The sequence below is a fragment of the Kitasatospora kazusensis genome (assembly GCF_039529945.1).
GTDB lineage: Bacteria > Actinomycetota > Actinomycetes > Streptomycetales > Streptomycetaceae > Kitasatospora > Kitasatospora kazusensis.
In genome coordinates this window covers 1-57,671 of the sequence record NZ_BAAANT010000039.1, presented here as the reverse complement: position 1 = coordinate 57,671, position 57,671 = coordinate 1, and the positions used below count along the sequence as shown (strand labels likewise).

The window sequence follows — 57,671 nt, the reverse complement described above, 5'->3', positions numbered from 1 at the left end:
GAGAGGGCCTGCAGCGGGGTGCCGTCGTCGTGCGCGTCGAATCCGCGTTCGCGGATCTGCCGGTACGGGACGAGGGCGAGCAGGTCGTGGCGCGGTCCGCTGCCGGGGACACCGGAGCGGACGGGCAGGTCGGCGAGCGTCTCGTACGAGCCGGCCGTGCCGACCAGGACCTCGACGGTGTCAGGGGCCAGGCGCGGTGCGCGGCGGTGCAGCAGGGCGAAGGCCGGGGCACCGGGGGCGGTCAGGCGGGCGAGCAGAGCGGCTGTGCTGGTCACGGGATGGCTTCCTTCCGAGAAGTCCGAGAAGTCCGGCGGATGGTGCTACCGGGCCGCTCCCGCGGGGGCGCCTGCCTGCGTTGGATACGCCGACGGCCGCCCCGAGGGGCGGCCGTCGTGTCGTCCAGGGACGCGCGATCAGTGGGCCACCTCGGGGATGGTCCACCACCAGCAGAGGGTGTGGGGCGCGTTCATGGGCATGAGCGTAGCCGATGGGAATTCGAGGTGAAGCAGAACACGGCTTTGTCCAAAGCTTGTCTCATCAATCGGGCGGCGATAACAAAACAGTTGTGGGACCCCGTAGCCTTGATCCCGTGACGCTGACAACTGAGACATCTCGGACAGGCCATTCCTGGCAGTCCCTGCCCGCGGCGCAGCAGCCTGAATGGCCGGATCCTGAGGCGCTGCGCAAGTCCCTTGCGGACCTCGCCTCGTATCCGCCGCTCGTCTTCGCAGGCGAGTGCGACCAGCTGCGTGCCCGGCTCGGTGCCGTCGCGCGCGGCGAGGCCTTCCTGCTCCAGGGCGGTGACTGCGCCGAGGCCTTCGACGGCGTCTCCGCCGAGCAGATCCGCAACAAGCTGAAGACCCTGCTGCAGATGGCGGCCGTACTGACGTACGCCGCCTCCGTGCCGGTGGTCAAGGTCGGCCGGATCGCCGGGCAGTACTCCAAGCCGCGCTCCAAGTCGACCGAGACCCGGGACGGGGTCACCCTCCCGGTCTACCGCGGCGACTCGGTGAACGGTTTCGACTTCACCCCCGAGTCCCGGATCCCGAACCCCGAGCGCCTCAAGCAGATGTACAACGCATCCGCCGCGACGCTCAACCTGGTGCGCGCCTTCACCACCGGTGGTTACGCCGACCTGCGCCAGGTGCACGCCTGGAACCAGGACTTCGTGCGCAACTCGCCCTCCGGGCAGCGGTACGAGAAGCTCGCCCGGGAGATCGACAACGCGCTGGCCTTCATGCAGGCCTGCGGTGTCGCGCCGGAGGAGTTCCGCACGGTCGAGTTCTACAGCTCGCACGAGGCGCTGGTGCTCGACTACGAGACCGCGCTGACCCGGGTGGACTCGCGGACGGGCGACCTCTACGACGTCTCGGGCCACATGGTCTGGATCGGCGAGCGGACCCGCCAGCTGGACGGCGCGCACATCGAGTTCGCGTCCAAGATCCGCAACCCGATCGGTGTGAAGCTCGGCCCGACCACCACGGTCGAGGACGCGCTCACCCTGATCGAGCGGCTCGACCCGGAGCGCGAGCCCGGCCGGCTCACCTTCATCACCCGGATGGGTGCGGGCAAGGTCCGCGACCACCTCCCGGCGCTGGTGGAGAAGGTCACGGCCTCCGGTGCCCAGCCGGTCTGGATCTGCGACCCGATGCACGGCAACACCTTCGAGGCGTCCAGCGGGCACAAGACCCGCAGCTTCGACGATGTGCTCGACGAGGTCAAGGGCTTCTTCGAGGTGCACCGCGCCCTCGGCACCCACCCGGGCGGCATCCACGTGGAGCTGACCGGCGACGACGTCACCGAGTGCGTCGGCGGCGGCGACGAGGTGCTGGTCGACGACCTGCACCAGCGCTACGAGACGGCCTGCGACCCGCGGCTCAACCGCAGCCAGTCGCTCGACCTGGCGTTCCTGGTGGCGGAGATGTACCGCGGTCACTGACCTGATCGCAATGTGACGAAGGCCCCTCCGGTCTCGGGATGTCCGAGGCCGGAGGGGCTTCTTCGTGGCCCGGTCGTTCAGTAAGGTTAGGCTTAGCTACTGAACGAGCCGGACGAGTCCTGGGAGATCCCGCGATGTACGTGTGCATGTGCCATGCGGTCACCGAGGCCCAGGTCAAGCAGCAGATAGCCGACGGCGCCGACACCCCGCGCCGGATCGCCCAGGGCTGCAAGGCCGGTACCGACTGCGGCTCGTGCGTCCGGCGGATCCAGGCCCTGCTGGGTGAGCACGGGGCCCGCCCGTGCCCGACAGCCAGGCTCGCCGCCCGGCTCGGGTCGGCGGAGCCGCAGACCGGCCTCGCTGAGCCGGTCGCCGCCTGATCCTGCGCCGCGCGGGCGCTCAGCTCTCCGGCTGCTCGATCAGCTGGGCGAGGTACAGCGGCTCGCCGAGCTTCTCCAGCAGTTCCAGCTGGGTGTCGAGGTAGTCGATGTGGTGCTCCTCGTCCGCCAGGATCGATTCGAAGATGTTGGCCGAGGTGACGTCGTTCTTGGCCCGCATCACCACGATCCCGCGCCGCAGCCGGTCGATGGCCTCGACCTCGACCTGGCGGTCGGCCTCGAACATCTCCTTGACGGTCTGGCCGATCCGGACGTGGAAGAGCCGCTGGTAGTTGGGCAGGCCGTCCAGGAAGAGGATCCGGTCGGTCAGGATCTCGGCGTGCTTCATCTCGTCGAAGGACTCGTGGCGGGTGTACTTGGCGAGCTTCGTCCAGCCGAAGTTCTCCTGCATCTTGGCGTGCAGGAAGTACTGGTTGATCGCCGTCAGCTCTGCGGTGAGCTGCTCGTTGAGGAACTCGATGACCTCGGTGTCGCCCTTCATGGCGGTGCCTTCCTGACTCTTGCGTCACACGCGTAACCACGGCTGAGCGCATCGTGGCACCCCGAGGGGTGGCAATTCCAGTAAGTCCACACTTAGTGGAACATGTGTCGGAATATCCGATTTGGCGGATTTATGCGTGGTGAAGGGGGTGCGGAACAGGGGCGCGCGCGGCGTGAAGCCCGCTGTCTGTCACCATGGAGCCATGGGTCGGTCCGAACAAGAACAGCTCCCGCCGCCTGACCCGAGGCTCCCCCCGGGCCAGCGCCCGCAACGCGGCTGGCCGGTGCTGCACTACGGTCCGGTACCCCGCTTCAAGCCGCTGACCTGGGACTTCCAGGTCTTCGGGGCGACCGCCTCGGCCGAGAAGCACAGCTGGGACTTCGAAGAGTTCCGCGCCCTGCCGACGGTCACCGTGCGAGGCGACCTCCACTGCGTCACCCGGTTCTCGATGCTCGGCAACGAGTGGAGCGGGGTGGCGGCGGCGACCGTCCTCGACCGGGTGCCGCCCGCCGACAACGTCACCCATGTGATGGTCTGGGCCGAGTACGGCTACAGCTCCAACCTGAGCCTCGCCGACTTCGCCGCCGCCGGTACGGTCTTCGCCACCCACCACAACGACGAACCGCTCACCGTCGAGCACGGCTTCCCCGTCCGGCTGGTGGTTCCGCAGCTGTACGCGTGGAAGGGCCCCAAGTGGGTGCGCGCGGTCGAGTACATGCGGGCCGACCGCCGGGGCTTCTGGGAGGAGCGCGGCTACCACAACCGCGCCGACCCCTGGTCGGAGCAGCGCTACTCGTACCAGGAGGAGCCCGGCGACGGGCCGTTGCGCTGAACCCCCGCCCGGGGGGGTGGGCTAGAACAGTCCGAAGTTGACGGTCACCACGGTGCCCTGCGGGCGCGGCTGGCCGGCCGGCGGGGTCTGGCCGGACACCTTGGCCGTGCCGAACAGGTTGAGCCCGGTGCTCTTCGACTTGAAGCCCGCCTTGCTCAGCGCCTTGGCCGCGTCGTCCTGGCTCAGCCCCACCACGTTCGGCACCGGGACCATGCCCTTGCTGACCACCAGGGACACGGGTGCGTCCACCTTGAGCTGCTGCCCCACGGCGGGGGTGACGCCGACGACCGAACCGGCGGGGACGGTGTCGCTGAACTCCTCCGTCGTCGTGCCCGGGGTCAGCCGGGCGCCGGTCAGCGCCTGCTGGGCCTGGGCGAGCGGCTGCCCGACCACGTCGGGCACGGCGATCCGCTCCGGGCCCTTGGAGAGGGTGACCTTCACCGGGTCGCTCCGGCGCATCCGCTGCCCCACCGCCGGGTCGGTCGCCAGCACCTGGCCGCTCGGCACGGTCTCGCTGAACTGCTGGCCGAACACGCCCTGCAGCCCGGCGCCGTTCAGCGTGCCCACCGCCTGCGCCTGGGACTGCCCCAGCACGCTCGGCACCGTCGCGTAGAGCGCGCCGGACAGGAAGTACGTCGCCCCGCCGACCAGCACCAGCAGGGCGGCGACCACCGACCCCCAGATCAGCGGCCGGCGCGAGCGGCGCGGCCCCCGGGCCCGGACGGGCGCGGGCTCGTCGAACGGCCGGGTGTGCAGCAGCGGCGGCGGGACCTCCAGCACGCTCGTCCGCTCCAGCGGCGCGAGCAGCGAGGTGACCTCACCCGTCGGGTACTGCGGGGTCGGCCGGGCGGAGGCGGGCGGCTCGGCGTCCAACCGGGCCGGGGTGAGCGCGCGCCGGGCCCGCTGGAGGGCCGCGAGCAGCTCGACCGCGTCGTACGGGCGGGCCTGCGGGTCGCGGGCGGTCGCGGTGGCGACTATCGCGTCCAGCTCCGGGCCGACGGCCGGGGCGACCCGCGAGGGCGGCGGCACGTCCACGTTCAGGTGCTGGTAGAGCACCTGCATCGGGCTGTCCCCGGTGTGCGGCTTGCTGCCGGTGAGCATCTCGTACAGCAGGATGCCCGCCGCGTAGACGTCCACCCGCTGGTCGGTCGGGCCGTCCTGGCGGATCTGCTCCGGTGCGAGGTAGGAGGCGGTGCCGAGCACGGTGCCCGCCGAGGTGGTGGTCGTCGCGGTGCCGTCCGCCCCCGAGAGCAGCCGGACCAAACCGAAGTCGGCGACCTTGACCAGGCCGTTGTCGGTGATCAGCACGTTCTCCGGCTTGACGTCCCGGTGCACCAGCCCGGCCCGGTGGGCCGCGCCGAGGGCGGCCAGCACCGGCTCCAGGATGTCCAGCGCGGCCCGGACGCTCAGCGCGCCCCGGTCCTGCAGGACGTCGCGCAGGGTGCGGCCGGGGACGTACTCCATCGCCAGGAAGACGCTCTGCCCGTCGGCGCCCTGGTCGAAGACGTTCACCACGTTGGGGTGGGCGAGCCGGGCGACGGCCTTGGCCTCCCGGATGAAGCGCTCGGTGAACTCGCGGTCCGCAGCGAGCGCCGGGTGCATCACCTTCAGCGCGAGCACCCGGTCCAGGCGGGTGTCGGTGCCGCGGTAGACCGTCGCCATGCCGCCGGTCGCCACGTGCTGCTCCACCCGGTACCGGCCGTCCAGCAGGGTACCGATCAGCGGGTCGCGCAGCGTCATGTCCACCAGGAGAGTCTAGGGGCGGCCGGTCCGGGGCCGCCCGGGCGGCGCGGGGTTGTGACAGCCCTGCGACGTGGGCTCCGCCCGGGCAGGGCCCGCTGGGGGCGGGTCCGGGTCAGAAGGCGGGGCGTTCGCGGTGGTCGAGGTCGGCGCGGCCCGCCATCGCGGAGGAGGCCTCGGCGTGGAAGCGGCGCGGGATGCGGCCGGCCCGGAAGGCGAGCCGGCCGGCCTCGGCGGCGTGCCGCATCGCGTCGGCCATCAGCACCGGGTCCTGGGCGCGGGTGACCGCGGAGGCCAGCATCACGGCCGAGCAGCCGAGCTCCATCGCGAGCGCCACGTCGGAGGCGGTGCCCGCACCGGCGTCCAGGATCACCGGGACGCCGGCGCTCTCCACGATCAGCTGGAAGTTGTGCGGGTTGCGGATGCCGAGCCCCGAGCCGATCGGCGAGCCCAGCGGCATGATCGCCGCGCAGCCGACGTCCTCCAGCTTCCGGGCCAGCACCGGGTCGTCGTTGGTGTACGGGAGGACGGTGAAGCCGTCGTCCACCAGCGTCTCGGCGGCGTCCAGCAGCTCGATCGGGTCGGGTAGCAGGGTCCGCTCGTCCGCGATGACCTCCAGCTTCACCCAGTCGGTGCCGAGCGCCTCGCGGGCCAGCCGGGCCGTCAGCACGGCCTCCCCGGCGGTGTAGCACCCGGCGGTGTTCGGCAGGATCCGGATGCCGTTGCGGGTCAGCACGTCCAGGACGGACCCCTGGGTGGCCGTGTTCACCCGGCGCATCGCGACGGTGGTCAGCTCGGTGCCCGAGACGCGCAGCGCCTGCTCCAGGATCTCCAGGCTCGGCGCGCCGCCGGTGCCCATGATCAGGCGTGAGCCGAAGGTGGTGCCGGCGATGGTCAGCAGGTCGTCCGCCACGGCGCTCAGCCTCCCTGGACGGCGGTGAGGATCTCCACCCGGTCGCCCGCGCGCAGCCCGGTCGCGGACCAGGCGCTGCGCGGCACCACGGCCTCGTTCAGCGCCGCCGCCACGCCGGACGGGGACGGGCTCAGCGTCGCGACCACCTCGGCGAGCGTGGTCTCGGGGGACACCTCGCGGGGCTCGCCGTTGACGGTGAGCGCGATGGCGGTGAGTGAGGTCTCGTTCATGCGGCGGCCTTCGTCGTGAAGCGGCTGGGGGAGAAGGGGGCGGCGAGCGCGGGCACGGTGCCCGTCGCCAGGTGTTCGGCGAGCAGATCCGCCGTCACCGGCGTGAGCAGCACGCCGTTGCGGTAGTGGCCGGTCGCGGCGACCAGCCCGGGCAGTGCGGTCGGTCCGAGCAGCGGGGCGTTGTCCGGGGAGCCCGGCCGCAGCCCGGCGGCGGTCTCGACCAGCGGGAGTTCGGTCAGGCCCGGCACGAGTTCGTGGGCGTCGCGCAGCAGCTCGTACACGCCGCCCGCCGTCACGGTGGTGTCGTACCCCTGCTCCTCGCTGGTGGCCCCGATCACCAACTCGCCGTCGGCGCGCGGCACCAGGTAGACGTGCTGACCGCGCACCACGGCGCGGACGTTGCGGGAGAGGAACGGTGCGTACGGCCGCGGGATCCGCAGCCGCAGGATCTGCCCCTTGACCGGGCGGATCGCGGGCAGCACGCCCTCCGGCAGACCTGGCAGCAGGTGGCTGTACGGTCCGGCGGCGAGCACGACCTGCTCGGCGGCCACCTGCTCGCCGTCGTCCAGCCGGACCCCGCTCGCCCGCCCGCCGGTGACGAGCAGTTCGGCGGCCGAGGCCCGGTGCAGCCGCACCCCGGCGCGGGAGCAGGCCTCGACCAGGGCGGCGGCCAGGCGGCGCCCGTCCACCTGGTGATCGTCCGTCACGTGCAGCCCGCCGCGCACGCCCGGCGCGAGCATCGGCTCCAGCTTCCGGCACTCCCGGCCGGTCAGCCAGTGCGAGGTCAGGCCGAGCCGCTGGTGGAAGCCGTGCAGCTCGCGGAGCTCCTCCCGGTCGTCGGCGTCCAGCGCGACGGCGAGCGTGCCCGTCCGCCGGTAGCCGGTGTCCAGTCCGGTCGCCTCGCTCAGCTCGGCGGTGAAGGCCGCGTACCGCTCGTTCGAGGCCATCCCGAGCCGCAGCAGCGGCTCCTCGCCGTACTGGAGCTCGGTCACCGGTGCCAGCATCCCCGCCGCGACCTGGGCGGCGCCGCCGCCGGGGGCCGGGTCGACCACCGTGACGTCCAGCCCGCGCTGCGCGGTGCGCCAGGCGACGCCGAGGCCGATGATGCCGCCGCCGACCACCAGGACGTCGGGTGTCTTCGTGCGTGCCACAGTCAGGATTCTCCCTTCGCCGGAATGACCCGGATCAGGTTCGGACGGTCGCAGGCCGTGTCAGCCCGCCTCTCAGCCCGGTACGCCGGGCTCCCGTGATGAGGGTGCCCCCCACCATAACGCCGGGTGTCCGTTCCACCGAAGACACGTACGAAGGGTGGACGCCCCTGGATAGGGTGTCGGGCGTGGCTGAGCTGACGGGTACGGAACGGGTGGTAGTGGTCGGGGCCGGCATGGCGGGCGCGCAGTGCGTGCTCGCGCTCCGGCAGGGCGGTTGGCAGGGGCGGATCGCCCTGGTCGGCGAGGAGCCGCACCTCCCGTACGACCGGCCGCCGCTCTCCAAGGACGTGCTGCTCGGCAAGCGGGACTCGACCGCCCTCGACATCGACTGGGACCACTACGGCGTCGAGCTGCTCCCCGGCCGCCGCGCCACCGGCGTCGAGCCCGGCGTGCTGCACACCGACGCGGGCGAACTCCCGTACGGCGGGCTGGTGATCGCCACCGGCGCGGCCGCCGTCCCGCTGCCGGGGGTACTGGGCACCCACGTGTTGCGGACGGTCGACGACGCGCTCGCGCTGCGGGCCCGGCTGGTGCCCGGCGCCCGGATCGCCCTGGTCGGCGCGGGCTGGATCGGCGCCGAGACGGCGACGGTGGCCCGGCAGCTGGGCTGCGAGGTGACGGTGATCGAGGCCGGCCCCGGGCCGCTGGCGGGCGCGCTGCCCGCCGAGATCGGCCTGCTGATGGCCGACTGGTACGCGCAGGCCGGGGCCGAGCTGCGCTGCGGGGTCGCGGTGGCGGCCGTCGAGCCGGACGCCGTGCTGCTCGCCGACGGCTCCCGGGTACCCGCCGACGAGGTGGTGGTCGGCATCGGCGCCCGCCCCGCCACCCGTTGGCTGGCCGGCAGCGCCGTCCCGCTCGACGCGGCCGGCGCGGTGCTCGTCGACGACCGGCTGCGCACCGGCGCCCCGGGCGTCTGGGCCGTCGGCGACTGCGTCTCCTACCCCTCGGCCCGCTCGGGCCTGCGGCTCACCGTCCAGCACTGGGACCACGCGCTGCAGTCCGGCCGGGCGGCGGCCGCCTCGATCCTCGGCGCGGGGGAGCCGTACGACCCGGTGCCGTACTTCTGGTCGGAGCAGTTCGGGCGGATGGTCCAGTACGCCGGCCGGCACGCCGGTGCGGACGAGGTGGTCCGGCGCGGGTCGGCCGCCGAGCCGTCCTGGTCGGTCCTCTGGCTGCGCGAGGGCCGACTGGTCGGGATGCTGACGGTGGACCGTCCGCGCGACCTCAACCAGGGCCGCAAGCTGATCGCCGCCGGTGCGGCGCTGGACCGTGCGCTCGCGGCCGATCCCGACGTGCAGCTCAAGGCAGCGGTCGCCTAGGTCCCGTCCGCCGGGGCCCACGGTGGAGCCGTTTAGCGCCGAGGTGCCGGGAGGTGGCAGTCTGGTGCCTGTGAGCGAGATCGAGTCGAAGATTGAATCCCTTGTCCCGGCATGGTTGTACCTGCCCGACATCTCCGAGCAGTGGGGTGTCCCCGTCACCGAGGTCCGCGACATGGTGAAGTCCGGGCAGCTGATCGCTGTCCGACGCGGCCCCAACAAGTCCCTCCAGGTCCCGGCCCCCTTCATCGACGGCCCCGGCCTGGTCAAGCACCTCTCCGGCACCATGACGCTGCTGCGCGACGCCAAGATGACCGACGAGGAAATCCTGGAGTGGCTCTTCACCGAGGACCCGACGCTGCCCGGCAGCCCGATCCAGGCCCTGGTCGAGAACCGCGGCACCGAGGTGAAGCGCCGGGCCCAGGCGGAGCTGCTCTGATGACGGACGCGCGGACCGCACTGGCCGACGCCCGGCTCTACCTGTGCACCGACGCCCGGCGCGAGCAGGGCGACCTGCCCGAGTTCCTGGACGCGGTGCTGGCCGGCGGCGTGGACATCGTCCAGCTCCGCGACAAGGGCCTGGAGGCCCGGCAGGAGCTGGAGTACCTGGAGGTCTTCGCCGACGCCGCCCGCCGGCACGGCAAGCTCTTCTCGGTCAACGACCGCGCGGACGTCGCCCACGCGGCCCGCCCCCAGGTGCTGCACCTGGGCCAGGACGACCTGCCCGTCCCGGCGGCCCGCGCGATCCTCGGCGAGGGCGTCGTGATCGGCCGCTCCTGCCACGCCGAGTCGGAGGTCGACGCGGCGGTCGCCGAGCCCGGCGTGGACTACTTCTGCACCGGCCCGGTCTGGCCCACCCCGACCAAGCCCGGCCGCCACGCCCCCGGACTCGGGTTGGTCTCGTACGCGGCGCAGCAGACCACGGACCGCCCGTGGTTCGCGATCGGCGGCATCGACCTCACCAACCTGGACGAGGTCCTCGCAGCCGGCGCCCGCAGGGTCGTCGTCGTCCGGGCCGTCACCGCGGCAGCCGATCCCGGCGCGGCGGCGGCGGAACTGGCCCGTCGCCTCCGCGAAGCGGCCTAGCGGCCCGCGGAAACCGTCGAGCTCACGGTAACCACCGCGGCGGCGCAGCGGAACCGTACGCACTTGGGCAACCACAACAGGGGCGCGGGGAACTGCGCGCGCAACCGTGCACCTACGTCGTGCCCTGGTCGCGCAGTTCCCCGCGCCCCTTGGGGGAACCCTGTCCTGAACGGTGAGCCAGCGCCCTGAGGGCCCGCGTCTCAGTATTTGCGGACGGTTGCCGCCTCGGCGAGGGCGAGGAGGACGGTGCGGGCCTGCGGGTCCGCCAGGGGGGCCGCCTCCAGCGCGGCCAGCGCATCCCGCATCAGTTCGTCGATCCGCTGCTCGACCAGGTCCGCCGCGCCGCTGCGTTCGACCAGCGTCCGCAGGACGGGGATCTCCTCGGCCGTCAGGTCGGCCGCGCCGAGGCGTTCGTCCAGGTGGCGGGCGTCGGCGCGGCTCAGGCCGCGCATCGCGTGGGCGACCAGCAGGGTCCGCTTGCCCTCGCGCAGGTCGTCCCCGGCGGGCTTGCCCGTGACGGCCGGGTCGCCGAAGACCCCCAGCAGGTCGTCGCGGAGCTGGAACGCCTCGCCCAGCGGCAGCCCGAACGCGGAGTACGCCGCGACCAGCTCGGGGTCGGCCCCGGCCAGCAGGGCGCCGACCTGGAGCGGGCGTTCGATGGTGTACTTCGCCGACTTGTAGTGCAGCACCGTTCGGGCCCGCTGCAGCGCCCCTTCGTCGGCGGAGTCCCCGGCGACCGGCTCCAGGACGTCCAGGTACTGGCCGACCATCACCTCCGTCCGCATCAGGTCGAAGGCGGGCTTCGCCGCCAGCACCCGCGCGGAGGGCAGGCCCGAGCGGATGAAGAGCTCGTCGCACCAGATCAGCAGCAGGTCGCCGAGCAGGACGGCCGCCGAGGCGCCGTACTGCTCGCGGTCGCCGCGCCAGCCGCTGTCGCGGTGCAGCGCCTCGAACCGGCGGTGCACCGAGGGCAGGCCGCGCCGGGTGTCGCTGCGGTCCATCAGGTCGTCGTGGACGAGCGCGCTCGCCTGGAGCAGCTCCAGCGCCGCCGCCGCGTGCGTGATGCCCTCGCTGTCGGCGCTGCCGCCGGCTCCGCGCCAGCCCCAGTAGCAGAAGGCCGGGCGCAGCCGCTTGCCACCGTCGAGCAGGAACTCGCGCAGTGCGTCGGCCGCGGGGACCAGCTGCGGCGAGATCTTGGCGAGCAGTACGGACTGCCCGTCCATGAACTCGGCGAGGGCCGCGTTGACGCGCTCGCGGACGGCCTCCACGTCTATGGGGCCGGCCGGCCGACCGTTGGGCGTGGGCACGATGGGACTCCGGTTCGCTGGGGTGGAAATGCCAGCGTAACGGGACGGTCGTCAGTGCCTCTACCAAGCACCTGTGCCCGGGGATTAGCCCGAACGGGCCGGGCCGTCTCATTGGGTGGACCTCGACTGCCACCGGATTCGCGGATCCGGCTAACCTGCCAGCATGGCACTCGGGATCCCCTCCACCAGAACCGACCACGCGCAGACCGTGCGAGAGCTGCTGGCGGCCGGGGACCGCTCGTTCTCCTTCGAGTTCATGCCCCCGCGCACCGAGGTCGGCGAGACCAGACTCTGGGACGCGATCCGCCGGGTGGAGTCGCTCGACCCCAACTTCGTCTGCATGACGTACGGCGCCGGCGGCTCCTCGCGCGGCCGTACCGTCGACCTGGTCGGCCGGATCGCCACCGAGACCACGCTCACACCCGTCGCGCACCTCACCGCCGTCGACCACTCGATCGCCGAGCTGCGCAACATCATCGGCCAGTACGCGGACCAGGGCGTGCGCAACGTCCTCGCCGTCCGGGGGGACCCGCCCGGTGACCCGCGCGGCGAGTGGGTCCGCCACCCGCAGGGTGTGACGTACGCGTACGAGCTGGTCGAGCTGATCCGCGGCATCGGGGACTTCTGCGTCGGCGTGGCCGCCTTCCCGCAGATGCACCCGCGCTCGGACAGCTGGGACGAGGACATCCGGCACTTCGTCGCCAAGTGCCGGGCGGGCGCGGACTACGCGATCACCCAGATGTTCTTCGAGGTCGAGGACTACCTCCGGCTGCGCGACCGGGTCGCGGCGGCCGGCTGCGAGGTCCCGATCATCCCGGAGATCATGCCGGTCACCAACGCCAAGCAGCTGGAACGCTTCCCGCAGCTCAGCGGCTCGCCCTTCCCCGCCGAGCTGGAGCGGCGCCTGCGCGCGGTCGCCGAGGACTCCGAGGCGCTGCGCGCGGTGGGCATCGAGCACGCCACCGCGATGTCCGAGCGGCTGCTCGCCGAGGGTGCTCCCGGCCTGCACTTCATCACCCTCAACCACTCCACCGCGACGCTGGAGATCTACCAGAACCTGGGCCTGCACCAGCGCTGACCGTTACCCGCGAAGATGTGAGTCCCGGGGCACCGAGCCTGTACAGTCGCCGCACACGCGCGGGTACGTGACTGGAGGCATCATGGGCATCGGGTACCTGCTGCTGTATGCCGCACTGGCGGTGGTCGCGCTCTGGCTGACCGCCGAGCTGCTCCTCCAGCACCGCGCGCCGCTGCACTGGCGGGCCCTGGCGCTGGCCGGGTTCCTCTGCGTGGTCGCCGGGATGGCGGTCAACTCGGTGCCGGTGATCGGGGCGGGCGCCGCCGCGTTCGCCACCGGACAGGTCTTCGTCACCCTCGCCGTCAAGAAGGGCCGGGCCGGCCACTGGTCGCTGCGCGGCCCGGACGGCAGCCTCCCCGGCCCGCTCGCCCGGGTGCCGCTGCTCGCGGCCGCCACGGGCGGGGCGGCGGTGGCCGCCGAGGCGGCGGTCGAGCCGGTCGGTGAGGTCGGCCCGGTGGAGCCCGAGGAGGCGCCCGTCCCGTTCGAGTTCGACCGGATGCAGGAGCTCGCGCCCGAGGACGGCGTCTACACCGAGGACCCCGCCCCCGCCTACTACGAGCAGCAGCACCAGCAGCAGCCCGAGCAGTACTACCAGCCCGGTTACCAGCAGCCCCAGTACCAGGAGCAGTACGCCGACCAGCAGCAGTGGCAGCAGCCGCAGCAGCAGCCGGTCTACGGCTACGACCAGTCGTACGGCACGCAGCAGCCCCAGTACCAGGACCCGTACGGGCAGCCGCAGCAGCAGCCCGAGTACCAGGACCCGTACGGCCGGCAGCAGTACCAGGATCCCTACGGGCAGCACGTGGTGGCCGAGCAGCCCGCCTACGGCTACCAGCCCTGGGGCCAGCAGCAGCACTGAGCCGCGCGGTCAGCAATCGCGGTCAGGAGTCGTAGGCCTCGACCTGCGCGGCGGGGCGGAGCCTGGCCTCGTCGGGGTTGTCGCCGAACTCGGAGCGGGCCCGGCGCTGGCGCAGCAGGTCCCAGGACTGGTCGATCCTGACCTCCAGGGCCGCCAGGTCCTTCTGGGCCTGGTCGGCCTCCGCCTGGCCGGAGGCGAGCCGGTCCCGCAGGGTCCGCTCGGCTTCGACCATGGTGTTGATCTCCGCCAGGATGTCGGCGTCGGTGCTCTGCCGGCTGCGTTGCTGGAATTCGGACATGCCGTCCTCCCGTGCGGTGGGTGAAGCTACCGCTCACCGCTCATCCTCGGCCTCGCGCAGGCCCCGCGCATGCGGGAGGGGTCAGGCCGGTCCGATCCCGGTGGCGGTGATGGAGGCCGACATGCCCGCGCGGGCCAGGCCGCCGCCCGGGTGGACGGTGGCGCCGATCAGGTGCAGGCCGGGCAGCGGGGAGCGGCCGGGCGGGGCGAGGAACCGGCCGCCGGCTCCGGCGAGGGACGGGGGCGTGTGCGGGCCGAGGACGTCCGGGGTCAGCAGCTCGCGCCAGGCGATCCGCTCCCGCAGGTCGAGGCCGGCACCGGCCAGGTGGTCCAGCAGGTGGTCGGCGTAGGCGTCGAAGTCCGGTGCCAGTTCCGCGAGTTCGTCCCAGGTCGGGACGGTGACGGTGAGGGTGACCGCCTCGTGCCCGGAGTCCGGGACGAGGGACGGGTCGTCGGGGCGGTGGATCTGGACGGTCGGGTGCCGGGGCAGATCGGGGTGGTCGGTGAGCGCGTCGAGCTCGCGGGCGTTGTCGTGGGCGTGCACCACCGTGCGCACCGGCGTCCCGGCCGGGCGGGTGCCGCGCAGGGCCAGCAGGACACTGAACCGGCCCCAGGCCGGTTCGCGCGCGGCGGCGGCGTGACCCGCGAGCCCCGCGAGGTCCTGCGTGCAGGAGAGCACCAGGTCGGCCGGCAGGCGCTCACCGCCCGCGACGACCCCGCAGGCCCGGCCGCCCTCGGTCAGCACCTCGGTGACGGGGGTGTCGAAGCGGAACTCCACCCCGCGCTGCCCGCACCGCCGGTGGACCGCGTCGGCCAGTGCCCGCATGCCGCCCTGGACGTACCAGACGCCGAAGGACTGCTCCATGTACGGCAGCACCGTCGCCCCCGCCGGGGCCTCGCGCGGGTCGAGGCCGAAGCGCAGCGCGTGCTCCTGGAGCAGGGCGGTCAGCCCCGGGTGCCCGCCGAGCTCGCGTTCGGCCACGTCGGCCAGCGTGCGGGTGCGCCGGGACAGCCTGGCCAGGCCCCGGCGCGGCGGAGCCGGGTACGGGTCCCGGAACAGCGGCTCGGGATCCTCCGGGAGCGGCTCCTCCAGGAGCGGGCGCCGGGTGGCCTCCCAGACCGCGCGGGCCCGGTTGGTCACCTCGCCCCAGCGCTCGCCCGACCCCGCACCGAAAGCGGCGTCCAGCGCCTGCCCGACCCCGCCCCGGGAGGCGTTGGGCAGCACCAGGTCCGTCCCGTCCGGGAACAGGTGCCGGCTCTCCGGCTCGACCGGGCCGAGCCCGACCAGCTCCTCCAGCGGCTCCCGGCCGGTCTTGAGCGCCAGGTCGCGGTAGACGGCGGGCAGCGTGAGCAGGGTCGGCCCGGTGTCGAACGCGAAGCCGTCCCGCTCGTACCGGCCGACCTGTCCGCCGTACGTGCCGCTCGCTTCGCAGACCGTCACCCGGTGCCCGAGGGTGGCCAGCCGCGAGGCGGCGGCCAGGCCGCTCATTCCCGCTCCGATGATCACGATCTGCGCCATTCGACAGATCTTAGGCGCAGCTCGGTTCCCCTCCGGGTCGCAGCCTGCGTTCACGGCCCGGCCGGGCACCTCCTCCCAGGTGCCCCCACGCGACCCTGCTGGGGTTGCTCGGGCGGGTGCGGTTCCGCTGCGCGGCCAGGGGTGTAGCTGACCGTTCAGGACGGGGCTCCCCCAGGGGCGCGGGGAACTGCGCGGCCAGGCTCCACGGTGGTGCACGGTTGCGCGCGCAGTTCCCCGCGACCCTGCTGGGGTTGCCCGGGTGCGTCAAGCCGGCTGCAAGCGCCTTGCGGCCCGGCGGCTGCGGCGGTTGCGGAGGAAACGCCGGATCCGGGTGACGGCGAACCAGACCAGGACCAGGCCGACGACCAGGAGTGTCGAGGCGATCGACGCGGCGGCCCAGGGGTGGAAGATCGCCAGCGTCACCAGGGCGGCCACCGAGAGGTCCTCGGCGATGCTGAGCAGGATGTTCGAGGCGGGTTCGGGGGAGGTGTTGACCGCCATCCGCAAGGAGGCCTTGATGCAGTGGCTGACCAGTGCCGTCGTACCGCCCAGCGCTCCGGCGGCGACCTGGCCGAGCGAGCCGGGGTGCTGGCCCGCCAGCAGTGCGGCCACCGTCGCGCCCGCGATCGGGCGGATCACGGTGTGCACGGCGTCCCAGACGGTGTCCACGTACGGGATCTTGTCGGCGACCGCCTCGCACAGGAACAGCACGGCCGCGACGATCAGCACGTCGGTACGCTCCAGCGCGGGCGGCACCGCGTGGGCCCCGTCGAAGCGGCCGAGCAGACCGAGCAGCAGCACCACGGCGTAGGCGTTGACGCCGCTCGCCCAGCCACTGGTGAAGATCAACGGGACGATACCCACGGACGAGCTCCCCTCCGAACCTGCCGCCCGAACCCCGGACGGTCGGGCCACACCGTACCCGGGGCGCCACCCGGCGGCGCAGGCTGTCCGGGGGTGGCCGGTGTGACTGATGTGACCGGTGTGACGGAACAGGGCACGGATCGTCAACGGATTGTCAGTGGCGCGGTTCACGATGGAGGAGTACGGGTCACCAGGCCCGTCCTGCCCGCTTCGGACCGGGGGATTCCATGACCATCAGTCACCCTGAGACCGTCAGCCGCCGCCCAGCCGTGCCCGCACCCACCCCCACCCCCGCACTCGTGCCGGCACCCGTGCCCGCACCCGCACCCGGCCGGGGTGCCGACGTCCACCCGGTCCTGCTCCGGGCCTCCGCGCCGCCCGCCGCCCTCGACCTGCTGCGGCACGCCCACACCACGCTCATCCAGGCCCGCCAGTACGACGACCCGCTCCAGCGGTACGCCACCGCCCACCTGGCCGCACTGCGCACCACGGCCGCGGTGCTGGCCGTCCGGGGGCGTCCGGAGAAGAACCCGCGCCGTCGGCACGCGATCCGCAGCGCCTGGGACCTGCTGCCCGAGGTGGCCCCCGAACTCTCCGAGTGGGCCGTCTACTTCGCGGCGGGCGCGCGCCGCCGGGCGGCCGCCGAAGCGGGCATCCGCAGCGCCGCGAGCACGCGGGACGCCGACGACCTGATCCGCAACACCGCGCTCTACCTGCGCATCGTCCAGCGCCTGCTCGGCCTCCACCCCCAGCCGCCGGCCCAGCCGTTACCCCTGGACACCGCTCAACAGGATGCACGCGCGGTCTAAGGTGTGGGGAGATTGTTCAGCGAACCCCTGTGCCGAGGAGCTCCCGCCTTGTACCCGACACGTCCCCGCAGTGCCCTGCGTACCGCCGTGGTGTGGGAGGTGGTACGGACGGCCCTGGAGAAGCGGGCCGTCGAGTTGGACCAGCCGGTGCTGGACGTGCTGGACACGGGCGGCGGCACCGGTAACTTCGCGGTGCCGGTGGCCCGGCTCGGCCACCGGGTGACGGTGGTCGACCCGAGCCCCGACGCGCTGTTCGCGCTGGAGCGCCGGGCCGCCGAGGCCGGTGTCACCGACCTGGTGCGCGCCGTCCAGGGCGACACCCAGACCCTGCCGGACGTGGTCCGGCCGGCCACTGTGGACGCCGTGCTCTGCCACGGGGTGCTGGAGATGGTCGACGACCCGGCGGAGGCGCTCGCCAGCCTCACCGGGACGCTGCGCCAGGGCGGTCTGCTCAGCCTGCTCGCCGCCAACCGCAACGGCGCCGTGCTGGCCCGCGCGCTGGCCGGCCACTTCAACGAGGCCCGCGCCGTCCTGGACGCCCCCGACGGGCGCTGGGGCGGCAACGACCCGATGCCCCGGCGCTTCACCGCCGAGGAGCTCGACGGCCTGGCCCGGGCGGCCGGCCTGCGGGTCGAGTCGGTCCACGGCGTCCGGGTCTTCGCCGACCTCGTCCCGGGTGTCCTGGTGGACACCGAGCCCGGCGCGATGGAGGCGCTGCTCAAGCTGGAGCAGGCCGCCGCCGAGCAGCCGGCCTTCCACGCCGTGGCCACCCAGCTGCACCTGCTCGGCTCGCTCGGCTGACCGGCGGAGCCCCCGCTCCGGAAGATTCCACCCACCCGGGCACTTGTACCGGTCCTGCGGCGTTGGGAACCGTGCGGGACACCGCGCGGACGTGGCCCGGGCCACGTGAGCTCGACCACCCCCAACCGCGCCGGAGGACCGTATGATCTGGGTAAAGCCGGAAAGCATGACAGCCAGACGCATGGGGCATATGGACCACACAGGACCGGGCCAGGGGTGGCGGACCGGTCGCCCCGCGACCGACGAGTAGGAGGATTCCGTGCCGCTCTCGGAGCACGAGCAGCGACTGCTCGAGCAGATGGAGCGAGCGCTGTACGCCGAAGATCCCAAGTTCGCGTCAGCGCTTGAGGGAACCGGGCTGCGCACCTACACCCGTCGGAGGGTCTACCAGGCCGCCGCAGGGTTCGTGGTGGGTATTGCTCTCCTGATGGGGGGCATGGTCGCTCAGCAGATCTGGGTGAGTGTCGTCGGGTTCCTGGTGATGCTGGGCTGCGCGGTCCTCGCCGTCACCGGCTGGAGGCGCGGCCCGGTCGGGCATGGAGCGGGTCCCAAGGTGACTCCGCCTCCGCGCCGCAAGGCCGGTGTGATGGATCGCATGGAGCAACGCTGGCAGCGGCGTCGCGACGAGCAGGACGGTATCTGACCGGGCGACCGGCGCGGAATCCACTGCGACATCACGCTCACGACATCCACTGCATCCACTGCACCTGCCGCATCCACCACAGGACGGACCGACACGTCGGACGTGCCGGACCGACGAGGTCGACGAACACGAGGGCGGACAGTCACCGACTGTCCGCCCTCACCCGTTCCTGACCCGTTGACCCGTTGACCCGTTGCCGTCAGCGGCTCACGGCCGGTCCGACCGCCCCGGCCGCCGGAGCCGGGCCCGCAGCGCGCCGCCGGTCCGGGCGGCCCGGGCGCGGAGGTTCTCCCGGAAGGTCATCACCCGGTCGGCCGTCCGCCACCAGACCCGTACCGAGGAGGCCGGCAGCAGCACCGCGCGGGCCCGTCCGCGCCGCCCGGCGGCGGCACGCAGGCCGTCGGTGGCGGTCCGGACGTCCGGACCCAGCGGCGGGTGCGGGAGCGGCTCGCGGGCGTACAGCACCTGCTCGGTGGCCAGCGCCACCCGGCCCGCCGCGGCGGCGGCGGTGGCGTCCAGCTGCCCGGTCTCGGCGAGCCGCCGGGCCGTCAGGCGCGGGGTGCCGGCCTCGTCCGGGGGGATGCCCAGGTCCCAGGCACTGTCGATCAGCTCCTCCCAGGCGGCCAGCACCTGTGCGTCGCCCAGCTCGCCCGCGGTGCCGGCCCCACCGGCCCGCGCGCCCGGCAGGTGCCGCCCGGCCCCGAGCCTGCGGCGGCGCAGCCGGGCCCGCCAGAGCATCGGCGCGGTCAGCAGGGCGAGCAGCAGCAGGACGGTCGCGAAGGCGGCCAGCGCCTGCCAGGAGAGCCACCAGGCGGCCCGGTGCGGCGCGGCGACCGTCACCGCCGACTCGTTCCCGCAGTCCAGGACCCGGTGCCCGGGACCGGCGCAGCTGCTGCTCGCGCTCGGCCCGGCCGAGGTGTCGGCGGTCGGCGCGGAGGTGGTCGGTGCGGCGCTGGCGCTCGGCGCCGGCGCGGTGTCCGCGCGGGTGTAGGCGGGCACCGAGCCACGCCGGGGCGTCGGCTCGAAGCGCAGCCAGCCGGTGCCGGGGAAGTACAGCTCCGGCCACGCGTGGTAGTCCTGGCTGCGCTCGACGAAGCTGCCGGAGCCCTGGTCCACCCCCGGTGCGAAGCCGATGGCCACCCGGGACGGGATGCCCAGGGTGCGGGCCATCGCGGCCATCGTCGCCGCGAAGTGCACGCAGAAGCCGGTCTTGTCCTGGAGGAACTTGACGATCGCGTCGCTGCCGGTCCCGGCGTCCACCTGGAGCTTGTAGGTGAACTCGCCGCCGGTGAACCAGTTCTGCAGCGCCACCGCCTGGTCGTACGGGGTGTCCTTGCCCTCGGTGACCCGCCTGGCGGTGTCGGCGACCACCGGCGGCAGGTCGGCCGGCAGCTTGGTGTACCTCTGCAGGATGTCGGCGGACGGGACGGCGGCCTGCCGGAGCTGGTCCGCGGTGGGTTGCAGGTCCAGGCTCTCGACGTGGTAGTTCACGCCGTTGGTCTTCTGGCCGTTGTCGCCGATCAGGGCCCGGGTGGTGGCCTCGTACCGCCAGTTGCCCGGGACCTGCACGTGCTCGGCGGGGTAGGGCAGCGGCAGCCAGTCGGTGCTGAGCTGGTCGGAGATCCGGACGTCGGTGCCGACCCGGCCGGTGGTGACGCCCTCGCCGAGGCCGTCCGGGGCGGGCAGCTGCGCCGGGACGGACTGCAGACGCTGTTCGGAGGCCTTCCACTGGACGCCGTCGAAGCTGTCGAGCGCGGCGATCCGCAGGTACATCTCACCGGCGTCGGGCGAGGTGGTGGTGTAGCGGAACAGCTCGATGTCGCTCGGCCGGTTGAGGTTGGCGGTCAGGGCGACCACCGGGTTGAGCGAGGTGATGCCGACGCCGCGCCCGCCGCCGGTGCCGACGCCGCCGTCCAGCAGGCCCAGATCGCTCTGCGGGACGAAGACCGGCACGATCAGCGCGCAGACCAGCGCGACCAAGCCGATCCGGTGCCCGCTGTGCGAGAGGGCGTTCGGCGAGCCCTGGGTGCCCGACCCGTGGAAGACCCGCCCCCAGCGGGAGAGCCGGTCCTGGCCCTCGGCGAAGAGCAGCAGCAGGAAGCCGGAGGCCGCGAACAGGAACCAGAGCCACGCCTCGCTGCCGCCGGACAGGCCGGTGCCCGCCGAGTACATCGCCAGCAGCGGCAGCCCGGCCGCCGCCGCCCGCCGGAAGGTCACCGCGAGCGCGTCGACCAGCACCGCGACCAGCGTCACCGCGGAGACCAGGATCAGCTGGAGGCCGGGGTGCGCGGGAGCCGGGATGGCGTACTCCCGGATGTCGGTGCCGCCCTGGAGCAGCAGGGTGTTCACCTGGTCGAGCGCCCGGACGCCGGGCACCAGCCCGAACGCCATCGAACCGCCGACCGAGGTCAGCAGGAGCGCGTAGCAGACCACCACCAGCTGGAGCGGTACCACCAGCAGGCGCGGCAGCGCGAGCCGGCGCAGCCCGGCGCCGGCGCCGGCGGTCACGGCGATCAGCAGGAAGGCGAGGAAGACCCAGTTGCTCGGGATGACCAGCGGGGTCAGGCAGAGGGTGGCGAGCGCCGTCGCGAGCGCCGAGTAGAGCGTCAACTTCGCGCGGGTGGTCACTGGCCGGCCTCGTTCCGGTAGGGGGCGGCCTTGGCGGAGCGGTCGGCCAGCCGCCAGAGCGCGGGCACCGAGTCGCCGGCCCTGGCGGGCAGGACCGTCCAGCCCGACTCGCGGAGCCGCTGCACCTGCCGGGCGGCCGAGTCGTCGGGGGTGTCGGGTATCACCTGGCGCAGCCCGGACCAGGTCGCGGTGTCCAGCAGGAAGGCCACCGCGCTGCCCGCCCGGCGGCGCAGCCGCCCGAGCCGGGCCAGCTGCTCGTCGTCCAGCGAGCCGAGGACGGCCACCAGCAGCCCCTCGCCGCCGAGCCGCAGCACCTCGTCGGCGCGGCCGATGCCTCCGCCGTCGGAGTGCCCGACCACGGCCAGCGCGTCCAGCAGCAGGCCGGCCGACTCGGCGACGCTGCCGACGCCGCCGCCGTCCGGGCCCGGCACCGCGAAGCCGGTGTCGGTGAGCAGCCGGGTCTGGTAGCCGCGCTCCATCAGGTGCACGCCGACGGAGGCGGCGCAGCTGACGGCCCATTCGAAGGAGGAGGCGGGGCCGCTGCCCCGGTGCGCGATCTCGCGGGTGTCCAGCAGGACGGTGGCGCGGGCCTTGAGCGGCTGCTCCTCGCGGCGGACCATCAGTTCGCCGTAGCGGGCGGTGGACTTCCAGTGCACCCGGCGCAGGTCGTCGCCGTGCCGGTACTCGCGCGGGATCACGTCGTCGTCGCCGGCCAGGGCCAGCGTGCGGGTGTTGCTGTCGCCGTGCCCGGCCCACTCGCCCGGCAGCCGGACGGCCGGCAGCGCCTGCACCTGCGGGACGACGGTCAGCACGTCCGAGGCGCTGAAGGCCCGGGTCAGCTCGCACATCCCGAACGGGTCGGCGACCCGCAGCTGGAGCGGGCCGAGCGGGTAGCGGCCGCGCAGGTCGGACCGGACCCGGTAGGAGACCTCGCGGAAACCGCGCGGCTCGACCCGGTCCAGCACGAACCGCGGACGCGGCCCGAGCACGTACGGGACCTTGTCCTCCAGCAGCAGCAGGCCGGTGGGGACGCGGGAGACGTTGTCCAGGCGCAGGTGCACCCGGGCCTCCTGGCCGGCGGCCGACCGGTGCGGGGTGAGCCGCCGCCCGCCCGCCACCCGGTAGCGGGTGCGCAGCAGCAGGGCGGCGGCGGCCAGCGGCAGCGCGGCGAGCAGCACGCCGACCTGGAGCAGCGCGTCCTGCCCGAAGACGTATGCGCAGAGCGACGCGGTGATCCCGGCGGCCAGGAAGGACCGGCCCCTGGTGGTCAGCCCGCGCAGGCCCGTCCGCAGACCTGACGCCTTGTCCGCCTGCGGCACCTCAGAACCGGCCCTGCGGACGGGGGACGGGCAGCCGGGCGACCAGGTCGAGTACGACCTGCTCGGCGCTGCGGCGGCTGAGCTGGGTCTCGGCGGTGGGCAGCAGGCGGTGCGCGAGCACCGGGACGGCGAGCGCCTGGATGTCGTCCGGCACCACGTACTCGCGCCCCTCCAGCGCGGCGGCGGCCCGGGCGGCCCGGACCAGGTGCAGGGTGGCGCGGGGCGAGGCGCCGAGGCGCAGCTCGGGGGAGGAGCGGGTGGCGGCGACCAGGTCGACCGCGTACCGGCGGACCGCGTCGGCGACGTGCACCGTGCGGACCACGTCGATCAGCTTGAGGATGTCGTGGGCGTGCGCGACCGGCTGGAGGTCGTCCAGCGGGTTGGCGCCGCCGTGCAGGTCGAGCATCCGGAACTCGGCCTCGGCGCTCGGGTAGCCGATCGAGATCCGGGCCATGAACCGGTCGCGCTGCGCCTCGGGGAGCGGGTAGGTGCCCTCCATCTCCACCGGGTTCTGGGTGGCGATCACCATGAACGGCGAGGGCAGTGCGTGGGTGGTGCCGTCGATGGTGACCTGGCGCTCCTCCATCGACTCCAGCAGCGCGGACTGGGTCTTCGGCGAGGCGCGGTTGATCTCGTCGCCGACCACGATCTGCGCGAAGATCGCGCCCGGGCGGAACTCGAAGTCCCGGCGGTTCTGGTCGAAGACACTGGTGCCCGTCACGTCCGAGGGCAGCAGGTCGGGGGTGAACTGGATCCGGCGCACGGTGCAGTCGACCGACCTGGCGAGCGCCTTGGCCAGCATGGTCTTGCCGACGCCCGGGACGTCCTCCAGCAGCAGGTGGCCCTCGGCGAGCATCACCGTCAGGGCGATCCGGACCGCCTCCGGCTTGCCCTCGATGACACTCTCCACCGAGTCGCGGACCCGCTCGACCACCGCACCGAGCTCGTGCAGCCCGGCCGGACGTGGCGCGGCCGCTCCGACTGCGGCGGTCTGTCCGTTGTAGGTCGTCACCCGATAGCTCCCATGGCCCGATTCCTGCCGGACCTCGTCGCGAGCCCGGCCCCCACCCCGATCACGCGGCCGCGTGCCGGGCGGTTCCGGGTTGGGGCCGGGCCGTCGGTGGGCGGTGCCGCGTGGCCAGGCAGCCCCAGGTGGTGCGGGGTCTAGCCTGAAGCCGCATTCTTCCCTGTCGGGCGGCCAGAAGTCACCCGCTCGGGCGACACGCCCGGAGTGTCCCGGTTCGTCCGGGGGGCGGTGCTTGCCGCTGAAGGTGCACCGGTACTACCCCGGGGGCGCGGTGCTTACTGCTGAAGATTCACCGGTACTACCCAGGGGCGCGGGGAACTGCGCGAAGTCGGGAGGTGCGGCGCGGTGCCTTCCGATCTCGCGCAGTTCCCCGCGCCCCTGGATGGTGCAACTTTGGCGAGCTGCGGAGCTGTGTGGGCTTCGTTAGAAGACCTCGCGGAGGAGTCCCGTGTGGACGTCGAAGACGAAGCCTCGGACGTCGTCGGTGTGCAGCAGGAAGGGGGAGGTGCGGACGCGCTGCATGGACTGGCGGACGTCGCCGTCCAGGTCGATGAAGGATTCGACGGCCCACTGCGGGCGCTGGCCGACCTCCAGTTCGAGTTCGCGGCGGAAGTCCTCGGTCAGGCCGAGCAGGCCGCAGCCGGTGTGGTGGATCAGGGCGATCGAGCTGGTGCCCAGGGCGCGCTGGCTGATGGTGAGCGAGCGGATGGTGTCGTCGGTGACGACGCCGCCGGCGTTGCGGATCACGTGGGCGTCGCCGAGTTCGAGGCCGAGTGCGGCGAACAGGTCGAGCCGGGCGTCCATGCAGGCGACCACGGTGACGTGCTGGACGGGACGGGCGTCCATCCCGCCGTCGCGGTACTGCACCGCGTAGGCACGGTTCGCTTCGACGAAGCGGTCGACGATGTTCACGGTCTGGCCGGCAGCGGCGGTCGGCGTGGGCCGCTCGGGGGTCACTGTCATGGGGAAGACGCTAATAGGATTTTGTCCGCTGTGGTGAGGGTGGGGAGCACCTATTGCACCGGTGTGATGGAGCACATAGCGGGGCGCGAGCGGCGCACTGGCAGTCTGGTCCCGTCTGTCCCGGTTTGCCCGGCGCGCGCCAGGGCGGGTGCGCATGCGCCCGACCGGGGGACGGGAGCGGGGGCGACCGCTCCGGCCTGCGCGGATGTGTACCTCCGCCCGGGTGGTGCGCCGTCGCGGACGATTGACTGGAGACCCGCTCGCGATAGAGTTGCGGCGCAGTGGAGCACACCCGCCGCAGGCCGTCAACTGAGCCTTCCGGGTTGACCGGTGCGTCCGGTACGCCGCCCGCGGCCTCCTCCCGCTCCGTGCCTCCTGGCGCACCTTCCCCGGTGCCGGGCGGCCACTCCTTCCCCAGGCGAGCGGGCGGGGACCACGGGCGGCGTGCGGGAAAGCCTCCCGAGTGGTCCAAAATGGTGCTTCACAGCGGCCTGATCACGGGCGCTTCGCACCGAAGAAGGGCGCCACCGCGCATGAGCACCGACAGCCCGGCATCCAAGCACGTTTCGGTGATGCTCCAGCGCTGCGTCGACGCGCTCGCCCCCGCGATCTCGGCGCCCGGCGCGGTGGTGGTGGACGGCACGCTCGGGCTCGGCGGCCACAGTGAGGCGCTGCTCACGCAGTTCCCCGAGGTCCGGCTCGTCGCCGTCGACCGCGACCCGTCCGCGCTCAGGCTCGCCGGCGAGCGGCTGGCCCGCTTCGGCGAGCGCGCCACCCTGGTGCACGCGGTGTACGACGAGATCCCCGCGGTCCTGGCAGGCCTGGGCATCCGGAAGGTCCAGGGCATCCTGTTCGACCTGGGTGTCTCCTCGATGCAACTGGACGAGGCCGACCGGGGCTTCGCCTACGCCCAGGACGCGCCGCTCGACATGCGGATGGACCAGACCCGGGGCCTGACGGCCGCCGACGTGCTCAACACCTACCCGCACGGGCAGCTGGCCCGGATCCTCAAGGTCTACGGTGAGGAGCGGTTCGCCGGGAAGATCGCCTCGGTGATCCTGCGCGAGCGCGAGAAGGAACCGTTCACCAACAGCGCGCGTCTGGTCGAGTTGGTACGCAATGCCATTCCCGCCGCCACCCGCCGCACCGGCGGCAACCCGGCCAAGCGGACCTTCCAGGCGCTGCGGATCGAGGTCAACGGCGAACTGGAGGTCCTGGACCGGGCGATCCCGGGCGCCCTGGACGTGCTCGCGGTCGGCGGCCGGATCGCGGTGATGTCCTTCCAGTCGCTGGAGGACCGTCTGGTGAAGCAGTACTTCGCGGCCGGTGCCACCAACACGGCCCCGCCCGGCCTGCCGGTCATCCCCGAGGAGCACCAGCCCTGGCTGAAGCTGCTCACCCGGGGGGCCGAGCTGGCCACCGAGCAGGAGATCGAGGAGAACCGGCGCGCCGCGTCCGTGCGGCTGCGGGTGGCGGAGAGGATCAGGGACCGAAGCACCTCCCGGGGCTGACCAGGCCGACGGGGGACGAACGGGCGAGGGAGAGCGCAGTGCCGGTGGCCGGCAGAGGCCCAGGGGGTCGAGCACAGCGGGGGAGCGGGCTGCTCCCCGGGCAGAGCGGCAGAGCACGGATCACCGTACGGCCGGGGGCCCGGTCGGCCCGGGGGCGTGCCCCCTTCGTGGTCCTGGTCGTGGCCCTGCTCACCGGCGGGCTGCTCGGCCTGCTGATGCTCAACACCGCGCTGAACGAGGGCACCTTCGAGCTCTCCCGGCTGCAGAAGCAGACCACCGAGCTGACCGACCAGCAGCAGACCCTCCAGCAGCAGATCAACCAGGGCTCGGCCCCCGACGCGCTGGAGCGGCGGGCCCGTGAGCTGGGCATGGTGCCCGGCGGCGACCCGGCCTTCCTGCAGGACGACGGCAAGGTGATCGGCAAGCCGGGCCAGGCCCAGGACGGCGCGCCGGTGAAACGCTCCGGCACCGACATGTGGCCGCAGGCCGGCTCGCCCAGCCCGGTGCCCAACCCCTCGTCCGGCGCCTCCCCCGGCACCGGCGCGTCACCCGGCGCCTCCCAGGGCGGGGACGGCGGCGTCCAGATCGACCCGGCGCCGCCGGTCAACCCGTCCGCCCCGGCCGGAGGTACGCCGCGATGAGCACACCCCGTCAGCCCCCGCGCAGGCCGGGCCCGAAACCGGCCCCGCCGGGCGCCCGGCCGCGTACGCCGCAGCAGCGGGCCGCCGACCGGCGCGGCGGCCCCGCGCGCCGCCCCCGCCCGCCGGCGCCCCGCCCGGGGCCCCGGCCGCAGCCGCGTGCGATCAAGCTGGCCGATCCGCGCCGCCGCCTGCGGGTGATCACCGGCGCGCTCGGCCTCGTGCTCGTGCTGTTCGGTGCGCGCCTCGTGCAGCTCCAGCTGGTCGACTCCGACTCGCTGGCCGCCCAGGCGGGCGCCAACAAGTACGTGGAGGTCAAGCTCCCCGCCGAACGCGGCTCGATAACGTCCTCCGACGGTGTCGTACTGGCCACCACGGTGGACGCGTACGACATCACCGGCGACCCCTCGGCCTACACCCCCGAGAAGTCGCACATCCCGGACGCCCCCGAGCAGGCGGCCGCGCTGCTCGCCCCGATCGTGGGGCGGACCAAGGAGCAGCTGGCGACCGCGCTGCACACCCCGAAGACCCAGTGGGCGATGCTGTCGCCCCGGCAGAGCCCCGAGGGCAAGAAGCAGATCGGCGACCTGCGGACGGCGCTCGCCAAGCAGGTCGACACCAAGGCCTGCCGCGCCCAGCGCTCCCTGCTCGGCAAGCCCGCCGACCAGGGCGGACGGCAGTTCCTGGACGACGCCTGCTTCAACCCGCTGGCCTCGGTCACCGCCGAGCCGACCACCCGCCGGGTGTACCCCGCCGACGGGCTGGCCGCCAACCTGGTCGGCTACGTCAACAGCGACGGCGTCGGCAGCGGCGGCCTGGAGCTCCAGTACGAGCACGAGCTCGCGGGCACGGCCGGCAAGACCACCGCCGCCTCGGCGGGCGGCCGGACGGTGGCCGCCGGCGGCAGCCGGCTCACCCCCGTGCCCGGTTCGGACCTGCGGCTGACCGTCAACCGGGACATCCAGTGGGCCGCCCAGCGGGCCATCACCGACCAGGTGGCCAACGCCGGGGCGGACAAGGGCTACGTGATAGTCCAGGACGTGAAGACCGGCCAGGTGCTGGCGATGGCCTCCTCGCCCGGCTTCAACCCCAACGACCTCTCCACCGCCAAGTCGGCCCAGCTCGGCAACCCCGCCGTCCAGGACGCCTACGAGCCCGGCTCCACCGCCAAGCTGATGACGATGGCCGCCGTGCTGGACACCGGCACCGCCTCCTGGGACACCCACGTCACCGTGCCGAACACGCTCCAGCGCTCGGACCGGGTCTTCCACGACGACGTCGAGCACGAGACCTGGTACCTGACGCTGGCCGGGGTGCTCGCCAAGTCCTCCAACATCGGCACCATCGAGGCGGCCGAGCACCTGGGCAAGACCCAGCCGGAGGCCGACAAGGTGCTCGGCGACTACCTGCACCGGTTCGGCATCGGCCAGCCCAGCGGCATCGGCTTCCCCGGCGAGACCCGGGGGCTGCTGGCCAAGCCGGAGGACTGGAGCGGCTCGCAGCAGTACACCATCCCGTTCGGCCAGGGTCTGTCGGTCAACGCGCTCCAGGCGACCTCGGTGTTCTCCACCGTCGCCAACGGCGGCGTCCGGGTGGCGCCCAGCCTGCTGGCGGGCACCACCGGACCGGACGGCAGGTACGTCCCGGCCCCGGCCGGCGCCGCGACCCAGGTGGTCAAGCCGGAGACCGCGAAGACCCTCACCGAGATGCTGGAGTCGGTCGTCACCGACGAGCAGGGCACCGGCAACGCGGCCCAGATCCCGGGCTACCGGGTGGCCGGGAAGACCGGCACCGCCAACCGGGTGGACCCGAAGACCGGCAAGTACTCGGGCTACACCGCCTCCTTCATCGGCTTCGCCCCGGCCGAGGCCCCCCGGGTGACGGTCTCCTGCGTCATCCAGAACCCGGTCAACGGCCACTTCGGCGGCCAGCTCTGCGGGCCGGTGTTCAAACAGGTGATGGAGTTCGCCCTGAAAACCCTCCGGATCGCGCCCAGCGGCAGCGAGGCGCCGAACCTGCCCGTGGAGTGGAAGCCCTGATGAACGACGCCCCCAGCAGTGATGTGAAGCCTGTCACCCCGGTCCGGTTTGGCCCTGGGGGCCCTTCGGCCGATAGCCTGCCCGCCGTGCCGAAACCCGATCAAATCTCCGCGAGTCCGCCCCGACCGAGCAGCCCGGCAGCGACGCCGCTGGCCGAGGTCGCCCGACTGCTGGGCCTGGCGCCTGTGACCGGTGGGCAGGTCACCGGGATCACCCACGACTCCCGGGCCGTGCGCCCCGGCGACGTGTACGCCGCCTTCGGCGGCGCCAACGTGCACGGCGCGCGCTTCGCCCCGCAGGCGGCCGCCGCCGGCGCCGTCGCGGTGCTCACCGACCCGGCCGGGGCCGAGACCGCCGCCGGCTGCGGCGTCCCGCTGCTGGTGGTGGAGAGCCCGCGCGCCGAGATGGGCCGGCTGGCCGCCGTGCTCTACGGCCGCCCCAGCGAGCAGCTGCTCACCATCGGCCTGACCGGCACCAACGGCAAGACCACCACCGCGTACCTGGTCGAGGGCGGCCTGCGCGGCGCCGGCCTGGTGCCCGGGGTGATCGGCACCGTCGAGATGCGGGTCGGCGAGGAGCGGATCAAGAGCGAGCGGACCACCCCCGAGTCCACCGACCTGCACGCCGTCCTCGCCGTGATGCGCGAGCGCGGCGCGGACGCGGTGGTGATGGAGGTCTCCAGCCACGCCCTGGTCTTCGGCCGGGTGGACGGGGTCGAGTACGACGTCGCGCTGTTCAACAACCTGACGCCGGAGCACCTCGACTTCCACCCGGACATGGAGGACTACTACCGGGCGAAGGCCAGGCTCTTCCAGCCCGAGAGGTCCAAGCGGGGCGTGGCCAACCTGGACGACGCGTACGGCCGCCGGCTCGCCGGCGAGGCGCCGATCCCCGTCACCACCTTCTCCGCCGAGGGCGACCCGGCGGCCGACTGGCGGGCCGTCGACGTGCAGCTCGGCCCGACCGGCTCGGTCTTCCGGGTGCTCGGCCCGGCCGGTCTGGCCGCCGACGCCTCGGTGCCGCTGCCGGGTCCGTTCAACGTGGCGAACGCGCTCGGCGCGATCACCGCCCTGGTCACCGCCGGGGTGCCGCTGGAGGCCGCCGTCGCCGGGGTCGCCTCGGTGCCGGGCGTGCCCGGGCGGCTGGAGCGGGTGGACGCCGGACAGCCGTACGTCGCCGTGGTCGACTACGCGCACAAGCCGGACGCCCTGATCGCCGTCTGCGAGTCGCTGCGCGAGGTCACCAAGGGCCGCCTGCACGTGGTGGTCGGCTGCGGCGGCGACCGGGACCCGTTCAAGCGCGGCCCGATGGGCGCCATCGCCGCCCGGCTCGCCGACACGGCCGTCCTGACCAGCGACAACCCGCGCTCCGAGGACGCCCTGGCGATCCTCGCCACCATGCTCACCGGCGCCGCCGAGGTGCCCGAGGCCGAGCGCGGCGAGGTGCTGGTCGTCCCGGACCGGGCCCAGGCCATCGCGGACGCCGTCGCCCGCGCGCACGCCGGGGACACCGTCCTGGTCGCGGGCAAGGGCCACGAACTGGGCCAGTACGTACGAGACGAGATCCGCCCCTTCGACGACCGCGAGGTGCTGCGCGAGGCCATCGCGCACGCCCTGGCGCCGCGAGGAACCCGAGGAGTACAGCAGCCGTGATCGCACTGACCCTTGCCGAGATCGCCGCCGCCGTCGGCGGCACCCTGGACGGCGCCGACCCCGCTGCCGTCGTCACCGGCCCGGTGGACCGGGACTCGCGCCTGATGGGCCCCGGCGGGCTGTTCGCCGCCGTGGTCGGCGAGCACGTGGACGGGCACGACTTCGCCGCCCGCGCGGTCGGGGCCGGGGCCGTGGCCGTGCTGGCGAGCCGCCCGGTGGGCGTGCCCGCCGTCCTGGTGGACGACGTGCTGACCGCGCTCGGCCGGCTGGCCCGCGCGGTGCTCACCCGCACGCCGGACACCGCCGTCGTCGCGCTGACCGGCTCGGCCGGGAAGACCAGCACCAAGGACCTGATCGCCCAGCTGCTGCGGCGCGCGGGCGAGACGGTCTTCACCGAGGGCTCGCTCAACAACGAGATCGGCCTGCCGCTGACGGTGCTGCAGGTCCAGGAGTCCACCCGGCACCTGGTGCTGGAGATGGGCGCCCGGCACAAGGGCGACATCGCGTACCTGACCACGATCGCCCCGCCCACCGTCGGGCTGGTGCTCAACGTCGGTACCGCGCACGTCGGCGAGTTCGGCTCCAAGGCCGCCATCGCCGAGGCCAAGGGCGAGCTGGTCGAGGCGCTGCCGGCCGACGGCGTGGCCGTGCTGAACGCCGACGACCCGCTGGTGCGGGCGATGGCCGAGCGGACCAGGGCGAGGGTGGTGCTCTTCGGCGAGCACCCGGGCGCCGACGTCCGGGCCACCGGCGTTCGCCTGGACGCCGCCGGACGGCCATCGTTCACGCTCGTCACCCCGGCCGGTTCCGCGGCGGTACAGCTGCGCCTGTACGGTGAGCACCACGTCTCGAACGCTCTCGCCGCCGCTGCGGTGGCGCTGGCGCTCGGTATGTCCGTCGACGACACCGCCGCCGCCCTGGGCGAGGCGGGTGCGCTGTCCCGCTGGCGCATGGAGGTCGTCGACCGGGCCGACGGTGTCACCGTCGTCAACGACGCCTACAACGCGAACCCCGAGTCCATGAGGGCCGCGCTGCGGGCACTCGTGTCGATGGGGGGCCGGGGCCCGGAGCGCCGCCGCACCTGGGCGGTGCTCGGCGAGATGCGGGAGCTCGGCGAGGACAGCCTCACCGAGCACGACGCCATCGGGCGGCTCGCGGTACGGCTGGACGTCACCAAGCTGGTGGCGGTCGGCGGACGCGACGCGGCCTGCATGGAACTGGGCGCGAGGAACGAAGGTTCGTGGGGTGAGGAGTCGGTGCTGGTGTCCGACGCGGACGCGGCGATCGAGCTGCTGCGGGGTCAGCTGCGGCCAGGGGACGTGGTCCTGGTGAAGGCGTCCCGTTCGGTGGGCCTGGAGCGGGTCGCCGAAGCACTGCTGGCGGAGGTGGCTTCCGCATGATGAAGCAGATCCTCTACGCGGGCATGATCGGCCTGGTGCTGTCCCTGCTGGGCACCCCGGCGCTGATCCGGCTGCTGGCCAAGCACGGCTACGGCCAGATGATCCGTGACGACGGCCCCAAGGCGCACCACAGCAAGCGCGGTACGCCGACCATGGGCGGCATCGCCTTCATCCTGGCCACCCTGGTCGCCTACTTCGCGACCAAGGCCATAGTGGGTGAGGAGCCCTCCGCCTCCGGGCTGCTGGTGCTCTTCCTGACGGTGGGTCTGGGCCTGGTCGGCTTCCTGGACGACTACATCAAGGTCGTCAAGCAGCGTTCGCTGGGCCTGCGGGCCAAGGCCAAGCTGTTCGGGCAGTCGTTCGTCGGTCTCGCCTTCGCGGTGCTGGCGCTGCAGTTCCCCGACTCGGCCGGGCGCACCCCCGCCTCGACCCACCTGTCGTTCGTCCGGGACTTCGGCTGGTCGATCGGCCCGGTGCTGTTCGTCATCTGGGCCTATTTCATGATCGCCGCGATGTCGAACGGCGTGAACCTCACCGACGGCCTCGACGGCCTCGCCACCGGCGCCTCGGTGATGGTCTTCGGCGCCTACACCTTCATCGGCGTCTGGCAGTACGGCCAGAGCTGCACCCAGGCGCTGAAGGCGACCGCCAGCTGCTACGACGTCCGCGATCCGCTGGACCTCGCGGTGGTCGCGGCCGCGCTGATGGGCTCCTGCTTCGGCTTCCTCTGGTGGAACACCTCACCGGCCAAGATCTTCATGGGTGACACCGGCTCGCTCGCCCTCGGCGGCGCGCTGGCGGGTCTGGCGATCTGCTCCCGGACCGAGATGCTGCTCGCCCTGCTCGGCGGCCTCTTCGTGATCATCACCCTCTCGGTGATCATCCAGGTCGGCTCGTTCCGGATGACCGGCAAGCGCGTGTTCAAGATGGCACCACTACAACACCACTTCGAACTGAAGGGGTGGAGCGAGGTGCTGATCGTGGTCCGGTTCTGGATCATCCAGGGCCTCTGCGTCGCCGTCGGCCTCGGCCTCTTCTACGCGGGATGGGTGACCGGATGACACAGGTCGAGTGGCCCGGTCTGCCCGTGGTGGTGGCGGGCCTCGGCCTGTCCGGTGTCAGCGCCGCCCGGGTGCTGCGGGACCTGGGCGCGGCCGTCACCGTGGTGGACGGCGGCGACGGCGAAGGCCTGCGGGCCAAGGCCGCCGAGCTGACGGGCGTCACCGTCCGGCTCGGCGACGGCGCGACCCTGCCCGAGGGCACCCGGCTGATCGTCACCTCGCCCGGCTGGCCGCCGAGCAGCCCGCTGTTCGCCGCCGCCGAGGCGGCCGGCGTCCCGGTCTGGGGCGACGTCGAGCTGGCCTGGCAGCTGCGCAGGCCGCTGCCGGCCACCGGCGAGCCCGCCCCCTGGCTGGCCGTGACCGGCACCAACGGCAAGACCACCACCGTCCAGATGCTCGCCTCGATCCTGACGGCCGCGGGCAGGCGCACCGCCGCCGTCGGCAACGTGGGCGTCTCGGTGCTGGACGCGGTCCTGGCGGACGAGCCGTACGACGTGCTGGCCGTCGAGCTCTCCAGCTACCAGCTGCACTGGGCGCCCTCGCTGCGGGTGCACTCGGCCGCCGTGCTCAACCTGGCGCCCGACCACCTGGACTGGCACGGCTCGATGGAGGCGTACGCCGCCGACAAGGGCCGGATCTACGAGGGCAACCAGGTCGCCTGCGTCTACAACCTGGCCGACCCCGCCACCGAGGCGCTGGTCCGCGAGGCCGACGTGGCGGAGGGCTGCCGGGCCATCGGCTTCGGCCTGGAGGCACCGGCCATCTCCCAGTTCGGCCTGGTCGACGGGCTGCTGGTGGACCGGGCCTTCGTCCCGGACCGCCACAGACACGCCGCCGAGCTCGGCTCCGCCCAGGACGTGCACCCGCCCGCGCCGCACAACATCGCCAACGCCCTGGCGGCCGCGGCGCTGGCCCGTGCGTACGGGGTGGACGCGAAGGCCGTCCGGGACGGCCTGCGGGCCTTCCGCCCGGACGCACACCGGATCGCCGAGGTCGGGGTGGTCGACGGCGTCACGTACATCGACGACTCCAAGGCCACCAACCCGCACGCGGCGGCGGCCTCGCTGGCGGCGTACCCGTCGACCGTCTGGATCGCCGGCGGCCTGGCCAAGGGCGCGGCCTTCGACGAGCTGGCCGAGGGCGCGGCGCCGCACCTGCGGGCGGCCGTGCTGATCGGCGCGGACCGCGAGCTGATCCGGGCCGCGCTGGCGCGACACGCGCCGGATGTCCCGGTGATCGAGGCGGCCGCGGGCCAGACTGGCGCGGTGGCGATGACGGAGGTGGTCCGGGTGGCCGCGGGGCTCGCCCGGGCGGGCGACACCGTCCTGCTGGCGCCGGCCTGTGCCTCGATGGACATGTTCACCAACTACGGCGAGCGCGGCGACCTCTTCGCGGCGGCCGTGAACGAACTGGGGCGTTAGCCCTTCAGGCGCACGATCAGCCACCACCAGGGGCGCGGGGAACTGCGCGAGACCGGAAGGCGACGACCTGTGCCCTCCCGCTTTCGCGCAGTTCCCCGCGCCCCTGTCTGTGGCTGATCGAGTGCCCATGGCGCAGCCCTTGAAGACTGACCAACCCTGGAAGGGACGACGTGGCGGGTGACGGGCTCAAGTTCATCTCGGCGACCACGACCACGTTCAAGGCCGCCGGTCCGATGGCCCGGCTGGCCGCGCTGCGGGCCCGGATCAGGTACCTGCTGGAGCGTCCGCTGACGCCGTACTACCTGATCCTCGGCGCCACCCTGCTGCTGGTGGTGCTCGGCCTGGTGATGGTCTTCTCGGCCTCCCAGATCCTGGTGATGCAGCGTCACCTGCCGATCACCTTCTTCTTCCGCAAGCAACTGGTCGCCGCGCTGCTCGGCGGTGCGATGATGCTGGTGCTCTCCCGGATGCCGACGCGGGTCCTGCGAGTGCTGGTCTACCCGCTGCTGTGCGTGGTGGTCGGGGCGCTCGTGCTGGTCGCGATCCCGGGCATCGGGCAGCAGGTCAACGGCAACCGGAACTGGATCAACCTGGGCTTCTTCCAGATCCAGCCCTCCGAGTTCGCCAAGTTCGGGCTGGTGCTCTGGGGCGCTGACCTGCTGGCCCGCAAGCAGAAGACCCACATGCTGGACCAGTGGAAGCACCTGCTGGTGCCGCTCGTCCCGGGGACCCTGCTGATGCTCATGCTGATCATGCTCGGCGGCGACATGGGCACCACGATGATCCTGATCGCGATGCTGTTCGGCCTGCTCTGGATGGTGGGCGCGCCACTGCGGCTGTTCGGCGCGACGCTCGGTGTCGCGGTGGCGGCCTGCACCGCGCTGATCATCACGGTGCCGCACCGGCTCGACCGGCTGGCCTGCATCGGCGTCACCAAACCCGATCCGAACCTGAACTGCTTCCAGGCGCTGCACGGCCTGTACGCCTTCGCGGCGGGTGGTCCGTTCGGGTCCGGACTGGGCGCCGGGACGGAGAAATGGGGTCAGTTGCCGGAGGCGCACACCGACTTCATCTTCGCCGCGACAGGCGAGGAGCTCGGTCTGGTGGGGACGCTGTCGGTTCTCGGTCTCTTCGCGGCACTAGGCTACGCGGGTATCCGAGTGGCCATCGGCACGAAGGACCCCTTCGTCAGGTATGCCGCGGGAGCCGCCACCACGTGGATCATGGCCCAAGCCATGATCAACCTGGGGTCGGCACTGGGACTGCTGCCCATCGCGGGCGTCCCGCTCCCGCTGTTCTCCTACGGCGGGTCCGCCATGCTGTCGGCCCTCTGCGCCATCGGGGTGCTGCTCTGCTTCGCACGCAGCACTCCCGGGGCGAAGAAGGCGCTGGCCGCTCGGAGCAAGAACTCCCGGGTCAGGACTGGCCTGTCCCGGGTGCTGCCACGACGACGAACCACAGCGCGCCCTGCTCCCCGGCCGGCGCGCAGGGAGCGGTGAATTTCGGTGCATGTCGTACTCGCCGGCGGCGGGACCGCCGGTCACATCGAGCCGGCCCTCGCCCTCGCGGACGCCCTCCGCAGGCACGACCCGTCCATCGGGATCACCGCCCTGGGCACCGAACGCGGTCTGGAGACCCGGCTGGTGCCCGAGCGCGGCTACCAGCTGGAGCTGATCCCGGCCGTACCGCTGCCACGTAAGCCCACCCCCGAGCTGATCACCGTCCCGGGCCGCCTGCGCGGCACCGTCCGGGCCGCCCAGGAGATCATCGAGCGGGTCCAGGCGGACTGCGTGGTCGGCTTCGGCGGCTACGTGGCGATGCCCGCCTACCTGGCCGCCAAACGGGCCGGGGTGCCGATCGTGGTGCACGAGGCCAACGCGCGCCCCGGGCTGGCCAACAAGATCGGTGCCCGCTACTCCGACTTCGTGGCCGTCTCCACCCCGGACAGCAAGCTGCGCGACTCCCGCTACATCGGTATCCCGCTGCGGCGCACCATCGCCACGCTGGACCGGAACGCGGTGCGTCCGGAGGCCCGGCACTACTTCGGCCTGGACCAGCGGCTGCCCACGCTGCTGGTCTCCGGCGGCTCGCAGGGCGCCCGGCGCCTGAACGAGACCGTCCAGGCGATCGCGCCGCGCCTCCAGCAGTACGGGGTGCAGATCCTGCACGCCGTCGGCCCGAAGAACGAGCTGCCGCACATCGACGACATCCCCGGGATGCCGCCGTACCGCGCGGTGCCGTACGTGGACCGGATGGACCTCGCGTACGCCGCCGCCGACCTGATGCTCTGCCGGGCCGGCGCGATGACCGTCGCCGAGCTGGCCGCGGTCGGCCTGCCCGCCGCGTTCGTGCCGCTGCCGATCGGCAACGGCGAGCAGCGGCTGAACGCCCAGCCGATGGTGAAGGCCGGCGGTGGTCTGCTGGTGGACGACGCCGAGCTGACGCCGGACTGGGTGCTCTCGAACGTCCTCCCGGTGCTGACCAACCCGCAGAAGCTGTGGGAGATGAGCCGCGCGGCCTCCGAATTCGGCCGCCGGGACGCCGACGACCTGCTGGTCGGAATGGTGTACGAGGCGATCGACGCCGCCAGGGGCGGCCGCCGACGTGGCTGACGCCTCGGTTCTCGACGACGCCCTGGAGGACGAGGAGTACGGGCCGCCCGCGGCCCGGCTCCGGCTCTCCCGGCGCGGGGTCGTGGTGCTGAGTGCGGCGGGCGCGCTGCTCGCGGGCCTGGTCTGCTGGCTGGTCTTCTTCTCCGCGGTCCTGGACGTGCGCAGCGTCGCCGTCCAGGGCCTCACGGACGACCGGCTGACGGCGGACCAGGTCCGCGAGGCGCTCGGCGACCTGCGCAGCGGGCCGCTCGCCCGGGTCGACCTGGACGAGGCCCGGCACCGGGTCGAGGCCATCCCCCGGGTGGCGAAGGCGGAGGTCTGGCGGGGGTGGCCGCACACCCTTCGGGTGAAGCTGGTCGAGCGTAAAGCGGTGGCCGCGGTCAGGACCGACGATGGCAAATTCAGCCAGGTCGACGCCGGCGGGGTGAGTTTCGCCACCGAGGCGAGCGCCCCCGCCGGGGTTCCGGTGGTGGAGCTGGCACTCGGTCAGCAGGCGAACGAATCCCTGGCGGTGATCGGCCGGCCCGAGTTGGTGCGGGCCGCGATCACCGTGGCCGCAGGGCTCCCGCAGGACGTCCAGGGGCGTGCCGGAGCGGTTCGGGTGTACTCGTACGACGACATCCGCGTGCAGCTCAGCGGGGGTGCGACGGTGTTCTGGGGCAGTGCCGAGCGGACGGACCGCAAGGCCAAGGTGCTCACCGCGCTGCTGGGGCAGAAGGGCGCGAATTATGACGTGAGTGCGCCGGACGCGCCTGCGGTGTCGGGTTGATCCGGTAAGTTCTAGGTCCGAGGGCGGTATTGACGGAGCCCCGGCTCCTGGCCGACCCTCGGTGGTCACCCCCCGGTTTCACCGGGCGGTTGATGATCACATAGGCTCAAAAGAAAAAAGGGAAGCTCGGCGTGTTCGTTGAACACCGGCCCGTCGCGACCTAGTGTCCTGTGTCACCAGGCAGTTCCTGGCAGCAGCTTCGCGCCGTCTTGCCGGAACGGTGACCTGACGTAGGCACACCAGTAACTCTAAACGTCAAGTTTAGGGTTCGGGTCGGTGGTCGGAATTTCGGACATACAGTCACGAAACCGTACTCCCAACCCATCGACATCCGTCGGTTTCCACGCACCGTGGGGGACCGACCCGGAAATTCGAGGCGAGAGGCCTTCGACGTGGCAGCACCGCAGAACTACCTCGCAGTCATCAAGGTCGTCGGTATCGGCGGCGGTGGTGTCAACGCCATCAACCGGATGATCGAGGTCGGTCTCAAGGGCGTCGAGTTCATCGCGATCAACACCGATGCGCAGGCCCTCCTGATGAGCGACGCCGACGTCAAGCTCGACGTGGGCCGTGAACTCACCCGGGGCCTCGGCGCCGGGGCCAACCCCGAGGTCGGCCGCAAGGCCGCCGAGGACCACCGCGACGAGATCGAGGAGGTCCTCAAGGGGGCCGACATGGTCTTCGTCACCGCCGGCGAGGGCGGCGGCACCGGCACCGGCGGCGCGCCCGTGGTCGCCAACATCGCCCGCTCGCTCGGCGCGCTCACCATCGGCGTGGTCACCCGCCCCTTCACCTTCGAGGGCCGCCGCCGCGCGAACCAGGCCGAGGACGGCATCGCCGGCCTGCGCGAAGAGGTCGACACCCTCATCGTCATCCCCAACGACCGGCTGCTGTCCATCTCGGACCGCCAGGTCAGCGTGCTGGACGCGTTCCGCTCCGCCGACCAGGTGCTGCTGTCGGGCGTCCAGGGCATCACCGACCTGATCACCACCCCGGGTCTGATCAACCTCGACTTCGCCGACGTCAAGTCGGTCATGTCGGACGCCGGTTCGGCGCTGATGGGCATCGGCTCGGCCAGGGGCGAGGACCGCGCGAAGGCGGCCGCCGTGATGGCGATCTCCTCGCCGCTGCTGGAGGCCTCGATCGACGGCGCGCGCGGCGTGCTGCTCTCCATCTCCGGCGGTTCCGACCTCGGCCTGTTCGAGATCAACGAGTCGGCCCAGCTGGTCGCCGAGGCGGCGCACCCCGAGGCCAACATCATCTTCGGTGCGGTCATCGACGACGCCCTCGGCGACGAGGTCCGCGTCACCGTGATCGCGGCCGGCTTCGACGGCGGTCAGCCGCCGGCCATCGTCCGCGACCCGGTGGTCAAGGCGACCAGCCCGGCCACCCCGGCCGCCCCGGCGGCCGCCCCGGAGCGTCCGGCCACCCGGCCCTCGTACGGCATCGGCTCGGTGACGGCCCGCCCGGAGGAGTCCCGCTCGGGGTCCTCCGTCGGCACCGCCGCCCCGGTGCCGCCGCAGGTGCAGCCGGCCCGGCAGCCGTACGTGGAGAGTCCCGCCGAGGAACTCGACGTGCCAGACTTCCTTAAGTGACTGACACGTTTGTTCGCAACGGTGCTCACTTCGCCTTCACCGACCGGTGGGGCGGGGTGAGCACAGTGCCGTACGGGGAGCTCAACCTCGGCGGCGCGGTCGGGGACGATCCGGCGGCCGTCCGGCAGAACCGCTCCCTCGCGGCCCGCTCGCTCGGGCTCGACCCGGCCGACGTGGTCTGGATGAACCAGGTGCACGGCGCCGAGGTGGCCGTGGTGACGGAGCGCCAGCCGGAGGGGGAGGCCCCGAGGGTGGACGCGGTGGTCACCGACCGCCCGCTCGCCCTCGCGGTGCTCACCGCCGACTGCACGCCCGTCCTGCTGGCCGACCCCGTCGCCGGGGTCGTCGCCGCAGCTCACGCGGGCCGGCCGGGACTCGCCGCCGGGGTCGTCCCGGCGGCCGTCCGGGCGATGGCGGCGCAGGGCGCCTCGGTGGGGCGGATCATCGCGGCCGTCGGGCCCGCCGTCTGCGGGCGCTGCTACGAAGTCCCGGCGGCGCTCCGCGCGGAGGTCGCCGCACTGGTGCCCGCCGCGTACGCCGAGACCTCCTGGGGCACCCCGGCGCTGGACATCCCGGCCGGGGTCGCGGCCCAGCTGGCCGAGGCCGGGGTCACCGAGGTGGTGCGCTCCGAGGTCTGCACCCTTGAGTCGGCCGATCACTACTCCTATCGCCGCGAGCAGCGCACGGGCCGGCTCGCGAGCTACGTCTGGTTGGACAGCTGACACTCATGACGAACGACATCTACGCGCCGTTCCCGGGACGCTCCGACTTCTCGGCCGGGCTGACGCCGCGGCAGCTGGCCCGGTACGAGGAGCTCGGCACCAACCTGGAGGTCGTCGAGCGCCGGATCGCGGACGCCTGCGCGGCCGCCGGCCGCCCGCGCGACGAGGTCACCCTGATCGTGGTCACCAAGACCTACCCCGCCGAGGACACCGCCCTGCTGGCCGGTCTCGGCGTCACCGACGTGGCGGAGAACCGCGACCAGGACGCCGCGCCCAAGGCGGAGACCTGCGCCGCACTGCCGCTCACCTGGCACTTCGTCGGCCAGTTGCAGACGAACAAGGTCCGCTCGGTGGTCCGCTACGCGGATCTGGTGCACTCGGTGGACCGGCCGCGGCTGGCCGAGTCGCTCTCCGCCGCCGTCCTCAGGTCGGAGCGTGCCCCGCTGGGCTGCCTGGTCCAGGTCGCGCTGGACCAGGAGGCGGGGGAGGGCGCCGGCCGGGCCGGAGTGGGGCCCGGTGAGGTGCTCGCGCTGGCCGACCGGATCGCCGACACGCCCGGGCTGCGACTGGCCGGTGTGATGACGGTCGCCCCGCTCGCCGGACCACTGGCCGGGGACCCTGCCAGGGCCTTCGAGCGGCTGGCGGAAATCGCAACAGCCGTACGGGCGGCCCATCCTGCTGCCACCATGGTTTCCGCAGGAATGAGCGGGGACTTGGAGCAGGCCGTGGCGGCCGGGGCGACACATGTACGCGTCGGTACTGCGGTGCTCGGAGTGCGGTCACCGCTCCGGTAACGTCACCGAGTAAGTAGATCAGACTGCAGGACAAAACAGGACAGAACCTAGCAGCTGTCCACAGCGCTAGCGAACCGTGGATCGCATCTCCGCAGCCCTCCCCTCACCAACCTGACGGACCGTCGTCCTGACGGGGTGCAGGAAGGCCGCGCTGGTCGATATCGGCTGGGCCGCAGGCGAAGGCCGCCGGCGACGGAGCCGATCCACCACAGAGCGGAGGAGACAGGAGTATGGCCGGCGCAATGCGCAAGATGGCGGTCTACCTCGGCCTCGTGGAGGACGAGACGTACGACGGCCAGGGGTACGACCCCGACGACGACTACGACACGGACCCCGAGCCGATCCGGACCGGGCGGACGGAGGACCTGCAGCGGGCCGCCGCGGCGCCGGCCCCCGTCGCCCATATCGCTCCGCAGCCCGTCCCGGCCGCCGTGCCGATCCGGCAGGAGCCGCCGCGGATGGCTCCAGTGTCATCCATCACACCCGAACGCCGCCACAACCTGGAGAAGAGCGCCCCGGTGATCATGCCCAAGGTCGTGAACGAACGAGAGCCGTACCGCATCACCACGCTGCACCCCCGGACCTACAACGAGGCCCGTACCATCGGGGAGCAGTTCCGTGGCGGCACCCCGGTGATCATGAATTTGACCGAGATGGACGACACCGACGCGAAGCGACTCGTAGACTTCGCCGCTGGACTCGTCTTCGGTCTTCACGGCAGTATCGAGCGAGTGACGCAGAAGGTGTTCCTCCTGTCGCCTGCTAACGTCGATGTAACGGCGGAGGACAAGGCTCGGATCGCCGAGGGTGGGTTCTTCAACCAGAGCTGACCCGGCCACGACTTTACGTGTGGATCAGGAAACAGTGAGTGACTGCCAGGAAGTGGCTGACGGTTCGTCGGCCAGGGAGAGGGAAACGGGATGGGGATCGTGTGGCTGGTGCTCTACTGGGCACTCAGCGTCTTCCTGCTCATCCTGCTCTTCCGGCTGGTCATGGACTGGGTCTTCCAGTTCGCCCGTTCGTGGCGTCCCGGGAAGGCCATGGTCATGGTCCTGGAGGCCACGTACACTGTCACGGATCCGCCACTCAAGCTTCTTCGGCGATTCATCCCGCCGTTGCGTCTCGGGGGCGTGGCGCTCGACCTGTCCTTCTTCGTACTGATGATCATTGTGTTTGTCCTGAGATCGCTCGTGCTGACTCTGCCGTCTTGAGCGCTGCGACAGGATGCCGGTGTGCCGACGATCACGTTGAGGTGAAGAGATGCCATTGTCCCCCGAGGACGTTCGGAACAAGCAGTTCACGACCGTCCGCCTGCGTGAAGGCTATGACGAGGATGAGGTCGACGCCTTCCTCGACGAGGTCGAGGCCGAGCTGACCCGGCTGCTCCGCGAGAACGAGGACCTGCGCGCCAAGCTGGCCGCGGCGACTCGTGCCGCGGCGCAGAACCAGGCCAACATGCGCAAGGAGCAGCAGCCGCAGGACGCCCGTCCGGGCGGCCCTGTCCCGGCTGCCATATCCGGCCCGCCGGTTCCGGGCCAGCAGGGCCCCGGCCAGCCGCAGATGGGCCAGCAGCACGGTGGCCAGCAGCAGCTCGGCGGGCCCCAGCAGATGGGCCAGCAGCAGATGGGCAACCAGCCTCTGGGCCTGCCCTCCGGTGCTCCGCAGCTCCCCGCCGGTCAGGGCGGCCCGATGGGCCAGCAGCTCGGCGGTCCGCAGCAGATGGGCCAGCAGCAGCAGCTCGGCGGCCAGCAGCTCGGCGGGCCCCAGCAGATGGGCCAGGGCCAGCAGATGGGCACCATGGGCGGCCAGCAGCAGCTGGTGCAGCCGATGGGCGGTCAGATGCTGCAGCCGATGGGCGGCCAGATGGGTCAGGGCCAGCAGATGGGCCAGGGCCAGCAGATGGGCACCATGGGTGGCCAGCAGCAGCTGGTGCAGCCGATGGGCGGCCCGATGGGCCAGCAGCTCGGCGGCCCGCTCGGCGGTCCGATGCAGCAGCAGCAGCAGAACCCCGGCGGCGACAGCGCGGCCCGGGTGCTCGCGCTCGCGCAGCAGACCGCCGACCAGGCGATCTCCGAGGCCCGGTCCGAGGCCAACAAGATCGTCGGCGAGGCCCGCAGCCGCGCCGAGGGCCTGGAGCGGGACGCCCGCGCCAAGGCCGACGCCCTGGAGCGGGACGCGCAGGAGAAGCACCGCGTGGCGATGGGCTCCCTGGAGTCCGCCCGCGCGACGCTGGAGCGCAAGGTCGAGGACCTGCGTGCCTTCGAGCGTGAGTACCGCACCCGCCTGAAGTCCTACCTGGAGACCCAGCTGCGCCAGCTGGAGTCGCAGGCGGACGACTCGCTGGCTCCGCCCCGCCTCCCCGCCACCGCGTCGCTGCCGCCGGCCGCGTCGTCGATGGCTCCGGCCGGGTCGTCCGCGATGGGCGGTCAGCCCTCCTTCGCCACCCAGCAGTCGTTCGGTGGCAACGGGCAGTCGTTCGGCGGCCAGAGCGCGTTCGGCGGCGGCAGCGGTCAGCCCAGCTTCGGCGGCCAGCAGAACGGCGTCAACGGCGCCGCGCAGATGGCCCCCGTCGGGATGACGCAGCCGATGGCCGCGGTCCGCCCGCAGCCGCCGCAGCCGATGCAGCAGGCTCCCGCGCCGATGCGGGGCTTCCTGATCGACGAGGACGGCGACAACTAGGCACCGCCAACGAGGGCGCCCCCACCGCAGCACGCGGTGGGGGCGCTCTTGTCTTGTCCGGACTTCAGAGCGGGACGGGGTTGCTCCTCAGGGGCGCGTGGGGGTACCTCCCGGCCGAAGGCTGGGGGAGAACTGCGCGAATCGGGAGGACCCTGGGCCGCACCGCTTCACTGAACGGACTCGTGGTGCGAGTTGCGCTCCGGAGCCCGGGTGAACGAAGTCGCCTTCCGGTTCCGCGCAGTTCCTCGCGCCCCTGAAAAAAGACCCGCCCCGCACCCCCGGAGGGGCACGGGGCGGGGCGGGAGATTACGCCTTGCGGAGCTGGAAGGTCAGGCCGAGGGCTTCGTCCGTGAAGGACTCCGACTCCCAGTCGGCTGCTCCGGCGGCGAAGTCGACGGCGAGGACCTCGTCGGCGACGAGCTGGCCGTGCTCGGCGACGGCCTCGGCGGTCTCCTCGGTGGCGGCGCGCCAGCGCAGGACGATGCGGTCGGCGACGTCGAGGCCGGAGTTCTTGCGGGCCTCCTGGATCTGGCGGATTGCGTCGCGGGCGACGCCGAGCCGCTTGAGCTCCGGGGTGATGAAGAGGTCGAGCGCGACGGTGGCGCCCTGCTCGTTGGCCACCGCCCAGCCCTCGCGCGGGGTCTCGGTGATCACGACCTCCTCGGGGGAGAGGGCGATCGTCTCGCCGTTCAGCTCCACGGAGGCGCTGCCGGTGGCCCGCAGGCCGGCGGCGAGCGTGGCGGCGTCCGCCGCGGCCACCGCCTTGGCGACGTCCTGGACGCCCTTGCCGAAGCGCTTGCCGAGCGCCCGGAAGTTGGCCTTGGCGGTGGTGTCGACCAGCGAACCGCCCACCTCGGCGAGCGACTCCAGCGTGGTGACGTTGAGTTCCTCGGCGATCTGCGCCCGCAGGTCGGCGGGCAGTTCGTCCCAGCCCTGGGCGGCGATCAGCGCGCGGGAGAGCGGCTGACGGGTCTTCACGCCCGACTCGGCGCGGGTGGCCCGCCCGAGCTCGACCAGGCGGCGGACCAGTGACATGTGCCGGGACAGCTCGGTGTCGATCAGCGTCTCGTCCGCGACCGGCCAGGTGGCCAGGTGCACCGAGGCGGGAGCCTCCGGCACGACCGGGACGACCAGGTCCTGCCAGACCCGCTCGGTGATGAACGGCGTCAGCGGCGCCATCAGCCGGGTGACGGTCTCCAGCGCCTCGTGCAGGGTGGCGAGCGCGGCCGCGTCGCCCTGCCAGAAGCGGCGGCGGCCGCGCCGGACATACCAGTTGGAGAGGTCGTCCACGAAGCCGGAGAGCAGCCTGCCGGCGCGCTGGGTGTCGAACGCCTCCAGGGCCGAGTCCACCTCGCGGACCAGGGTGTTCAGCTCGGAGAGCACCCAGCGGTCCAGCTGCGGACGGTCGGCGGGCGCCGGGTCGGCGGCGGACGGGGACCAGCCGGCCGTGCGGGCGTAGAGGGCCTGGAAGGCGACGGTGTTCCAGAATGTGAGGAGGGTCTTGCGGACGACCTCCTGGATCGTCCCGTGCCCGACCCGGCGGGCCGACCAGGGCGAGCCGCCGGCCGCCATGAACCAGCGGACGGCGTCGGCGCCGTGCTGGTCCATCAGCGGGATCGGCTCCAGGGTGTTGCCCAGGTGCTTGGACATCTTCCGGCCGTCCTCGGCCAGGATGTGGCCCAGGCACACCACGTTCTCGTACGCGTTCTTGTCGAACACCAGGGTGCCGACGGCCATCAGCGTGTAGAACCAGCCACGGGTCTGGTCGATCGCCTCGGAGATGAACTGGGCCGGGTAGCGGCTCTCGAACAGCTCCTTGTTCTGGTACGGGTAGCCGTACTGGGCGAACGGCATCGAGCCCGAGTCGTACCAGGCGTCGATCACCTCGGGCACCCGGGTGGCGGTGCCGCCGCAGTCGGCGCACGCGAAGGTCACGTCGTCGATGTACGGGCGGTGCGGGTCGAGTGCGCTCTGGTCGGTGCCGGTGAGCTCGGTCAGTTCGGCCAGCGAGCCGACGCAGGTGAGGTGGTTCTCCTCACAGCGCCAGATCGGCAGCGGGGTGCCCCAGTACCGGTTGCGGGAGAGCGCCCAGTCGATGTTGTTGTTCAGCCAGTCGCCGAAGCGGCCGTGCTTGACGTTCTCGGGGAACCAGTTGGTGCCCTCGTTCTCCCGGATCAGCGCGTCCTTGACGGCGGTGGTCCGGATGTACCAGGACGGCTGCGCGTAGTAGAGCAGCGCGGTGTGGCAGCGCCAGCAGTGCGGGTAGCTGTGCTCGTACGGGACGTGCTTGAAGAGCAGCCCGCGCGCCTGGAGGTCGGCGACCAGGGCCTCGTCGGCCTTCTTGAAGAAGACGCCGCCGACCAGCGGGACGTCGACCGCGAAGGTGCCGTCCGCCTCGACCGGGTTGACCACCGGCAGGCCGTACTTGCGGCAGGTCGCGAGGTCGTCCGCGCCGAAGGCGGGGGACTGGTGGACGATACCGGTGCCGTCCTCGGTGGTGACGTAGTCGGCGTTCAGGACGTAGTGCGCGTCCTCGATCTCGACCAGGTCGAACGGGCGGCGGTACGCCCAGCGCTCCATCTCGGCGCCGGTGAACGACTGCCCGGTGGCCTCCCAGCCCTCGCCCAGCGACTTGGCGAGCAGCGGCTCGGCGACGACCAGCTTCTCGTTGCCGTCGGTCGCGACCACGTAGGTGACGTCCGGGTGGACGGCGGCGGCGGTGTTGGAGACCAGGGTCCACGGGGTGGTCGTCCAGACCAGCAGCGCGGCCTCGCCCGCGAGCGGGCCGGAGGTGAGCGGGAAGCGGACGAAGACCGAGGGGTCGACCACGGTCTCGTAGCCCTGGGCCAGCTCGTGGTCGGAGAGGCCGGTGCCGCAGCGCGGGCACCAGGGGGCGACGCGGTGGTCCTGGACCAGCAGGCCCTTGTCGAAGATCTGCTTGAGCGACCACCAGACCGACTGGACGTAGGACGGGTCCATCGTCCGGTACGCCTCGTCCAGGTCGACCCAGTACCCCATGCGGGTGGTCAGGTCGGTGAAGGCGTCGGTGTGCCGGGTGACGGACTCGCGGCACTTGGCGTTGAACTCGGCGATGCCGTACTTCTCGATGTCCTGCTTGCCGGAGAAGCCGAGCTCCTTCTCGACGGCCAGCTCGACCGGGAGGCCGTGGCAGTCCCAGCCGGCCTTGCGGGCGACGTGGTAGCCCTTCATCGTCCGGTAGCGCGGGAAGACGTCCTTGAAGACCCGGGCCTCGATGTGGTGGGCGCCGGGCATGCCGTTGGCGGTCGGCGGGCCCTCGTAGAAGACCCACTCCGGGCGGCCCTCGGACTGCTCCAGGCTGGCCTGGAAGACCTTGTTGTCCTGCCAGAAGGCCAGGATCTGGTGCTCGACGGCGGGGAGGTCCACCTGTGCGGGGACGGGGTTGTAGGTGCTCATCGCGGTTGTCTACCTCCGGCGGATGCGTGGACTGGCTTCCGACGGAGGGACGAGACGGCATGCCGCCCCGCGGTACCACCCTCCTTGGCCGCGTACTGCACTGCTGCGGCCCTCTTGTTTGGGCTTGCTGCCGGTTCTACCGGGCCTTGCGGCCGTTCTTCCGGCGGCTCCGGGGTGATCTTCCCGTCGCGCACACCCCCGGGCTCACACCGCCCCCGGGTCGCTCATGGCTGCGTACGTCGGTACTCGTCCCATCTGCGCCTTGCAGACCCAGTGTATCCGGCTCGACAAGCCGGTTTGCCGCCAACGCGCCCGCTCGCCCGAGGGCGGTTAGCCGATGTCGATCTGGGCACAACTTGGTCAGCACCCGAGCCGGGACGCTCGCGGGGTCGGTCGGTGGGCGGCTGCCCGGGTGGGATCGGTAAGAGGCATCGGTATGTCCCGTTGTGACCGGATTCGATGGGGATTATCGTTCCGGCACTGGAGGCCGCCGGGAACCGGCGGTTCGATTCGTTCGTGAATGAGGTCGAAAGCCATGACTGAGAAGGCATCCGGCGCGGGTACTGCCACCCAGCCGGCACGCAAGGTCGTGGCGGGCGACTCTGGGGAGGGGACCGTGACCACTACACGGCGTAAGACCGGCACCACCGGGCGGGTCGGGGCGACCAGCCGCACCCACACTGCGGCGGCCACCGGCGCGAGGGGCGGCGGCGCCGAGTCGGTGGATCCGGCCGAGCTGCCCGTACGCCCCGGTGAGGACCCCTGGACGGCCGAGGAGGTCCACGAGCTGCACACCGGACTCAACGTCGAGCTGGAGCGGCTGCGGGCCGAGATCGACGCCTCCGACGCGGCGATCGCCGGTCTGATGCGGGACTCCAACGACGGCGCGGGCGACGACCAGGTCGACGCCGGCACCAAGAACATCAACCGGGAGAGCGAGGTCGCCCTCGCCAACAACGCCCGCGACAGCCTCGCCCAGACCGAGCGGGCGCTGGCCCGGCTGGAGGGCGTCGGCTTCGGCCTCTGCGAATCCTGCGGCAAGGCGGTCGGCAAGGCCCGGTTGCAGGCCTTCCCGCGCGCCACGCTCTGCGTGCCGTGCAAGGAGAAGCAGGAACGCCGCTGAGGGCCGCAGTCCGGACCGCGGGGTCGGGCGCGTGGCGTACGCTCGACCCCGTAACGTCGGCCCGTTCTCCCTCAGCCTCCGGCTCGGGGGTACCCCCATCGCCAGCGGAGCGGATCATCAGTACGCCAGGTTCCCCCCAGACCCAGGACGACTCCGTCCCGACCGCGCCCGTGGAGGACGCCGTGGACGAGACCCCGGGCACCAGCGCAGCCGCCCCCGACGCCTCCGCCGACAACGGCCGGGCCGTGGTGCGGCGCCGCCGGATCGGCGTGCTGCTGGTGATCGCCGCGCTCGCCTACCTGATCGACCTGGGCAGCAAGCTGCTGGTGGTGGCCCGTCTCGAGGGCCACCAGCCGATCGGCGTGGCCGGTGACATCGTCACCCTCCAGGTGATCCGCAACGCCGGCGCCGCCTTCGGGATGGGCCAGGCGATGACGGTGGTCTTCACGATGATCGCGGCGGCCGTGATCATCGTCATCTGGCGGATCGCCCGCAAGCTCTACAGCCTCCCCTGGGCGATCGCCCTGGGCCTGCTGCTGGGCGGCGCCTTCGGCAACCTCACGGACCGGCTGTTCCGGGCCCCCGGGGTCTTCCGGGGCCACGTGGTGGACTTCATCTCCGTCCAGCACTTCGCGGTCTTCAACCTCGCGGACTCCGCGATCGTCTGCGGCGGGATCCTGGTGGTCCTGCTCTCCTTCCGCGGCAGCAACCCGGACGGTTCCACCCACCAGTCCGGCCAGTAGCCCGCCCGGGGGCGGCCCCCGGGACCTCCGGGGCGGCGCCGGCCGGGGCGGGACGCGGGGCCGCTGCGCGGGGCGCCTTGCGCCGCCCGGCGTGGAAGGGCACCGCGGTCCGGCATACTCGTACGGGTGAGTACCGCAGCGCAGACCCGTAGCCTCCCCGTTCCCGACGGCCTGGAGGGCGAGCGACTCGACGCCGCCCTCGCCCGGATGTTCGGCTTCTCCCGGACGAAGGCCGCCGAGCTGGCCGCCGAGGGCAAGGTGACCATCGACGGCACGACGGCAGGCAAGTCGGACCGGGTGGTGGCCGGGTCCTGGCTGGAGGTCGAGATCCCGGCCCCCGCCGCGGCCGTCCGGATCGTGGCCGAGCACGTCGAGGGCATGCGGATCGTCCACGACGACGACGACATCGTGGTCGTCGACAAGCCGGTCGGTGTGGCCGCCCACCCCAGCCCCGGCTGGACCGGCACCACCGTGATCGGCGGCCTGGCCGCCGCCGGCTACCGGATCTCCACCTCCGGCGCGGCCGAGCGCCAGGGCGTCGTGCACCGCCTGGACGTCGGCACCTCCGGCCTGATGGTGGTCGCCAAGTCCGAGCGCGCGTACACCGACCTCAAGCGGCAGTTCCACGACCGCATCGTGGAGAAGAAGTACAACACCCTCGTCCAGGGCCACCCGGACCCGATGAGCGGCACCGTCGACGCGCCGATCGGCCGCCACCCCAGCTCCGACTGGAAGTGGGCCGTCACCCAGGCCGGCAAGCCCTCGGTCACCCACTACGACCTGATCGAGGCGTACCGGGCCGCGTCGCTGCTGGACATCAAGCTGGAGACCGGCCGCACCCACCAGATCCGGGTGCACATGTCCGCGCTGCGCCACCCCTGCGTCGGCGACCTCACCTACGGCGCCGACCCGACGCTGGCCAAGCGCCTCGGACTGACCCGGCAGTGGCTGCACGCCGTCTCGCTGAGCTTCGAGCACCCCTCCGACGGCGAGTGGGTCCGCTTCGAGAGCGAGTACCCGGCCGACCTCCAGCAGGCGCTCGACATCATCTCCGCGGAGAGCTGACCGGTGGCGACCGTCCGGGTGGCCATGAGCCCGGCCGATCTGGAGCTGGTGTTCGGCGTGCGGCGCGAGGTCTTCGTCGTCGAGCAGAACGTGCCGGCCGACATCGAGTACGACGAGCTCGACGCCACCTCCCTGCACGTACTGGCGGTCGGCGCCGACGGCAGGCCGCTCGGCACCGCACGGCTGATCCACGGCGCCGAGGCGCTGGCGCTCACCGGCACCGAGGGCCGGGTGCTGCTCGGGCGCCTCGCCGTGCTGAAGGCGGCCCGCGGCACCGGGCTCGGCGCGGAGCTGGTCCGGGCGATCGAGCAGGCCGGGCGGGAGCACGGCGGGGTGGAGGTCGAACTCCACGCCCAGGTCCAGGCACTGGGCTTCTACGAACGCCTCGGCTACGCGGCCGAGGGGCCGGTCTACCCGTCCGCGGGCATCCCGCACCGGACGATGACCCGGGTGCTCTGACCCGTCACCGCGCATGGTCTACACCTGCAGGCCGTCCCCGACCCTGGTCGGGGGCGGCCTGTGACGTTCACCCCCCGGGCTTGATCGAGGTCCGACGAGGTGATCTGATGGGCCGCACTTGGGGGTGTTGTGTTCACGGAGAGCGGTTTGAGTGGGCTGGGGGCGGTACCGCCACTGGTCGACGGAGATGTCCTGATACGTCGTCCGGTGGCCGAGGACGCTGCCACCGTGCTGGCCGGCAGTCACGACCCGCTGGTCCGCGAGTTCATGCAGGGCGTCTTCCCACACCGTGACCTGGCGGAGGCGGCGGCCTGGATCGAACGGGTACCGCCGATGCTCTGGGAGCAGGACCGCGCCGCGTACTTCTCGGTGGTGGTCGGTGACGGTCCCTCAGTCGGCTGGGCCGAGCTGGTGGACCTCCGGCCGGAGGAGGGCGCGGCCGAGGCGGCGGTCTGGCTGCTGCCCGAGGCACGCACCATGCGTAACGCCACTCGCGCCCTGCGCCTGCTGTCCCGGTTCGGGTTCGAGCAGCTCGGGCTGCGCCGTATCGACGCCTATGCGGCAGCGGATAATATGCCGATACAAGTGGTTGGTGCCTATATCGGATTCCGCCGGGCCGGGTTCCGCCCTGATCTCTTCCGTAGCTCCCGTACGCACACGCTGCATGACGCTGTGTATGCCACCCTCGTACCTGAGGACCTGTGCTGACACCGGGTCGGCACATGAGTGCCACGTGTACTCGGTCTGAACGCCTTACGTATTTCCATATTTGCATGATCTAGAACCTCGCACCCGCGCTTTTCGCGCACGCACGCCCGCTCACGCAATTCTGGGGAGGACCCGCATGTCGGGGACAGTCGGACAGTCGGTGGCCGATAACGGTGGGGACCAGGCCGGGGAGCCGGGTATCCGGTTGAGTTCCGGTGCCGAGCACCTGCCAGGGGGGCGGACGGAGCTCCGGCTCGGCGCGGACGGAGCGCTGCTGGTCGAGCGGGTGACCGGGACGGGACGGGATCTGAGGCAGGGTCGGGTCGACGCGGCCCTGGTGCAGCGGGTGCTCACCGCGATCCGCGCGGCGGCCCCGGGGCTCAGCCCCGCCGAGGCGCCCGCCCCGCCGGTCCGGACGCTGCTCGTCACCGGGCTGCTGCCCGCCGGTGACACCCTGTGGGCGGACGGCACGTCAGCGCCGCTGCCCGACGTGGCCGCCGCCCTGGAGGCGCTCCTCGGGCAGGTGCTGAAGCCCGCCGCCGCCGCGCCGCTGCCGGGCGCGCTGGTCCGGCTGGACGGCCGCGGGCCCGACCTCGCCGACGGCACCCCGCAGGCGCTGGCCGCGATCGGCTCCGTCCAGGGCCGCCCGGCCTACGCCCTCGCCGAGCCCGGCCAGGGCTTCGGCCTCGCCGACCTGGAGACCCAGGGCTCGCTGGGCGGTTCGGGCGCCGAGTCCGGCATGCTGCCGACCGCCGTCGCGCTCGGCACGGTCGCCGGACGGGAACTGTTCGCCGTCGGCGGCGAGGACGGCGCCGTCCAGGTCTGGGACGCCGTCAGCGGGTCCCTGCTGCACGGCACCTCGGGCGGCGAGGGCGCCCAGGTGGTGGCGGCCGGCGTGGTCCAGGGGGTGGCGCTCGCCTTCTCCGGCGGCCGCGAGGGCGAGGTCCGCGCCTGGCGCGCCGAGGACGGCCGCGCGCTCGGACTGCTCTCGGTCGCGGGCCAGGGCGCCGCAGCGCTCTGCTACGCGCGTTGCGGTGACCTGCACCTGGTCGCCGCCGCCGGTGACGACGCGGTCGTCCGGGTCTGGGACGTGAACTCCGGCGAGCGGCTGCACCTGCTGGTCGGCCACCGCGACCGGGTCGCCGCGCTCGCCGTGCTCAGCCTCGGGGACCAGGCGGTCCTCGCCTCGTCCGGCCTGGACGGCGAGATCCGCCTCTGGGACCTCGCCACCGGGCAGCCGGTCTCCGTCCTCACCGGGCACTCCGCGACCGTCACCGGCCTGGCCTTCCTCGACCTCGCCGAGCGCCCGGTACTGGCCTCCAGCTCGTTGGACGGCACCGTCCGCACCTGGGACGTCTACGACGGCACCGCCCTGCACGGCTGGTCGGCCGGCGGCGGCTGGCTGACCTCGGCCGCCGCGGTCGAGCTGGCCGGCTCCCCGGCGGTCGTGACCGGCGACGAGAACGGCCGGGTCGCCCTCTGGGACCCCGCCACCGGCGCCCTGCTGGGCAGTTGCGACGCACCCGGGGCGGTCAACGCCCTGGCGGTCGCGCAGCTCGACGGCCGGCCGGTGCTGGTGGTCGGCCACGGCGACGGCACGGTACGCGTCCGGGACGCGGCCACCCGGGCCGAGCTGTACGTGCTCGGCCCGGACGGCGGACCCGTCAGCTCGGTCGCGGTGGCCGCCGCCGAGGAGGGCCAGGTGCTGGTCTGCGGCACGGCGGCCGGCGCCGTACGCTGCCACGCCCTGCGTGACGGCGTCCAACTGTCCGTCCCCACGCCGCACACCGGCCCCGTCAGCCGGCTCGCCTTCGCCGAGCCGGCCGGAACCGACACCCCGGCCGCGCTCGTCTCCGCCGGTGCGGACGGCACCGTACGGGTACGCAACGCCCTGGACGGCACGCCGCTGCTCCAGCTGATGGCTCATCAAGATGGCGTGACGGCAATGGCGTTGGGGGAGGCGGACGGCCACCGGCTGCTCGCCACGGCCGGCGCCGAGTGCACCGTCCGGCTCTGGGACGGCACCAGGGGCAACGCGGGTCCGGTGCTCGGCGGCCTTCCGCAGCCCGCCGAGGCGCTGGTCTTCGGCGCGCTGGACGGCCGTCCGGTGGTGATCGCGGGCAGCGCCGACGGCACCGTCCTGGTCTGGGACGTGCGGGACGGCCGGCAGACCGCGACGCTCACCGGCGGCGGGACCGCCGTGCGCTCGCTGGTCTGCCAGGACCTCGACGGCGAGGTCCTGCTGGCCGCCGGGGACCAGAGCTCCACCCTGCGGCTCTGGCACCTGGCCAGCGGCACACTGCTCAACGAGGCGGAACTCGACCGCGTCCCGCTCGCGATCGCGTTCGGTGAAGCGGGACTGCACGTGGTCGGAGCGGGTGGGGCGACCCTGCTCTAGGGCCGTCCGGGCCCCTCGGGCCCGATGCTCTTCGGTTGTCCGCCGGTACCGCCCACAGCGGTACCGGCGGACAACCCGGTGGTTCAGTTGGTTAGTTGTTAGTTGGTCAGTTCAGTCAAGTCAGTCAGATCAGTAGGTCAGTCAGGTCAGCCGGCCGACGGGCCGACAGGTCAGCAGGCCGGCCGGGTCCGATCCCGGCCGGCCAGGGGCGAAGGGGGAAGAACAAGTGGCGAACGACTCGTTCCGGATCGACATCGGGGAGGTCGAGGCCGCGGCCAAGCTGATCCGCAGCATGGTCGAGGACCTGCAGACCCCCACCGACCACCTGGACGCCGTGGTCCAGCAGGTCACCTCCACCGTCTACGGCACCGACGCGCTCGGCAAGGCGTTGACGGGTGCGGGTTCCTCGGTGGGCGGGCTGGCGGAGCACCAGAAGCAGGTGCTCGCGGGCATCCACACCTACCTGCAGAACTCGGCGGCGATGGCGGCGAACCTGCTGACCATGGTGGAGCAGCACCGCGCCACCGACGATCTGCAGGCCTCGGACCTCAAGCGCGTGCTGGACGGCGGCACCGGATCGACCGACGCCCTGCCGGTCGGGCAGGTCGTCCCCAAGGGCATCCCGGAGACCCCGGCGCTGCCGTTGACGCCGACCACCGTGACCGAGCCGGTCGCCCCGGCCCCGGACCCCGCACCGGCTCCCGCGCCGGCGCCCGCGCCGGACTCGACGTACCACAACCCGGCCGCGCCGACGCTGGACTACAACCACCCCCGGCCGGACCCGGAGACCGGGCCGCACGGCGGCGGTGGCGGTGGCGGCGGGCACCAGCTCATCTGACACACGGGGTCCGCCGGGATCCCGTCCGCTTGACCTGAACGTCCCTCGCAGACGGCCTTCCCGGCCGTCGACTGCCACCGTCCCAGCGCAGCCGGGCAGTCCGTCCAAGGAAGTGATTCGTCATGATCGAGCTGCCGTCCGACCTCGCCGACGTGCTCAAGACAGTGCAGAGCAACGAGAACGGCAAGAACATCGCCTTCCCCAGCGGGAACGAGGACGTGTTGGGGGACCTCGCCACGGCCTGGGAGAAGTGGACCGGCGTCGCGGACTCGCACATCCAGACCATCATCGCCAACGCGAAGCGGGCGATGGCGGGGATGTCGGGTCCGGCGGCCGACACCTTCGAGCAGTACCTGGAGAAGTACGCCGGCCGCGACGACTCGCACGCGCCCACCACCCTGGTGGCCGGGCAGGCCGTCGCCCAGTCGCTGCGCGGCGCCACCCAGGCGGTGGGCCAGACCAAGACCGAGATGATCCGCGAACTCCAGTACGCGAAGGAGTACATCGCGAGCCACCCCGGTGGCAAGCACGACGACGTCGCCCAGTCCGAGGGCGTCAAGGAGGCCGCGCAGACGTACAACACCTACGTCGGCCAGGTGGGCTCCGGCGTCGACTCGATGCTGCGCCAGAACGCCACCCACATCGAGGCGATGACCGGTGCGGGGAAGGGCTGCGCGCTGCCGGGCGCCGGTGGCGGCGGGGCCGGCGGCGGGACCGGCGGCGGCCCCGGATTCGGGGGCACCGGTCTCGGCGGCCCCGGTACGGGCGCCCCCGGAACCGGCCTGGACAGCTTCACACCGCCCGGGGCCCCGGGTACGGGCATCGACGGACTGGGCGGTCCCGGCGGCCCCGGTGGCGCCGACGGCCTGGGCGGCGCCGGTGGTGGTGTCGACGGCCTCGGCGGTGCAGGTGGCGGCGCAGGCGGAGGTGCGGACGGTGGCGGCGCAGGTGGCGGTGCGGGCGGCGGTGCGGGGAAGATGCCCCCGATGCACATCCCGGTGCCGAAGCTGCCCACGATGCCCGACGGGACCAGTCGGTCCGGTGGGGGCGGTGGGTCCGGATCGGGCGGTTTCGGCGGTCACGGGTCGACGCCGAGCCTGCAGCCGTTCAAGCCGCCGATGCCCGTCATGCCCGACTTCGGGAACGGCGGCTCGGGCAGTCTGGGCGGTCCGGGCGGAACCGGCGACGGCTGCGGGCCCGGCGGCCAGACAGGGACGCCGACCTTCCACCCCCTCCCGCTCGGCACCGGCCCCGGCCTCAGCCTGGCCGGCCTGCCCGGCTTCGACCCCGGTTCCACCGGCGGCGGTCCGGGTGCTCTGGGCGGTCTGGCGCCGTTCGGCAGTCCGGGCACCAGCGGGCTGACCCTCGGCGGTCTGGGCGGCGGCAGCACAGGTGGCGGTGGCGGTGGCGGCAGCCTCGGCGGCGGTCTGGGCGGCAGCCTCGGCAGCGCGCTCGGCGGGCTCGGCGGAGCCGGTGGCGCGCTCGGCGGTGCGTTCGGTGGCGGTGGTGGGCTCGGCGGTGGCGGGCTCGGCGGTGCCCTGGGCGGCGCAGGTGGTGCGCTGGCCGGCGGTGCGGGCCGCGCCGGCGGCGCGCTGGGTTCGGGCGCGGCCGGTGCCGCGCGTTCGGTCTCCGGGAGCGGCCTCACCGCCGGTGCCGCGGGCCGGGCGACCGGCGCGACCGCGGGCCGGGCCCAAGGCCCCAGCAGCATGGGCCACATGCCCGGCGGCATGGGCGGCGGCAAGGGCAGCAAGGAAGGCAAGAACGGCAACCGCTTCGTCCGCCCGACCCGGTTCGGCACCGAGGGCGAGGAGGAAGAGGAGATGCTGCACGGCGACTCCGGGATCGTCGGCCAGGTCACCGAACTGGAACCCCGCGACCGCCAGTGGCAGCGGATGCGCCAGCGCTGGATGGACGAGTCCCGTACGGAGAGCGCGGGTCACGCCGCCGCGCTGCCGGAGGAGGCCGTGGCGGGCGGCCAGCCGGCCAGCGAGAACGCCCTGCTGGCACAGCTGGCCGGTGCGATCCTCGGGCCGGACGCGGGGGCGGCGGCTGACGGCGGTTCCGCCGACGCGGCCGCGCCCGGCGCGGAGACGGCCTCGGGCACCGAGACGACCTCGGACGGCGGCGCCTCCGGCGGCAGCTCCGACAGCGGCTCCGGTAGCGGGGACGACGCCTACCTCGACCGGGCCCGGTCGGTGGCGTCCCGCCGTGGCCGGCCCGATGCCGAGCCGGCCGAGCAGCCGCGTACGGACGCGGCCGCCGCCGCACCTGCGGCTCCGGCCGCTGCGGCGCCCATCCGGGAGGAGGGCGGCTACCAGGTGCCCAGCCCCTTCCTCCGCGCCGCGCTCGCCCGGCTGGCCACGGCCCCGGCCGCCTGACAGTACCCAGCTCCAGACCCCAGACCCGGTCGGTCGGCCCACCCGGCCGACCGGGTGACCACGTTGATGAGGAATCGCCATGGATGAGCAGCAGAACACGGAGCTCCGTGCGACTGAGCGGGTCGAACCCGAAGGCTTCCAGGAGCGGCTGGCACCGGTCGAGGGTCTGGAGATGGGGCGCCTGCGCGAGGGGACGGTGGTCGACGCCACTCCCGTGATGGCGCGGGAGATGCCGTTCGAGAGCGTGCCGTTGCAGGCCCGTGAGGGGACGGTGGTCGACGCCACTCCGGCGATGGCGCGGGAGATGCCGTTCGAGGGTGTGCCGTTGCTGGCGCGTGAGGGGACGGTGGTGGACGCGACTCCGGCCGAGATGAGCCCGTTGCTGCCGCGGGAGGGCGTTCCCGCTGAGATGAGCCCTCTGCTGGCGCGCGAGGGGACGGTGGTGGACGCGACTCCGGCCGAGATGAGCCCGTTGCTGCCGCGGGAGGGCGTTCCCGCCGAGACCAGTCCCTTGTTGCCGGAGGAAGGGATTCCGGCTGAGAGCCGGTTGCAGCCGCGCGAAGGGACGATGGTCGACCGGACCCCGGTCGAGACGGGGGACAGCGCCCGGATCGCCGCCACGCCCACCCAGGCGACGCAGCTGACGCCCGCGCAGATCAGCAGCGCTCCGGCGTCCGGTTCGGGGTCCGGTTCGGGCGGTGGGGCCGGTCAGGGATTCCAGGTGAGTCCGGAGCAGTACAGCGCGGCGGTCTCGCCGATGCTGGCGGCTTCGGAGCAGATCGCGTCGCTGTACGCGGGCCTGAACTCGTACCTGCCGAGCATGGAGTCGCAGGCGCCGTGGGGCAAGGACGAGTCGGGCAAGCAGTTCTCCGAAGGAGACAAGGGCTACCTGAAGTACAGCGCCGACACCTTGAAGGCATTGAAGGGGATGCCGGACGGGCTGAAGTACATCGCTGACGGGCTGAAGGCGATGGCGCAGGGCTACGAGGGGGCGGACGGCTCCACCGCGTCCGGTCTCACCGACCAGGACAACCAGTTGCAGGCCTCGCCGCCGCCCACCTGGTCCCCGGGCGTCCACACGCCGATCAGCCCCAGCATCACCCTTGAGCACATGAACCAGAGCGGAAGGCACTGACCCGATGGCTGTCGAACTCCCCGAGCCTCTGCAGTGGGTCCTACTGCTTCTCGCCGGTACCCGTTGGCCCGAGGCCGACGAGGGCCAGTTGCGGGAGATGGCCGACCACTGGCGGAAGGTGGGCGCGGGCCTCCAGGACGCCGCGCACGCCTCGGACGCCGCGATGAAGCAGGCCCTGGAGGGTCAGCAGGGCGCTGCGGCCGATGCGTTGGCCAAGCACTGGGCCGACTACACGG

Annotated in this window: 52 protein-coding genes and 1 riboswitch (1 of these 53 running past the window's edge); of the genes, 37 read left to right on the top strand and 15 right to left on the bottom strand. The window is 72.8% G+C overall.

The window, feature by feature from the left end; genetic code table 11:
* On the bottom strand, positions 1-275 hold the beginning of the coding sequence (locus ABD330_RS25855; RefSeq protein WP_344468393.1) for an anthranilate synthase family protein. Its footprint begins 1,660 nt before the window's first position; the window shows 275 of its 1,935 coding nt (coding positions 1-275); it begins with the start codon at positions 273-275; the stop codon falls past the left edge of the window.
* A 314-nt stretch (positions 276-589) separates the two neighbouring features.
* On the opposite strand from ABD330_RS25855, the gene ABD330_RS25850 reads away from it, so the two are divergent.
* Entirely contained in the window at positions 590-1,939 is a 1,350-nt protein-coding gene (locus tag ABD330_RS25850; RefSeq protein ID WP_344468392.1) for a class II 3-deoxy-7-phosphoheptulonate synthase, read from the top strand.
* Between the two features lie 134 nt (positions 1,940-2,073).
* A complete protein-coding gene (locus ABD330_RS25845; RefSeq protein WP_344468391.1) occupies positions 2,074-2,319 on the top strand; it encodes a (2Fe-2S)-binding protein in 246 nt (81 codons plus the stop codon).
* A 19-nt stretch (positions 2,320-2,338) separates the two neighbouring features.
* On the opposite strand, the gene bfr is transcribed toward ABD330_RS25845, so the two are convergent.
* Positions 2,339-2,818, bottom strand: a complete 480-nt coding sequence (gene bfr, locus ABD330_RS25840; protein ID WP_344468390.1) for a bacterioferritin — start codon at positions 2,816-2,818, stop codon at positions 2,339-2,341.
* A 202-nt stretch (positions 2,819-3,020) separates the two neighbouring features.
* On the opposite strand from bfr, the gene ABD330_RS25835 reads away from it, so the two are divergent.
* Positions 3,021-3,650, top strand: coding sequence for a molybdopterin-dependent oxidoreductase (locus ABD330_RS25835; protein ID WP_344468389.1), 630 nt, complete (start codon positions 3,021-3,023; stop codon positions 3,648-3,650).
* 21 nt (positions 3,651-3,671) lie between these two features.
* Here ABD330_RS25835 and pknB read toward each other — a convergent pair whose 3' ends face one another.
* The 4 genes from pknB to thiO all read right to left on the bottom strand — a co-directional run bounded on the left by pknB (position 3,672) and on the right by thiO (position 7,684).
* On the bottom strand, positions 3,672-5,390 hold the full coding sequence (pknB, locus tag ABD330_RS25830) for a Stk1 family PASTA domain-containing Ser/Thr kinase (RefSeq protein WP_344468399.1): 1,719 nt from the start codon (positions 5,388-5,390) through the stop codon (positions 3,672-3,674).
* A gap of 115 nt (positions 5,391-5,505) precedes the next feature.
* Positions 5,506-6,303 carry a thiazole synthase gene (locus tag ABD330_RS25825; RefSeq protein ID WP_344468388.1) on the bottom strand — a complete coding sequence of 266 codons (798 nt, stop codon included), beginning with the start codon at positions 6,301-6,303 and terminating at the stop codon, positions 5,506-5,508.
* Positions 6,304-6,308: 5 nt separating this feature from the next.
* On the bottom strand, positions 6,309-6,509 hold the full coding sequence (gene thiS, locus ABD330_RS25820) for a sulfur carrier protein ThiS (RefSeq protein ID WP_344468398.1): 201 nt from the start codon (positions 6,507-6,509) through the stop codon (positions 6,309-6,311).
* Positions 6,510-6,529: 20 nt separating this feature from the next.
* Complete coding sequence (thiO, locus tag ABD330_RS25815) at positions 6,530-7,684, bottom strand: glycine oxidase ThiO (RefSeq protein WP_344468387.1); 1,155 nt, start codon at positions 7,682-7,684, stop codon at positions 6,530-6,532.
* A riboswitch (TPP riboswitch) is annotated at positions 7,679-7,791 on the bottom strand. It overlaps the preceding gene by 6 nt.
* A 69-nt stretch (positions 7,792-7,860) precedes the next feature.
* Between thiO and ABD330_RS25810 the strand changes: the two genes are divergently transcribed.
* The 3 genes from ABD330_RS25810 (at position 7,861) to thiE (ending at position 10,146) form a co-directional block, all read left to right on the top strand.
* Positions 7,861-9,063 (top strand): NAD(P)/FAD-dependent oxidoreductase, encoded by a 1,203-nt coding sequence (locus ABD330_RS25810; protein WP_344468386.1) that lies wholly within the window; start codon positions 7,861-7,863, stop codon positions 9,061-9,063.
* A gap of 70 nt (positions 9,064-9,133) precedes the next feature.
* Positions 9,134-9,499, top strand: a complete 366-nt coding sequence (locus ABD330_RS25805) for an Rv2175c family DNA-binding protein (protein ID WP_344468385.1) — start codon at positions 9,134-9,136, stop codon at positions 9,497-9,499.
* Positions 9,499-10,146, top strand: coding sequence for a thiamine phosphate synthase (thiE, locus tag ABD330_RS25800; RefSeq protein WP_344468384.1), 648 nt, complete (start codon positions 9,499-9,501; stop codon positions 10,144-10,146). Before ABD330_RS25805 ends, thiE begins: the two co-directional genes overlap by 1 nt.
* A 200-nt stretch (positions 10,147-10,346) precedes the next feature.
* Here thiE and ABD330_RS25795 read toward each other — a convergent pair whose 3' ends face one another.
* On the bottom strand, positions 10,347-11,453 hold the full coding sequence (locus tag ABD330_RS25795) for a polyprenyl synthetase family protein (protein ID WP_344468383.1): 1,107 nt from the start codon (positions 11,451-11,453) through the stop codon (positions 10,347-10,349).
* Positions 11,454-11,616: 163 nt separating this feature from the next.
* Between ABD330_RS25795 and metF the strand changes: the two genes are divergently transcribed.
* Together metF and ABD330_RS25785 are read left to right on the top strand one after the other, a co-directional pair.
* Entirely contained in the window at positions 11,617-12,531 is a 915-nt protein-coding gene (gene metF / locus ABD330_RS25790) for a methylenetetrahydrofolate reductase [NAD(P)H] (RefSeq protein WP_344468382.1), read from the top strand.
* A gap of 82 nt (positions 12,532-12,613) precedes the next feature.
* Complete coding sequence (locus ABD330_RS25785; RefSeq protein WP_344468381.1) at positions 12,614-13,390, top strand: hypothetical protein; 777 nt, start codon at positions 12,614-12,616, stop codon at positions 13,388-13,390.
* A 22-nt stretch (positions 13,391-13,412) separates the two neighbouring features.
* Here the strand turns inward: ABD330_RS25785 and ABD330_RS25780 are convergent, their stop codons facing one another.
* From ABD330_RS25780 to ABD330_RS25770, 3 genes are all read right to left on the bottom strand, one after another.
* Positions 13,413-13,688: a DUF2630 family protein gene (locus ABD330_RS25780; protein WP_344468380.1), complete on the bottom strand. Its 276-nt coding sequence runs from the start codon at positions 13,686-13,688 to the stop codon at positions 13,413-13,415.
* Between the two features lie 81 nt (positions 13,689-13,769).
* Positions 13,770-15,206 carry a phytoene desaturase family protein gene (locus ABD330_RS25775; RefSeq protein ID WP_344468379.1) on the bottom strand — a complete coding sequence of 479 codons (1,437 nt, stop codon included), beginning with the start codon at positions 15,204-15,206 and terminating at the stop codon, positions 13,770-13,772.
* 264 nt (positions 15,207-15,470) lie between these two features.
* The gene (locus ABD330_RS25770; protein WP_344468378.1) at positions 15,471-16,070 is read right to left on the bottom strand and encodes a DUF4126 domain-containing protein; all 600 of its coding nucleotides are present in this window, start codon (positions 16,068-16,070) and stop codon (positions 15,471-15,473) included.
* Positions 16,071-16,297: 227 nt separating this feature from the next.
* On the opposite strand from ABD330_RS25770, the gene ABD330_RS25765 reads away from it, so the two are divergent.
* The 3 genes from ABD330_RS25765 to ABD330_RS25755 all read left to right on the top strand — a co-directional run bounded on the left by ABD330_RS25765 (position 16,298) and on the right by ABD330_RS25755 (position 18,323).
* Positions 16,298-16,879 (top strand): SAV_6107 family HEPN domain-containing protein, encoded by a 582-nt coding sequence (locus ABD330_RS25765; RefSeq protein ID WP_344468377.1) that lies wholly within the window; start codon positions 16,298-16,300, stop codon positions 16,877-16,879.
* Between the two features lie 48 nt (positions 16,880-16,927).
* On the top strand, positions 16,928-17,680 hold the full coding sequence (locus ABD330_RS25760) for a methyltransferase domain-containing protein (protein ID WP_344468376.1): 753 nt from the start codon (positions 16,928-16,930) through the stop codon (positions 17,678-17,680).
* Between the two features lie 259 nt (positions 17,681-17,939).
* Positions 17,940-18,323, top strand: coding sequence for a DUF3040 domain-containing protein (locus ABD330_RS25755; RefSeq protein WP_344468375.1), 384 nt, complete (start codon positions 17,940-17,942; stop codon positions 18,321-18,323).
* Between the two features lie 207 nt (positions 18,324-18,530).
* Here the strand turns inward: ABD330_RS25755 and ABD330_RS25750 are convergent, their stop codons facing one another.
* The 4 genes from ABD330_RS25750 to ABD330_RS25735 all read right to left on the bottom strand — a co-directional run bounded on the left by ABD330_RS25750 (position 18,531) and on the right by ABD330_RS25735 (position 24,260).
* Positions 18,531-20,951, bottom strand: coding sequence for a transglutaminase TgpA family protein (locus tag ABD330_RS25750; RefSeq protein WP_344468374.1), 2,421 nt, complete (start codon positions 20,949-20,951; stop codon positions 18,531-18,533).
* A complete protein-coding gene (locus tag ABD330_RS25745; RefSeq protein WP_344468373.1) occupies positions 20,948-22,270 on the bottom strand; it encodes a DUF58 domain-containing protein in 1,323 nt (440 codons plus the stop codon). The genes ABD330_RS25750 and ABD330_RS25745 overlap by 4 nt, the downstream gene beginning before the upstream one ends.
* A gap of 1 nt (position 22,271) precedes the next feature.
* A complete protein-coding gene (locus tag ABD330_RS25740; protein WP_425555636.1) occupies positions 22,272-23,282 on the bottom strand; it encodes an AAA family ATPase in 1,011 nt (336 codons plus the stop codon).
* Between the two features lie 438 nt (positions 23,283-23,720).
* Positions 23,721-24,260, bottom strand: a complete 540-nt coding sequence (locus ABD330_RS25735; RefSeq protein ID WP_344468372.1) for a beta-class carbonic anhydrase — start codon at positions 24,258-24,260, stop codon at positions 23,721-23,723.
* 533 nt (positions 24,261-24,793) lie between these two features.
* Between ABD330_RS25735 and rsmH the strand changes: the two genes are divergently transcribed.
* From rsmH to ABD330_RS25655, 16 genes are all read left to right on the top strand, one after another.
* Complete coding sequence (gene rsmH / locus ABD330_RS25730) at positions 24,794-25,771, top strand: 16S rRNA (cytosine(1402)-N(4))-methyltransferase RsmH (RefSeq protein WP_344468371.1); 978 nt, start codon at positions 24,794-24,796, stop codon at positions 25,769-25,771.
* A 167-nt stretch (positions 25,772-25,938) separates the two neighbouring features.
* Positions 25,939-26,412, top strand: a complete 474-nt coding sequence (gene ftsL / locus ABD330_RS25725; RefSeq protein ID WP_344468370.1) for a cell division protein FtsL — start codon at positions 25,939-25,941, stop codon at positions 26,410-26,412.
* Positions 26,409-28,448: a peptidoglycan D,D-transpeptidase FtsI family protein gene (locus ABD330_RS25720; RefSeq protein WP_344468369.1), complete on the top strand. Its 2,040-nt coding sequence runs from the start codon at positions 26,409-26,411 to the stop codon at positions 28,446-28,448. Before ftsL ends, ABD330_RS25720 begins: the two co-directional genes overlap by 4 nt.
* Positions 28,449-28,534: 86 nt before the next feature.
* On the top strand, positions 28,535-30,100 hold the full coding sequence (locus tag ABD330_RS25715; protein WP_344468368.1) for a UDP-N-acetylmuramoyl-L-alanyl-D-glutamate--2,6-diaminopimelate ligase: 1,566 nt from the start codon (positions 28,535-28,537) through the stop codon (positions 30,098-30,100).
* The gene (locus ABD330_RS25710; protein ID WP_344468367.1) at positions 30,097-31,500 is read left to right on the top strand and encodes a UDP-N-acetylmuramoyl-tripeptide--D-alanyl-D-alanine ligase; all 1,404 of its coding nucleotides are present in this window, start codon (positions 30,097-30,099) and stop codon (positions 31,498-31,500) included. The genes ABD330_RS25715 and ABD330_RS25710 overlap by 4 nt, the downstream gene beginning before the upstream one ends.
* A complete protein-coding gene (mraY, locus tag ABD330_RS25705) occupies positions 31,500-32,561 on the top strand; it encodes a phospho-N-acetylmuramoyl-pentapeptide-transferase (RefSeq protein ID WP_344468396.1) in 1,062 nt (353 codons plus the stop codon). The genes ABD330_RS25710 and mraY overlap by 1 nt, the downstream gene beginning before the upstream one ends.
* A complete protein-coding gene (murD, locus tag ABD330_RS25700) occupies positions 32,558-33,982 on the top strand; it encodes a UDP-N-acetylmuramoyl-L-alanine--D-glutamate ligase (RefSeq protein ID WP_344468366.1) in 1,425 nt (474 codons plus the stop codon). The genes mraY and murD overlap by 4 nt, the downstream gene beginning before the upstream one ends.
* Before the next feature lie 233 nt (positions 33,983-34,215).
* On the top strand, positions 34,216-35,481 hold the full coding sequence (gene ftsW / locus ABD330_RS25695; RefSeq protein WP_344468395.1) for a putative lipid II flippase FtsW: 1,266 nt from the start codon (positions 34,216-34,218) through the stop codon (positions 35,479-35,481).
* A 6-nt stretch (positions 35,482-35,487) separates the two neighbouring features.
* Entirely contained in the window at positions 35,488-36,594 is a 1,107-nt protein-coding gene (gene murG / locus ABD330_RS25690) for an undecaprenyldiphospho-muramoylpentapeptide beta-N-acetylglucosaminyltransferase (RefSeq protein WP_344468365.1), read from the top strand.
* Positions 36,587-37,363, top strand: coding sequence for a cell division protein FtsQ/DivIB (locus ABD330_RS25685; RefSeq protein ID WP_344468364.1), 777 nt, complete (start codon positions 36,587-36,589; stop codon positions 37,361-37,363). The genes murG and ABD330_RS25685 overlap by 8 nt, the downstream gene beginning before the upstream one ends.
* A 392-nt stretch (positions 37,364-37,755) precedes the next feature.
* Entirely contained in the window at positions 37,756-38,958 is a 1,203-nt protein-coding gene (gene ftsZ, locus ABD330_RS25680; protein ID WP_344468363.1) for a cell division protein FtsZ, read from the top strand.
* The gene (pgeF, locus tag ABD330_RS25675; RefSeq protein WP_344468362.1) at positions 38,955-39,680 is read left to right on the top strand and encodes a peptidoglycan editing factor PgeF; all 726 of its coding nucleotides are present in this window, start codon (positions 38,955-38,957) and stop codon (positions 39,678-39,680) included. Before ftsZ ends, pgeF begins: the two co-directional genes overlap by 4 nt.
* A gap of 5 nt (positions 39,681-39,685) precedes the next feature.
* Positions 39,686-40,474 carry a YggS family pyridoxal phosphate-dependent enzyme gene (locus ABD330_RS25670; RefSeq protein ID WP_344468361.1) on the top strand — a complete coding sequence of 263 codons (789 nt, stop codon included), beginning with the start codon at positions 39,686-39,688 and terminating at the stop codon, positions 40,472-40,474.
* 230 nt (positions 40,475-40,704) lie between these two features.
* Complete coding sequence (locus ABD330_RS25665; RefSeq protein WP_344468360.1) at positions 40,705-41,304, top strand: cell division protein SepF; 600 nt, start codon at positions 40,705-40,707, stop codon at positions 41,302-41,304.
* A 90-nt stretch (positions 41,305-41,394) separates the two neighbouring features.
* Positions 41,395-41,685 carry a YggT family protein gene (locus tag ABD330_RS25660; RefSeq protein ID WP_344468359.1) on the top strand — a complete coding sequence of 97 codons (291 nt, stop codon included), beginning with the start codon at positions 41,395-41,397 and terminating at the stop codon, positions 41,683-41,685.
* A gap of 49 nt (positions 41,686-41,734) precedes the next feature.
* On the top strand, positions 41,735-43,153 hold the full coding sequence (locus ABD330_RS25655; RefSeq protein ID WP_344468358.1) for a DivIVA domain-containing protein: 1,419 nt from the start codon (positions 41,735-41,737) through the stop codon (positions 43,151-43,153).
* A 306-nt stretch (positions 43,154-43,459) separates the two neighbouring features.
* Here the strand turns inward: ABD330_RS25655 and ileS are convergent, their stop codons facing one another.
* Complete coding sequence (gene ileS / locus ABD330_RS25650; protein ID WP_344468357.1) at positions 43,460-46,588, bottom strand: isoleucine--tRNA ligase; 3,129 nt, start codon at positions 46,586-46,588, stop codon at positions 43,460-43,462.
* Positions 46,589-47,204: 616 nt separating this feature from the next.
* On the opposite strand from ileS, the gene ABD330_RS25645 reads away from it, so the two are divergent.
* The 10 genes from ABD330_RS25645 to ABD330_RS25600 form a co-directional block, all read left to right on the top strand.
* Positions 47,205-47,711: a TraR/DksA family transcriptional regulator gene (locus tag ABD330_RS25645; RefSeq protein ID WP_344468356.1), complete on the top strand. Its 507-nt coding sequence runs from the start codon at positions 47,205-47,207 to the stop codon at positions 47,709-47,711.
* A 113-nt stretch (positions 47,712-47,824) separates the two neighbouring features.
* On the top strand, positions 47,825-48,454 hold the full coding sequence (gene lspA / locus ABD330_RS25640; RefSeq protein ID WP_425555637.1) for a signal peptidase II: 630 nt from the start codon (positions 47,825-47,827) through the stop codon (positions 48,452-48,454).
* 126 nt (positions 48,455-48,580) lie between these two features.
* On the top strand, positions 48,581-49,519 hold the full coding sequence (locus ABD330_RS25635) for an RluA family pseudouridine synthase (RefSeq protein ID WP_344468354.1): 939 nt from the start codon (positions 48,581-48,583) through the stop codon (positions 49,517-49,519).
* Between the two features lie 24 nt (positions 49,520-49,543).
* Positions 49,544-49,978 (top strand): GNAT family N-acetyltransferase, encoded by a 435-nt coding sequence (locus ABD330_RS25630; RefSeq protein WP_344468394.1) that lies wholly within the window; start codon positions 49,544-49,546, stop codon positions 49,976-49,978.
* Between the two features lie 129 nt (positions 49,979-50,107).
* Complete coding sequence (locus tag ABD330_RS25625) at positions 50,108-50,686, top strand: GNAT family N-acetyltransferase (protein ID WP_344468353.1); 579 nt, start codon at positions 50,108-50,110, stop codon at positions 50,684-50,686.
* Positions 50,687-50,822: 136 nt separating this feature from the next.
* Complete coding sequence (locus ABD330_RS25620; protein WP_344468352.1) at positions 50,823-53,084, top strand: WD40 repeat domain-containing protein; 2,262 nt, start codon at positions 50,823-50,825, stop codon at positions 53,082-53,084.
* Between the two features lie 226 nt (positions 53,085-53,310).
* A complete protein-coding gene (locus ABD330_RS25615; protein WP_344468351.1) occupies positions 53,311-53,922 on the top strand; it encodes a hypothetical protein in 612 nt (203 codons plus the stop codon).
* Between the two features lie 122 nt (positions 53,923-54,044).
* Entirely contained in the window at positions 54,045-56,300 is a 2,256-nt protein-coding gene (locus ABD330_RS25610) for a WXG100-like domain-containing protein (RefSeq protein ID WP_344468350.1), read from the top strand.
* A gap of 79 nt (positions 56,301-56,379) precedes the next feature.
* Positions 56,380-57,435 (top strand): hypothetical protein, encoded by a 1,056-nt coding sequence (locus ABD330_RS25605; protein ID WP_344468349.1) that lies wholly within the window; start codon positions 56,380-56,382, stop codon positions 57,433-57,435.
* A gap of 4 nt (positions 57,436-57,439) precedes the next feature.
* Positions 57,440-57,671: WXG100-like domain-containing protein (locus ABD330_RS25600; protein WP_486327079.1), on the top strand; the 232-nt coding region annotated here is incomplete at its 3' end.

Excerpts from the sequence above, each read along its gene's own strand:
- ABD330_RS25845 (WP_344468391.1), top strand. The coding sequence starts at position 2,074 with ATGTACGTGTGCATGTGCCATGCGGTCACCGAGGCCCAGGTCAAGCAG.
- bfr (WP_344468390.1), bottom strand. The coding sequence starts at position 2,818 with ATGAAGGGCGACACCGAGGTCATCGAGTTCCTCAACGAGCAGCTCACC.
- ABD330_RS25835 (WP_344468389.1), top strand. The coding sequence starts at position 3,021 with ATGGGTCGGTCCGAACAAGAACAGCTCCCGCCGCCTGACCCGAGGCTC.
- pknB (WP_344468399.1), bottom strand. The coding sequence starts at position 5,390 with ATGACGCTGCGCGACCCGCTGATCGGTACCCTGCTGGACGGCCGGTAC.
- thiE (WP_344468384.1), top strand. The coding sequence starts at position 9,499 with ATGACGGACGCGCGGACCGCACTGGCCGACGCCCGGCTCTACCTGTGC.
- metF (WP_344468382.1), top strand. The coding sequence starts at position 11,617 with ATGGCACTCGGGATCCCCTCCACCAGAACCGACCACGCGCAGACCGTG.
- ABD330_RS25785 (WP_344468381.1), top strand. The coding sequence starts at position 12,614 with ATGGGCATCGGGTACCTGCTGCTGTATGCCGCACTGGCGGTGGTCGCG.
- ABD330_RS25780 (WP_344468380.1), bottom strand. The coding sequence starts at position 13,688 with ATGTCCGAATTCCAGCAACGCAGCCGGCAGAGCACCGACGCCGACATC.
- ABD330_RS25775 (WP_344468379.1), bottom strand. The coding sequence starts at position 15,206 with ATGGCGCAGATCGTGATCATCGGAGCGGGAATGAGCGGCCTGGCCGCC.
- ABD330_RS25765 (WP_344468377.1), top strand. The coding sequence starts at position 16,298 with ATGACCATCAGTCACCCTGAGACCGTCAGCCGCCGCCCAGCCGTGCCC.
- ABD330_RS25735 (WP_344468372.1), bottom strand. The coding sequence starts at position 24,260 with ATGACAGTGACCCCCGAGCGGCCCACGCCGACCGCCGCTGCCGGCCAG.
- rsmH (WP_344468371.1), top strand. The coding sequence starts at position 24,794 with ATGAGCACCGACAGCCCGGCATCCAAGCACGTTTCGGTGATGCTCCAG.
- ABD330_RS25720 (WP_344468369.1), top strand. The coding sequence starts at position 26,409 with ATGAGCACACCCCGTCAGCCCCCGCGCAGGCCGGGCCCGAAACCGGCC.
- mraY (WP_344468396.1), top strand. The coding sequence starts at position 31,500 with ATGAAGCAGATCCTCTACGCGGGCATGATCGGCCTGGTGCTGTCCCTG.
- murD (WP_344468366.1), top strand. The coding sequence starts at position 32,558 with ATGACACAGGTCGAGTGGCCCGGTCTGCCCGTGGTGGTGGCGGGCCTC.
- ftsW (WP_344468395.1), top strand. The coding sequence starts at position 34,216 with ATGGCCCGGCTGGCCGCGCTGCGGGCCCGGATCAGGTACCTGCTGGAG.
- ABD330_RS25670 (WP_344468361.1), top strand. The coding sequence starts at position 39,686 with ATGACGAACGACATCTACGCGCCGTTCCCGGGACGCTCCGACTTCTCG.
- ABD330_RS25665 (WP_344468360.1), top strand. The coding sequence starts at position 40,705 with ATGGCCGGCGCAATGCGCAAGATGGCGGTCTACCTCGGCCTCGTGGAG.
- ABD330_RS25660 (WP_344468359.1), top strand. The coding sequence starts at position 41,395 with ATGGGGATCGTGTGGCTGGTGCTCTACTGGGCACTCAGCGTCTTCCTG.
- ABD330_RS25655 (WP_344468358.1), top strand. The coding sequence starts at position 41,735 with ATGCCATTGTCCCCCGAGGACGTTCGGAACAAGCAGTTCACGACCGTC.
- ileS (WP_344468357.1), bottom strand. The coding sequence starts at position 46,588 with ATGAGCACCTACAACCCCGTCCCCGCACAGGTGGACCTCCCCGCCGTC.
- ABD330_RS25630 (WP_344468394.1), top strand. The coding sequence starts at position 49,544 with ATGAGCCCGGCCGATCTGGAGCTGGTGTTCGGCGTGCGGCGCGAGGTC.
- ABD330_RS25620 (WP_344468352.1), top strand. The coding sequence starts at position 50,823 with ATGTCGGGGACAGTCGGACAGTCGGTGGCCGATAACGGTGGGGACCAG.
- ABD330_RS25610 (WP_344468350.1), top strand. The coding sequence starts at position 54,045 with ATGATCGAGCTGCCGTCCGACCTCGCCGACGTGCTCAAGACAGTGCAG.
- ABD330_RS25605 (WP_344468349.1), top strand. The coding sequence starts at position 56,380 with ATGGATGAGCAGCAGAACACGGAGCTCCGTGCGACTGAGCGGGTCGAA.